At 65.2% G+C, this 54,625-nt stretch carries 55 protein-coding genes, 2 tRNA genes and 3 pseudogenes (1 of these 60 cut by a window edge); 33 read left to right on the top strand and 27 right to left on the bottom strand.

The features are described 5' to 3' along the window. Window positions 1-891 carry the 3' portion of an acetyl-CoA acetyltransferase gene (locus J0J10_RS05765; RefSeq protein WP_291638229.1) on the top strand. Its footprint begins 279 nt before the window's first position, so only the last 891 of its 1,170 coding nucleotides appear in the window; its start codon lies off the left edge, out of view; the stop codon is at window positions 889-891. A 58-nt stretch (window positions 892-949) separates the two neighbouring features. Further along, the gene (locus J0J10_RS05760) at window positions 950-2,143 is read left to right on the top strand and encodes an MFS transporter (protein WP_291645659.1); all 1,194 of its coding nucleotides are present in this window, start codon (window positions 950-952) and stop codon (window positions 2,141-2,143) included. A gap of 9 nt (window positions 2,144-2,152) precedes the next feature. On the opposite strand, the gene J0J10_RS05755 is transcribed toward J0J10_RS05760, so the two are convergent. After that, window positions 2,153-2,425, bottom strand: coding sequence for a BolA family protein (locus J0J10_RS05755; RefSeq protein ID WP_291645827.1), 273 nt, complete (start codon window positions 2,423-2,425; stop codon window positions 2,153-2,155). An 82-nt stretch (window positions 2,426-2,507) separates the two neighbouring features. Between J0J10_RS05755 and J0J10_RS05750 the strand changes: the two genes are divergently transcribed. The 6 genes from J0J10_RS05750 to J0J10_RS05725 all read left to right on the top strand — a co-directional run bounded on the left by J0J10_RS05750 (window position 2,508) and on the right by J0J10_RS05725 (window position 8,670). Continuing rightward, on the top strand, window positions 2,508-3,125 hold the full coding sequence (locus tag J0J10_RS05750) for a J domain-containing protein (RefSeq protein ID WP_291645658.1): 618 nt from the start codon (window positions 2,508-2,510) through the stop codon (window positions 3,123-3,125). A 62-nt stretch (window positions 3,126-3,187) separates the two neighbouring features. Beyond that, complete coding sequence (locus J0J10_RS05745; protein WP_291645657.1) at window positions 3,188-4,657, top strand: SLC13 family permease; 1,470 nt, start codon at window positions 3,188-3,190, stop codon at window positions 4,655-4,657. 102 nt (window positions 4,658-4,759) lie between these two features. Further along, window positions 4,760-5,935: a glycerate kinase family protein gene (locus tag J0J10_RS05740; RefSeq protein ID WP_291645656.1), complete on the top strand. Its 1,176-nt coding sequence runs from the start codon at window positions 4,760-4,762 to the stop codon at window positions 5,933-5,935. Next, window positions 5,932-7,311, top strand: coding sequence for a S8 family serine peptidase (locus J0J10_RS05735; RefSeq protein WP_291645655.1), 1,380 nt, complete (start codon window positions 5,932-5,934; stop codon window positions 7,309-7,311). The genes J0J10_RS05740 and J0J10_RS05735 overlap by 4 nt, the downstream gene beginning before the upstream one ends. A gap of 25 nt (window positions 7,312-7,336) precedes the next feature. Next, window positions 7,337-7,894, top strand: a complete 558-nt coding sequence (locus tag J0J10_RS05730) for an RNA polymerase sigma factor (protein WP_291638223.1) — start codon at window positions 7,337-7,339, stop codon at window positions 7,892-7,894. After that, window positions 7,891-8,670, top strand: a complete 780-nt coding sequence (locus tag J0J10_RS05725) for an anti-sigma factor (RefSeq protein WP_291645654.1) — start codon at window positions 7,891-7,893, stop codon at window positions 8,668-8,670. Before J0J10_RS05730 ends, J0J10_RS05725 begins: the two co-directional genes overlap by 4 nt. A 23-nt stretch (window positions 8,671-8,693) precedes the next feature. On the opposite strand, the gene J0J10_RS05720 is transcribed toward J0J10_RS05725, so the two are convergent. Together J0J10_RS05720 and J0J10_RS05715 are read right to left on the bottom strand one after the other, a co-directional pair. Further along, entirely contained in the window at window positions 8,694-10,697 is a 2,004-nt protein-coding gene (locus J0J10_RS05720; RefSeq protein ID WP_291645653.1) for a protein meaA, read from the bottom strand. Between the two features lie 267 nt (window positions 10,698-10,964). Next, window positions 10,965-12,128: a mandelate racemase/muconate lactonizing enzyme family protein gene (locus J0J10_RS05715; protein ID WP_291645652.1), complete on the bottom strand. Its 1,164-nt coding sequence runs from the start codon at window positions 12,126-12,128 to the stop codon at window positions 10,965-10,967. A 164-nt stretch (window positions 12,129-12,292) separates the two neighbouring features. Here J0J10_RS05715 and J0J10_RS05710 point away from each other — a divergent pair, with 164 nt between their 5' ends. Continuing rightward, window positions 12,293-13,531: an aminotransferase-like domain-containing protein gene (locus J0J10_RS05710; protein ID WP_291645651.1), complete on the top strand. Its 1,239-nt coding sequence runs from the start codon at window positions 12,293-12,295 to the stop codon at window positions 13,529-13,531. 15 nt (window positions 13,532-13,546) lie between these two features. Here the strand turns inward: J0J10_RS05710 and J0J10_RS05705 are convergent, their stop codons facing one another. The 6 genes from J0J10_RS05705 to J0J10_RS05680 all read right to left on the bottom strand — a co-directional run bounded on the left by J0J10_RS05705 (window position 13,547) and on the right by J0J10_RS05680 (window position 18,075). Beyond that, complete coding sequence (locus J0J10_RS05705; RefSeq protein ID WP_291645650.1) at window positions 13,547-14,863, bottom strand: MFS transporter; 1,317 nt, start codon at window positions 14,861-14,863, stop codon at window positions 13,547-13,549. 45 nt (window positions 14,864-14,908) lie between these two features. After that, window positions 14,909-15,307: a MarR family winged helix-turn-helix transcriptional regulator gene (locus J0J10_RS05700; RefSeq protein WP_291638216.1), complete on the bottom strand. Its 399-nt coding sequence runs from the start codon at window positions 15,305-15,307 to the stop codon at window positions 14,909-14,911. 187 nt (window positions 15,308-15,494) lie between these two features. Further along, entirely contained in the window at window positions 15,495-15,986 is a 492-nt protein-coding gene (locus J0J10_RS05695; protein ID WP_291645649.1) for a DUF1178 family protein, read from the bottom strand. 108 nt (window positions 15,987-16,094) lie between these two features. Further along, window positions 16,095-16,958: a carbon-nitrogen hydrolase family protein gene (locus J0J10_RS05690; protein WP_291645648.1), complete on the bottom strand. Its 864-nt coding sequence runs from the start codon at window positions 16,956-16,958 to the stop codon at window positions 16,095-16,097. A gap of 12 nt (window positions 16,959-16,970) precedes the next feature. Next, window positions 16,971-17,228, bottom strand: a complete 258-nt coding sequence (gene grxC, locus J0J10_RS05685; RefSeq protein ID WP_291645647.1) for a glutaredoxin 3 — start codon at window positions 17,226-17,228, stop codon at window positions 16,971-16,973. Between the two features lie 46 nt (window positions 17,229-17,274). Beyond that, window positions 17,275-18,075, bottom strand: a complete 801-nt coding sequence (locus J0J10_RS05680; RefSeq protein ID WP_291645646.1) for a ComF family protein — start codon at window positions 18,073-18,075, stop codon at window positions 17,275-17,277. Window positions 18,076-18,254: 179 nt separating this feature from the next. Between J0J10_RS05680 and J0J10_RS05675 the strand changes: the two genes are divergently transcribed. The 6 genes from J0J10_RS05675 (at window position 18,255) to J0J10_RS05650 (ending at window position 25,359) form a co-directional block, all read left to right on the top strand. After that, complete coding sequence (locus J0J10_RS05675; protein WP_291645645.1) at window positions 18,255-19,388, top strand: alkene reductase; 1,134 nt, start codon at window positions 18,255-18,257, stop codon at window positions 19,386-19,388. A gap of 446 nt (window positions 19,389-19,834) precedes the next feature. Beyond that, window positions 19,835-19,910, top strand: a tRNA-Glu gene (locus J0J10_RS05670). Between the two features lie 118 nt (window positions 19,911-20,028). Beyond that, window positions 20,029-21,951 carry a site-specific integrase gene (locus tag J0J10_RS05665; RefSeq protein ID WP_291645644.1) on the top strand — a complete coding sequence of 641 codons (1,923 nt, stop codon included), beginning with the start codon at window positions 20,029-20,031 and terminating at the stop codon, window positions 21,949-21,951. A gap of 506 nt (window positions 21,952-22,457) precedes the next feature. Continuing rightward, a complete protein-coding gene (locus J0J10_RS05660; RefSeq protein ID WP_291645643.1) occupies window positions 22,458-24,068 on the top strand; it encodes a hypothetical protein in 1,611 nt (536 codons plus the stop codon). 651 nt (window positions 24,069-24,719) lie between these two features. After that, the gene (locus J0J10_RS05655; protein WP_291645642.1) at window positions 24,720-24,986 is read left to right on the top strand and encodes a hypothetical protein; all 267 of its coding nucleotides are present in this window, start codon (window positions 24,720-24,722) and stop codon (window positions 24,984-24,986) included. Further along, on the top strand, window positions 24,979-25,359 hold the full coding sequence (locus J0J10_RS05650) for a hypothetical protein (RefSeq protein ID WP_291645641.1): 381 nt from the start codon (window positions 24,979-24,981) through the stop codon (window positions 25,357-25,359). Before J0J10_RS05655 ends, J0J10_RS05650 begins: the two co-directional genes overlap by 8 nt. A 311-nt stretch (window positions 25,360-25,670) precedes the next feature. Here J0J10_RS05650 and J0J10_RS05645 read toward each other — a convergent pair. The 8 genes and pseudogenes from J0J10_RS05645 to groES all read right to left on the bottom strand — a co-directional run. Beyond that, window positions 25,671-25,963: pseudogene (locus J0J10_RS05645) on the bottom strand (transposase); the annotation flags it as partial. A 171-nt stretch (window positions 25,964-26,134) separates the two neighbouring features. Then, window positions 26,135-26,371 (bottom strand): hypothetical protein, encoded by a 237-nt coding sequence (locus J0J10_RS05640; RefSeq protein ID WP_291645640.1) that lies wholly within the window; start codon window positions 26,369-26,371, stop codon window positions 26,135-26,137. A 671-nt stretch (window positions 26,372-27,042) separates the two neighbouring features. Further along, complete coding sequence (locus tag J0J10_RS05635) at window positions 27,043-27,171, bottom strand: hypothetical protein (protein ID WP_291645639.1); 129 nt, start codon at window positions 27,169-27,171, stop codon at window positions 27,043-27,045. Between the two features lie 143 nt (window positions 27,172-27,314). Continuing rightward, window positions 27,315-27,524, bottom strand: a complete 210-nt coding sequence (locus J0J10_RS05630; protein WP_291645638.1) for a hypothetical protein — start codon at window positions 27,522-27,524, stop codon at window positions 27,315-27,317. 284 nt (window positions 27,525-27,808) lie between these two features. Further along, complete coding sequence (gene htpG, locus J0J10_RS05625) at window positions 27,809-29,689, bottom strand: molecular chaperone HtpG (RefSeq protein ID WP_291645637.1); 1,881 nt, start codon at window positions 29,687-29,689, stop codon at window positions 27,809-27,811. 303 nt (window positions 29,690-29,992) lie between these two features. After that, complete coding sequence (locus J0J10_RS05620; protein ID WP_291642818.1) at window positions 29,993-30,208, bottom strand: hypothetical protein; 216 nt, start codon at window positions 30,206-30,208, stop codon at window positions 29,993-29,995. 73 nt (window positions 30,209-30,281) lie between these two features. Then, on the bottom strand, window positions 30,282-31,907 hold the full coding sequence (gene groL / locus J0J10_RS05615) for a chaperonin GroEL (RefSeq protein ID WP_291645636.1): 1,626 nt from the start codon (window positions 31,905-31,907) through the stop codon (window positions 30,282-30,284). A gap of 58 nt (window positions 31,908-31,965) precedes the next feature. Continuing rightward, a complete protein-coding gene (gene groES, locus J0J10_RS05610; protein WP_291645635.1) occupies window positions 31,966-32,280 on the bottom strand; it encodes a co-chaperone GroES in 315 nt (104 codons plus the stop codon). 261 nt (window positions 32,281-32,541) lie between these two features. On the opposite strand from groES, the gene J0J10_RS05605 reads away from it, so the two are divergent. Continuing rightward, on the top strand, window positions 32,542-32,811 hold the full coding sequence (locus tag J0J10_RS05605) for an usg protein (protein WP_291645634.1): 270 nt from the start codon (window positions 32,542-32,544) through the stop codon (window positions 32,809-32,811). Window positions 32,812-32,923: 112 nt separating this feature from the next. On the opposite strand, the gene J0J10_RS27005 is transcribed toward J0J10_RS05605, so the two are convergent. Continuing rightward, entirely contained in the window at window positions 32,924-33,001 is a 78-nt protein-coding gene (locus J0J10_RS27005) for a DUF982 domain-containing protein (RefSeq protein ID WP_365879386.1), read from the bottom strand. A gap of 170 nt (window positions 33,002-33,171) precedes the next feature. Here J0J10_RS27005 and J0J10_RS05595 point away from each other — a divergent pair, with 170 nt between their 5' ends. Together J0J10_RS05595 and J0J10_RS05590 are read left to right on the top strand one after the other, a co-directional pair. Continuing rightward, on the top strand, window positions 33,172-33,528 hold the full coding sequence (locus J0J10_RS05595) for an Hsp20/alpha crystallin family protein (protein ID WP_291645633.1): 357 nt from the start codon (window positions 33,172-33,174) through the stop codon (window positions 33,526-33,528). 2 nt (window positions 33,529-33,530) lie between these two features. Continuing rightward, window positions 33,531-33,707: a hypothetical protein gene (locus tag J0J10_RS05590; RefSeq protein ID WP_365879376.1), complete on the top strand. Its 177-nt coding sequence runs from the start codon at window positions 33,531-33,533 to the stop codon at window positions 33,705-33,707. Here J0J10_RS05590 and J0J10_RS05585 read toward each other — a convergent pair whose 3' ends face one another. From J0J10_RS05585 to J0J10_RS05570, 4 genes are all read right to left on the bottom strand, one after another. Then, window positions 33,708-33,881 carry a hypothetical protein gene (locus J0J10_RS05585; RefSeq protein WP_291645632.1) on the bottom strand — a complete coding sequence of 58 codons (174 nt, stop codon included), beginning with the start codon at window positions 33,879-33,881 and terminating at the stop codon, window positions 33,708-33,710. Between the two features lie 722 nt (window positions 33,882-34,603). Further along, window positions 34,604-35,209, bottom strand: a complete 606-nt coding sequence (locus tag J0J10_RS05580) for a cysteine hydrolase family protein (protein ID WP_291642676.1) — start codon at window positions 35,207-35,209, stop codon at window positions 34,604-34,606. A gap of 99 nt (window positions 35,210-35,308) precedes the next feature. Then, window positions 35,309-35,737, bottom strand: a complete 429-nt coding sequence (locus J0J10_RS05575; RefSeq protein ID WP_291645631.1) for a low affinity iron permease family protein — start codon at window positions 35,735-35,737, stop codon at window positions 35,309-35,311. Window positions 35,738-35,793: 56 nt separating this feature from the next. Continuing rightward, window positions 35,794-36,300 carry a YciE/YciF ferroxidase family protein gene (locus tag J0J10_RS05570; protein ID WP_291642680.1) on the bottom strand — a complete coding sequence of 169 codons (507 nt, stop codon included), beginning with the start codon at window positions 36,298-36,300 and terminating at the stop codon, window positions 35,794-35,796. 182 nt (window positions 36,301-36,482) lie between these two features. On the opposite strand from J0J10_RS05570, the gene J0J10_RS05565 reads away from it, so the two are divergent. Further along, a complete protein-coding gene (locus J0J10_RS05565) occupies window positions 36,483-37,655 on the top strand; it encodes a zinc-dependent alcohol dehydrogenase (RefSeq protein ID WP_291645630.1) in 1,173 nt (390 codons plus the stop codon). Between the two features lie 152 nt (window positions 37,656-37,807). Here the strand turns inward: J0J10_RS05565 and J0J10_RS05560 are convergent, their stop codons facing one another. Both J0J10_RS05560 and J0J10_RS05555 read right to left on the bottom strand, forming a co-directional pair. After that, on the bottom strand, window positions 37,808-38,107 hold the full coding sequence (locus J0J10_RS05560; RefSeq protein ID WP_291645629.1) for a DUF982 domain-containing protein: 300 nt from the start codon (window positions 38,105-38,107) through the stop codon (window positions 37,808-37,810). A 364-nt stretch (window positions 38,108-38,471) separates the two neighbouring features. After that, window positions 38,472-38,547, bottom strand: a tRNA-Cys gene (locus tag J0J10_RS05555). Window positions 38,548-38,727: 180 nt separating this feature from the next. Between J0J10_RS05555 and J0J10_RS05550 the strand changes: the two genes are divergently transcribed. The 3 genes from J0J10_RS05550 (at window position 38,728) to J0J10_RS05540 (ending at window position 40,080) form a co-directional block, all read left to right on the top strand. Then, window positions 38,728-39,141 (top strand): DUF1236 domain-containing protein, encoded by a 414-nt coding sequence (locus J0J10_RS05550; RefSeq protein ID WP_291645628.1) that lies wholly within the window; start codon window positions 38,728-38,730, stop codon window positions 39,139-39,141. A 116-nt stretch (window positions 39,142-39,257) separates the two neighbouring features. Continuing rightward, entirely contained in the window at window positions 39,258-39,527 is a 270-nt protein-coding gene (locus J0J10_RS05545; protein WP_291645627.1) for a DUF6894 family protein, read from the top strand. Window positions 39,528-39,810: 283 nt separating this feature from the next. Continuing rightward, complete coding sequence (locus J0J10_RS05540; RefSeq protein ID WP_291645626.1) at window positions 39,811-40,080, top strand: hypothetical protein; 270 nt, start codon at window positions 39,811-39,813, stop codon at window positions 40,078-40,080. A gap of 319 nt (window positions 40,081-40,399) precedes the next feature. Here J0J10_RS05540 and J0J10_RS05535 read toward each other — a convergent pair whose 3' ends face one another. Together J0J10_RS05535 and J0J10_RS05530 are read right to left on the bottom strand one after the other, a co-directional pair. After that, window positions 40,400-42,916 carry an ATP-binding protein gene (locus tag J0J10_RS05535; RefSeq protein WP_291645625.1) on the bottom strand — a complete coding sequence of 839 codons (2,517 nt, stop codon included), beginning with the start codon at window positions 42,914-42,916 and terminating at the stop codon, window positions 40,400-40,402. Beyond that, the gene (locus J0J10_RS05530) at window positions 42,913-43,146 is read right to left on the bottom strand and encodes a hypothetical protein (protein ID WP_291645624.1); all 234 of its coding nucleotides are present in this window, start codon (window positions 43,144-43,146) and stop codon (window positions 42,913-42,915) included. The genes J0J10_RS05535 and J0J10_RS05530 overlap by 4 nt, the downstream gene beginning before the upstream one ends. A 547-nt stretch (window positions 43,147-43,693) precedes the next feature. Between J0J10_RS05530 and J0J10_RS05525 the strand changes: the two genes are divergently transcribed. From J0J10_RS05525 to J0J10_RS05485, 9 genes and pseudogenes are all read left to right on the top strand, one after another. Beyond that, window positions 43,694-44,131 carry a hypothetical protein gene (locus J0J10_RS05525; RefSeq protein WP_291645623.1) on the top strand — a complete coding sequence of 146 codons (438 nt, stop codon included), beginning with the start codon at window positions 43,694-43,696 and terminating at the stop codon, window positions 44,129-44,131. 7 nt (window positions 44,132-44,138) lie between these two features. Next, window positions 44,139-45,566 carry an exonuclease domain-containing protein gene (locus J0J10_RS05520; protein WP_291645622.1) on the top strand — a complete coding sequence of 476 codons (1,428 nt, stop codon included), beginning with the start codon at window positions 44,139-44,141 and terminating at the stop codon, window positions 45,564-45,566. Window positions 45,567-45,626: 60 nt separating this feature from the next. Continuing rightward, a complete protein-coding gene (locus J0J10_RS05515; protein WP_291645621.1) occupies window positions 45,627-46,826 on the top strand; it encodes an AAA family ATPase in 1,200 nt (399 codons plus the stop codon). Between the two features lie 74 nt (window positions 46,827-46,900). Beyond that, complete coding sequence (locus tag J0J10_RS05510; RefSeq protein ID WP_291645620.1) at window positions 46,901-47,797, top strand: hypothetical protein; 897 nt, start codon at window positions 46,901-46,903, stop codon at window positions 47,795-47,797. A gap of 471 nt (window positions 47,798-48,268) precedes the next feature. Next, the gene (locus J0J10_RS05505) at window positions 48,269-49,258 is read left to right on the top strand and encodes a hypothetical protein (RefSeq protein WP_291645619.1); all 990 of its coding nucleotides are present in this window, start codon (window positions 48,269-48,271) and stop codon (window positions 49,256-49,258) included. 256 nt (window positions 49,259-49,514) lie between these two features. After that, on the top strand, window positions 49,515-50,399 hold the full coding sequence (locus J0J10_RS05500; RefSeq protein WP_291645618.1) for a hypothetical protein: 885 nt from the start codon (window positions 49,515-49,517) through the stop codon (window positions 50,397-50,399). A gap of 93 nt (window positions 50,400-50,492) precedes the next feature. Further along, window positions 50,493-50,834 (top strand): annotated as a pseudogene (locus J0J10_RS05495) (IS3 family transposase); the annotation flags it as partial. A 520-nt stretch (window positions 50,835-51,354) separates the two neighbouring features. After that, window positions 51,355-52,377 carry an HWE histidine kinase domain-containing protein gene (locus tag J0J10_RS05490; protein ID WP_291645617.1) on the top strand — a complete coding sequence of 341 codons (1,023 nt, stop codon included), beginning with the start codon at window positions 51,355-51,357 and terminating at the stop codon, window positions 52,375-52,377. Window positions 52,378-52,592: 215 nt separating this feature from the next. Continuing rightward, a pseudogene (locus J0J10_RS05485) lies at window positions 52,593-52,956 on the top strand (hypothetical protein); the annotation flags it as partial. Between the two features lie 34 nt (window positions 52,957-52,990). Here J0J10_RS05485 and J0J10_RS05480 read toward each other — a convergent pair. Then, window positions 52,991-53,413 (bottom strand): hypothetical protein, encoded by a 423-nt coding sequence (locus tag J0J10_RS05480; protein ID WP_291645616.1) that lies wholly within the window; start codon window positions 53,411-53,413, stop codon window positions 52,991-52,993. A gap of 274 nt (window positions 53,414-53,687) precedes the next feature. Between J0J10_RS05480 and J0J10_RS05475 the strand changes: the two genes are divergently transcribed. Together J0J10_RS05475 and ku are read left to right on the top strand one after the other, a co-directional pair. Further along, complete coding sequence (locus J0J10_RS05475; RefSeq protein WP_291642761.1) at window positions 53,688-53,921, top strand: hypothetical protein; 234 nt, start codon at window positions 53,688-53,690, stop codon at window positions 53,919-53,921. Beyond that, window positions 53,921-54,625: non-homologous end joining protein Ku (ku, locus tag J0J10_RS05470; protein ID WP_291645615.1), on the top strand; the 705-nt coding region annotated here is incomplete at its 3' end. The genes J0J10_RS05475 and ku, both read left to right, overlap by 1 nt.

The raw sequence follows: 54,625 nt of genomic DNA, 5'->3' as shown, positions 1-54,625 counted from the left end.
GGCGTGCGTGCCATCAAGGCGGGCGCCGCCAAGATCGTGCTCGTCGTCGGCGTCGAGCAGATGACGACGACGCCGGGGCCTGAAATCGGCAAGAACCTGCTCAAGGCCTCCTATCTGCCGCAGGAAGGCGACACCCAGGGCGGCTTCGCCGGCGTCTTCGGCAAGATCGCAGGAGCCTATTTCCAGCGCCATGGCGACCAGTCCGACGCGCTCGCCATGATCGCGGCGAAGAACCACAAGAACGGCGTCGACAATCCCTACGCCCAGATGCGCAAGGATCTCGGCTATGCCTTCTGCCGCGAGGAAAGCGAGAAGAACCCCTTCGTCGCCGGGCCGCTGAAGCGCACCGACTGCTCGCTGGTCTCGGACGGCGCCGCTGCGCTGGTGCTGGCGGATGAGGAGACCGCGAAGACGATGCGTCGCGCCGTCGGCTTCCGTGGCATGGCCCATGTCCAGGACTTCCTGCCGCTGTCGCGCCGCGACATCCTGAAGTTCGAGGCCGGCGCGCGCGCCTGGCAGCAGGCGCTCGCCAATGCCGGCGTCGCGCTCGACGATCTCTCCTTCGTCGAGACCCATGACTGCTTCACCATCGCCGAGCTGCTCGAATATGAGGCGATGGGCCTGACCAGGGAGGGCGACGGCGCCCGGGCGATCAAGGAGGGCTGGACCCAGAAAGACGGCAAGCTGCCGGTCAACGTCTCGGGCGGTCTCAAGGCCAAGGGGCATCCGATCGGCGCGACCGGCGTCTCGATGCATGTACTCTCGGCGATGCAACTCGTCGGCGAGGCGCCGGAAGGCATGCAGGTCAAGGATGCCCGCCTCGGTGGCATCTTCAACATGGGCGGGGCCGCGGTGGCGAACTACGTCTCCGTGCTCGAGCGGCTCAAGTGAGAGCCCCGGGAATTCCGCAGCCGGCCGAGGCCGCTCTGGCCCGGTGTGAGGGTTCCCGGTGACGATCTTCTTCGCGCTGCTGCCGGCCTATATCCTCTCGATCTTCTACCGCTCTTTCCTGAGCGTCATTGCCGGGCCGGTCATGGCCGATCTCAAGATCGGCCCGGCCGAGTTCGGCACGCTGGGCGCGGCCTGGTTCATCACCTTCGCCGCCGCCCAGTTCCCCGTCGGCTGGGCGCTGGACCGGCTCGGCCCGCGCCGCACGGTCGGCACGGCGATGGCGATCGGCACGGCCGGCGCCTTTCTGTTCGCCACATCCGAGAACGCCTGGGTCGCGGTCTTCGCCATGGGGCTGGTCGGCATAGGCTGCTCGCCGATCTTCATGTCGGCGCTCTATCTCTTCGCCCGCACGCAGGATGTCGCGCGCTTCGGCGTGCTGTCCTCGGTGTTCATCGGACTGGGTTCGCTCGGCAATCTCGTCGGCGCGGCGCCATTGGCCCTGGCGGCGCAGAGCTTCGGCTGGCGTGCGACCATGCTGGGTTTCGCCGCGATGTTCCTGCTGGCGACCGTGCTGGCGGCGGTGCTGGTCCGCGATCCGCCGGTGGCGACCGACGCCTCGGGCAGGCAGGAAGGGCTGCTGCAGGGGCTGAAGAGCATCGTCAGCATCGGCCCGCTCTGGCTGCTGGCCCCGATCACCCTGGTCGGCTACGCCATCATCGCGACGGCGCGGGGCCTGTGGATCGCGCCCTATATGACGCAGGTTCACGGGCTCGACGCGGTCATGGCCGGCCATGCGACGCTCGGCATGGCAACGACGATGGTCGTCGGCGCTTTCGTCTATGGCGCCCTTCAGAAGCGCACCGGCCGCAGCAAGCCGCTGGTCGCCTGGGGCACGGCCGCGACCGGGGTGGGTTTCGCCTTGCTCGCCTTGCTCGGCGAGCGCTCGATGCCGGGCTCCGTGCTGTTGTTCGCGATCGTCGGCGGGACCGGCTTCACCTATGCGATCCTGATGGCGCATGCGCGGATATTCTTCCCCGAGCATCTGGTCGGGCGCGGCATGACCTTCGTCAATTTCCTGTTCATCGCCGGGGCGGCGATGGTCCAGTTCGGCTCGGGCTGGTTCATCGCGATGCAGCGTGGCACCGGCCACGACGCGGCGACCGCCTTCGCCAATCTGCACTGGGTCTTCGCGGCGCTGCTGCTCGCCTCGACGGCGATCTATCTGCTGACGCCGGAGCGGAAGGCAGCGTAGAGCCGCGCCTCAGCCTTCCTCGGGGGCGCGTGCGACGATCGCCAGCGCATGCACGCCGCCGGCCAGTTCCTCGGCGAGGGCGGCGTTGATCAGACGGTGGCGCTCGAGCCGGCTCTTGCCGGCGAAGGCCGGCGAGACGATATCCACCCTGAAATGGGTTTGTCCGCCTTCGCGCCAGCCGGCATGGCCGTGATGCTGGTGCGATTCGTCGAGCACTGCGAGCCGCAGGGGCGCTAGCGCCCGCTCCAGTTTGGTCTTAATCCGTTCAGCCATTGCGGTCATGATCATGCCCTTGTCGCGCGGCAGATATCGCTGCTGCGATGCCCTTGTCGCTTTCGCCTTCCGGTCCCATAACCCGTCCAGCATGAACTTCAACTCACGCCTTTTCGACCGCATCAGGATCGGCGCTTCCGAGGCGGAAGCGGTCGAGGAAAGCCCTGCGCGCCGCTGCGATCATCCTGGCTGTGCCAAGAGCGGCGAGTTCCGGGCGCCGATGGGGCGCGGCAAGGAAGGCAAGTTCTTCCAGTTCTGCCTCGACCATGTGAAGGCCTACAACGCGACCTACAACTACTTCGCCGGGATGAACGACGAGGCGCTCGCCGCCTATGCCAAGCAGGAAGAGATCGGCCACCGGCCGACCTGGAAGCTCGGCGTCAATTCGAAGGCGGCGCGGATGGCGCAGCGCGGCCGGGTCGCCGGCGGCGCTGCCGGGCCCGAGGTGCAGGACGGCTTCAACATCTTCGGGGCGCGCTCCGGCCAGGAGGCGAGCAAGCCGGAATCGCGGGTCGGCATCCTGGCGCGCAAGGCGCTCGATACGCTCGGCCTCGACGACAGCGCCGACAAGGCGGCGATCAAGGCGCGCTACAAGGAACTGGTGAAGCGCTTCCACCCGGATGCGAATGCCGGCGACCGCTCGCGCGAGGGCACGCTGCAGGAAATCCTCAAGGCCTATCAGACGCTGAAGGCGCAGGGGCTGGTCTGAGCCCGGCATAGATTCTTTGCAGCATCGGGGAATAAGCAGGGCGGCGCCGTCGTTTGCGGGGCATGAGCATTGTCCCGACCCCGACCTTGACCGGGGAGCGCGTCGGCGCACCACGGTCCTTCACCCTTCCTGCCCTGACGATGCGGCCGGCGGTCCGCGCCGGGATCCTGCCGCTCGGGCTCGCCGTATCGCTCGGCGCGGCGATCTGGCTCTGCCTGCCCTTCGCGGCCGAGGCAAGGATCGCGCTCATCGTGTTCGGCCTCGCGACGGTCGCCTGGTGCCTGACGGGGCTCGACGACACGCTGATCGCGCTCGCCGCGGCGGCGGCGCTGGTCGCCACGCGCACCGTCCCGGCTCAGCAACTGCATGGCGCGCTCGGCAGCGAGCTGATCTGGCTCCTGATCGGTGCCTTCATCATCGCCGCGGCGCTGCGCGCCTGCGGGCTGGCCGAGCGGCTGGCGCTCTCGGCCCTGGCCCGTGTCCGCACAGTCAGGGCTCTCTTCCTCGCCGTGACTGGGGTAATCGTCGCCACCGCCTTCGTGGTGCCCTCTACCTCGGGCCGGGCTGCGCTGCTGCTGCCGGTCTATCTCGCCCTCGCCGCGGCGATCGACGATGCCAGGATCAACCGGGCGCTCGCTCTGCTGTTCCCGACGGTGATCCTGCTTTCGGCCGGCGGTTCGCTGATCGGCGCGGGGGCGCATCTGATCGCGGTCGAGATGATCCTGCGCAGCGGCGGCGCCGGCTATGGCTATCTCGGCTGGATGGCGATGGCGCTGCCGCTGGCGGTGCTCGCCAGCCTCGTAGCCATGGCGATCATCCTGTGGCTGTTCCTCGAACCGGCCGAGCGGCGACGGGGCCTGTCCTTGCCGGCGCCCGAGACCGGACCGCTCTCGCGCCAGCAGCTCTATGTCGGCGCCGTCATTGGCTTCGTCGTTCTCGGCTGGAGCACGCAGGGCCTGCATGGCCTCGATGCCGCGATCGTCACCCTGCTCGGCGCCGTCGCGGTGACGCTGAAGCCGTTCGCTCCGGTCTCTATGAAGCAGGCGGCGAAGACGGTGGAATGGCAGCTGATCCTGTTCCTCGCCGCGACCACGCTGATGGGCAGTGCGCTGATCGCGACCGGCGCGGCGAAATCGCTGATGGAGCTCCTGCTCGCGGCCCTGCCGGCGGGGGCTCTGGGCTCGGTCCCGGCGGTCGCCGCCCTGGTCGCTGCGGTCGCGCTGCTTTCGCATCTCCTGATCACCTCGCGCAGCGCGCGGGCTACGATCCTGATCCCGCTGTTGGCCCTGCCGCTGGTCGCGCATGGCTATGATGCCGGAGCGCTGATCGTGCTGATCGTGATGGGGACCGGCTTCTGCCAGACCCTGGCGGTCAGCGCCAAGCCGGTCGCGCTCTATGCCGATCTCGAAAAACCGACCTATTCGGCACGCGACCTGATGCTTCTTTCGCTGGCGCTGCTGCCGGTGATGTTCGCCCTCCTGATGGGCTTCTCGCTCTGGTTCTGGCCGCTTTTCGGCCTGGCTCTGCGCTGAGACTCGCCAGAAAAAATAATGAGCCGGCATCGGAATAAGCCCGGAGCGGCATCGTTTACGGAGCAGAGGCGCAAGGCCTCGTGGCACTGTGAGGATCATCCGATGACGCTCAACATCCTGATCGCCCCTTCGGGTTTCAAGGAGAGCCTGGACGCCAGCGACGTCGCCGCCGCCATCGCCTCGGGCGTCCATGCCGCCATGCCGGACGCGCGGACGCTGCTGGCGCCGCTGGTCGATGGCGGTGAAGGCTTCACCCGGGCACTGGTCGCCGCCACCGGCGGTCAGCTCCATGAGCTGACCGTGACCGGGCCGGTCGGCCAGCCGGTCGCCGCCCGCTTCGGCTTCCTCGGCCGCCCCGGCCCGAAGACCGCGGTGATCGAGATGGCTGCTGCCGCCGGCCTCGCTTTGGTCCCGCGCGACCAGCGCAACCCGATGCTGACAACGAGCTATGGCGTCGGCGAGCTGATCCTCGCCGCGCTCGATGCCGGTGCGGAACGCATCCTGATCGGCTGCGGCGACAGCGGAATCAATGATGGCGGGGCCGGCATGGCCGAAGCCCTCGGTATCCGCCTGCTCGACGTGAAGGGACAGCAGATCGCCTGGGGCGGTGGTGCGCTCGCCGACCTCGCCCGCATCGATCTTTCCGGGCGCGACCCGCGTCTCGACCACGTCAGGATCGATGCCGCGGTGAACTGGCACAACATCCTGCTCGGCCCGAAAGGCGTGGCGCGCGTCTTCGCGCCGCAGAAGGGGGCGACGCCGGAGCAGGTCGTCGTCCTGGAGGCCGCGCTCGAGACCTATGCCGCCTGTCTGCGCGAGGCGACCGGGCAGGATCTGTCCTGCGCGCCCGGCGGCGGCGCTTCGGGCGGGCTCGGCGCCGGCCTGCAGGGGCTGCTGGGCGCGAGGCTGCACCCACGTTACAATATCGTCATGCAATATCTGGCTTTCGACGACCTGCTGGGCCAGGCCGACCTCGTGATCACCGCCGAGGGTTGCCTCGACGAACAGACACCTTTCGGCAAGATCCCGGCCGAGGTGGCGCGGCGCGCCAAGGCCCTGGGCATTCCGGTGGTGGCGCTCGCCGGCACGATCGGACGGGGCAAGGTGCGGATCAATTTCGAGCATGGCATCGACGCCTTCGCCAGCATCCTGAAGCGTCCCTGCACGCTGGAGGAGGCGATCGCCGAAACCGAAAAGCTGCTGCGCCGTGCCGCCGAGGATGCGGTGCGCATGATCGGCGTCGGCATCCGCCTGCGCGGCGAGAGGACGGCGGCATGACGCATTGCCGTCCTTCCTCCGCCGGCCTGACGCGGCTCGCGCGGGCCCTGACGCTCGGCTTCGGGTTGGCACTGATGCCCTTTTGCAGCCTGCCCGACGCCTCCGGCCGTTTCGCTGCCGCTCTCGCCGACGATGATGGCGGTGGCGATGACGGCGGCGGAGGCGGAGGAGGAACGGGCGGCAGCGGAGCCGGCGGTCCCGGAGGCGGCAGTGGAGGCGGCAGCTCGGAGCGCAGCAGCAGCGGGCGCCATATCCGTTCCTTCAACCTGTTCGGCTTGTTCGAGATCGGGCAAGGCGCGCAGCGCCGGACGCAGCGGAATACGCAGCGTCAGGTGCTCCAGGCTGTGCCGCGCGAGATCGTCGCGGCGGGATTGAACGAGGCCGATATCGCCCGGCTGCGCGAGGAAGGGTTTCGCCTGGTCGCGCAGCGCAGTCTCGGCCTCGTCGGCAATCTGACGGTGCGCATGCGCGTGCCGCGGCGTCTCTCGACGGCGCGGGCACTGGAGCGGGTGCGCACGCTGTTTCCGGCGGCCCTGGTCGATCTCAACCATCTCTATCGCGGCGTCGCGGCGCCATGCCCGGAAAATCGCTGCTTCTCGCTGCTGGCGCCTGAGGCCCGCATTGCCGGGAGCTGCGTCGCGCGCGGCACCATCGGCATGGTCGATACGGGCGTCGACCTCGCGCATCCGGCGCTTGCCGGCCGGGCGATCGAGGCCGAGAGCGTGCGCGAGCCGGGTTACAAGCCGGCCGGCGACGGGCACGGAACCGATGTCGCGATCCTGCTGACGCGAGGCACCGGCGGCGAGGGGGCACGCATCATCGCGGTCGACGCTTTCCACCGGCGTGGCGGCAGCGCCAATGCCGACAGTTTCGACCTCGTCGCGGCGCTCGATTTGCTGGCCGGGCGGCAGGTGCCGGTCGTCAACCTCAGCCTCGCCGGGCCGGCGAACCTGTTGCTCGAGCGTCTCGGCGCCCTGATGCACGAGCGCGGCGCGGTGCTCGTCGCGGCCGCCGGCAATGACGGGCCGGGCACCGAGCCGCGCTATCCGGCGGCCTATCCCTGGGCGGTGGCGGTGACCGCGATCGACCGCGACGGCAAGATCTATGCGCGCGCCAATCGTGGCGCGCATCTCGCCTTCGCGGCACCGGGCGTGCGCGTCCAGTTCCCCGACAAGGCGATGCGGCCCGGCCCGCCGCGCTCGGGTACCTCCTATGCCGCGCCGCTGGTGACGCTCGCCTTCGCGCATCGCCGGATGCAGGACGAGAAGGCGCTGCCGCAGGCACTGCTCGCCGCGCTCTCGGCCGAGGCCAGGGACCTCGGCGCGCCCGGCCGCGACCCCGTCTTCGGCTGGGGCAGCCTGTCCTGCCCGCAATAGCTTCGAGCAATACCGAGAGACACAGATGTCTGACAGGCTATCAGGCCAGAATGCGAGCGGACAGCCGCCGCCGGGAGGAGTCGGCGGGCTCTCGCCCTTCGCGACAGAGCTGGTCGCGCTGCTGCCGCGGCTGCGGCGCTATGCGATGACGCTGACGCGCTCGGCCAGCGAGGCCGACGATCTCGCGCAGGCGAGCTGCGAGCGGGCGCTGAAGGCGCAGGCGCAGTTTCAGGAGGGGACTAGGCTCGATGCCTGGCTGTTCAGCATCGCCCGGAATCTCTGGATCGATGCGCTGCGCAAGCGCCAGCGCGAGGGGCGCACCGAGGAGATCGATGCCCATCTCGATCTGCCGGGCGAAGATGGCCGGCAGGTGAACGAGGTCGCGTTGACGGTCGATTCCGTCCAGCAGGCGCTGGCGCAGATGCCGGAGGAGCATCGCCGGCTGCTGATGCTGATCTGCGTCGAGGGCTGCAGCTATCGCGACGCCTCGGAACGGCTGGCGATCCCGATCGGAACGGTAATGAGCCGCCTGTCGCGGGCGCGGCAGGGGCTCGCGGCAAGACTGGGAATGGAAGCGAAATGACGAAGCCCGTGGTTTCCGACGAGATGCTGATCGCCCTCGCCGATGGCGAACTCGCCGCCGGCGAGGCAGACCGTCTGCATGCTTTGGTCACGGCCGATCCCGAATTGGCCGAGCGCTTCGCCGTCCTGGCCGAGACGCGCTTCCTGCTCGAAGCCGAGGGCGAGGCGAAGCAGGAGGCTGTGCCGGAGCGGCTCCTGGCCGCGATCGCCGCCGCCGATGCCCGCCCCGCGCCCGTTCAGCCGCAGCTGACGGTGATCGCTGGCGGCGCCCCGGAAAAGCAGCCAGCAGCGCCGCGTCCCGCCGTCCCTCGCGCGGCCTGGCGCCTGCCGCTGGCGGCGAGCTTCCTGCTCGTGGCGGGCGGAGTGGCTGGCTATCTCGCCGGGCGCGGCGGGCCGGGCGCCGAACCTGGCATCGCGGTCGCTGGTCTCGACCGGGTTGCGCTCAGCGCGGCGCTCGACACCGTGGCGAGCGGCGGCGCGCTCGTCTTGCCCGCAGGAAACCTGCGGATCATCGCCTCGCACAAGCTCGCCGATGGCCGGCTCTGCCGGGAATACACGGTCTCCGGCGCCGGGCAGGGCGCGCCGGGCTGGAACGGGATCGACTGCCGGGACGGGCAGGGCTGGCGGACCGAGTTCGTCGCGGCGACCCCACCCGAGACGGCGGGATACAAGCCGGCGAGCGGCGGCGCGCTGGCCGAGGCTTTCCTGCTCGATCGCGGCGCGGAAGGCCCGCTCGATCCCGCAGCCGAGCAGGGGCTGCTGAAAGGGGCGAGGTAGCCGGCCGGGGGACGCGGCCGGCGTCAGCGCTCCTTCGCCGCGAGCCCGGCGACATCGGCGATGATGCCATCGAGGGCGAAGTCCTTGGGCGTGTAGACCGCCGCGACCCCCATATTGCGCAGGGCGTTCTCGTCATCGGGCGGGATGATGCCACCGACCACGACCGGCACCTCCATGCCGGCGACGCGCAGGCGCGCGGTGACGTCGCGCACCAGCGGCAGATGCGAACCCGAAAGAATGGAAAGGCCGATGATATCTGCCTCGGTTTCCTTCGCCTGGGTCACGATCTCCTCGGGAGTCTGGCGAATTCCGCCATAACTGACCTGCATGCCGGCATCGCGCGCCCTGACCGCGATCTGCTCGGCCCCGTTCGAATGGCCGTCGAGCCCGGGCTTGCCGACCAGGAAGCGCGGCGTGCGGCCGAGCTTTTCGGTCGCGCGGGCGACGGCGGCCTTGACCGTGGCGAGCCCGGCATCGTCGCCGAGCTTGGTCGTATCGACGCCGGTCGGGGCGCGGTACTCGCCGAAAATCTCGCGCAGGGTCTGGGCCCATTCGCCGGTGGTGACGCCGGCCTTGGCGCAGGCGATCGAGGCCGGCATGACGTTGCGGGCCTCCTTGGCGGCGCTCGCCAGTTCGGCGAGCGCGGCCTCCGCCGCCCTGGCGTCGCGGGCCGAGCGCCAGGCCTTCAGCCGACCGACGGCCTCGATCTCGACCGAATCCGGGACGGTCACGACATTGCCTTCGCCGGCCGAGAGCGGCGAGGGCTCGCTATTGGTGAACTTGTTGACGCCGACGACGATCTGCTCGCCGCGCTCGATCGCCTCGATCCGGCGCGCGCCGTTCTCGACCAGCGCCTGCTTCATATAGCCGGTCTCGATCGCGGCCAGGGCCCCGCCCATGGCGTCGATTTTCGCCAGTTCCTCGAGCGCCGCCGCCTTGAGCTCGGCGACCTTGCTGTCGATCACGGTCGAGCCGTCGAAGATGTCGCCGAATTCGAGCAGGTCGGTCTCATAGGCCAGCACCTGCTGCATGCGCAGCGACCATTGCTGGTCGAAGGGGCGCGGCAGGCCGAGCGCCTCGTTCCAGGCCGGCAGCTGCACGGCGCGGGCGCGGGCCTTCTTGGAGAGCGTCACCGCCAGCATTTCGATCAGGATGCGGTAGACATTGTTCTCGGCTTGCGGCTCGGTCAGCCCGAGCGAATTGACCTGCACGCCATAGCGGAAGCGGCGATGCTGCTCCTCGGTGACGCCATAGCGGCCGAGGGTGATCTCGTCCCAGAGCTCGACGAAGCTGCGCATCTTGCAGAGCTCGGTGACGAAGCGCATGCCGGCATTGACGAAGAAGGAGATGCGCCCGACGACGCTGCCGAATTCCTCCGCCGAGACCTCCGGCCGGGCCTTGATCGAGTCGAGCAGGGCGATCGCGGTCGCGAGCGCGAAGGAGAGTTCCTGCACCGGCGAGGCACCGGCTTCCTGCAGATGGTAGGAACAGACATTGGTCGGGTTCCATTTCGGCAGTTCGCGGGCCGTGAACACGACGATGTCGGTGGTCAGCGCCATGGAGGGGCGCGGCGGGAAGACATAGGTCCCGCGCGAGAGGTATTCCTTGACGAGGTCGTTCTGGGTCGTGCCCTGCAGGGCCGGGCGCGGGGCGCCCTGCTCGTCGGCGACGGCGATATAGAGCGAGAGCAGCCAGGCCGCCGTCGCGTTGATCGTCATCGAGGTGTTCATCTGCGCCAGCGGAATGTCCTGGAACAGGGTCCGCATGTCGCCGAGATGCGTCACGGGCACGCCGACCTTGCCGACCTCGCCGCGCGAGAGGACATGGTCTGGGTCGTAGCCGGTCTGGGTCGGCAGGTCGAAGGCGACGGAAAGCCCGGTCTGGCCCTTGGCGAGATTGGTCCGGTAGAGCCTGTTGGATTCGGCGGCGTCGGAGTGGCCGGCATAGGTCCGGAAGATCCAGGGTTTATCACGCGACAAAGGCTTGTCGCGCTGGGTCTGCTTGCCGAGAGGATCGATCGCGTTCATGGCCGCTCCCTGCCGTGCCGTCTTCTTGAGCTCGTGCAAACTGATTGTTGCACTGCAACGAAGATAACGCCAGTGGGGGCGAAAGGTCGCCTCAGACCTTGGGATGAGGGCGGAGCAGGGCTATCGCTCGGGATGAGCTGGGTCGTTGCCTCTCCGTCATGCTCGCCCTTGTGGCGAGCATCCACGTCTTGAGCGTCGTCTTCGATTGCCGAAGATGTGGATGGTCGGGACAAGCCCGACCATGACGATGGAAAGCGGCGCGGAATGCTACTCCGCCAGTTCGCGCATCACCTTGATCAGGTCGGACTTGCCCTCGAAGCCGATGCCCGGCAGGTCCGGCATGGTGATGAAGCTGTTTTCGACCCGAACCGTGTCAGGGAAGCCGCCATAAGGCTGGAACAGGTCGGGATAGCTCTCATTGCCGCCCAGTCCGAGGCCAGCGGCGATGTTGAGCGACATCTGGTGGCCGCCATGCGGGATGCAGCGGTCCCAGCCCCAGCCGGCGACCTTCAGCGCGGCGAGGGTGCGCTGGTATTCGCAGAGCCCGTAGGAGAGGGCGCAGTCGAATTGCAGCCAGTCGCGATCCGGCCGCATGCCGCCATGGCGCAGGAGGTTGCGCGCGTCCTGATGGCTGAACAGGTTCTCGCCGGTCGCCATCGGGCCGGGATAGAATTCGGCGAGGGCAGCCTGGAGGGCGTAGTCGAGCGGGTCGCCCGCCTCCTCGTACCAGAACAGCGGATAGTCGCGCAGCGCCTTGGCATAGGCGATCGCGGTCTCGAGGTCGAAGCGGCCATTGGCGTCGACGGCGAGCTGCGCATCCCCACCGATCTCGGCCAGCACCGCCTCGATGCGGCGACGGTCCTCGGCCAGCGGGGCGCCGCCGATCTTCATCTTCACGACGCGATAGCCGCGGTCGAGATAGGAGCGCATCTCGGCGCGCAGAGCATCGTCGTCCTTGCCGGGATAGTAGTAGCCGCCGGCGGCGTAGACGAAGACTTTTGGATCGGCCTGCCGGCCATGACGCTCGGCGAGCAGGCGGAAGAGCGGCTTGCCGGCGATCTTGGCGGTGGCGTCCCAGATCGCCATGTCGAGCGTGCCGACGGCGACCGAGCGCTCGCCATGGCCGCCCGGCTTCTCGTTCTTCATCATCGCCGCCCAGCAGCGATCGGGATCGAGATTGTCGCCGGCATCGTTGATGAGGCTCTTCGCCTCGGCTTCCAGCAGGCGGGGTGCGAAGCGTTCGCGGATCAGCCCGCCCTGGCCGTAGCGGCCATTCGAGTTGAAGCCGTAGCCGACGACGCGACTTCCGTCGCGGACGACGTCGGTGACGACGGCGACGAGGCTCGTCGTCATCTTCGAGAAGTCGATATAGGCATTGCGGATCGGCGAGGCGATCGGTTGCGTGATCTCGCGGACGTCGACGATGCGCATGGTCTTCTGCTCCCCTTTTCCGCGCTTATGCCCCGGCCCGCCGCCGCTGGCCACTGCCGGGCCGGGGCGGCGCCATGCGCCCGGGGTGGTTTCCCGGGAGCGGGCGGCTCTGTAGGGTCGCCTCGATCATCCGCAGCCCGCTATCCGCAGTCGCAGTGAGAAGCATGTCCCAATCCCAACCGCGTGCCGGCCGTCCTGCCCTCGCCAGCTGGCTATCGACCGGCAACAGCATCACCCAGCAGTTCATGGCGATCGGCGGGCAGGCTGATTTCGTCAGCCTCGCCGGCGGGCTGCCGGCGGCGGAGCTTTATCCGGTTGAGGCGATGGCGGCCGCGCAGGAGCGGACGCTGACGCGCTGGGGCTCGGCGATCCTGGAATACGGCCCGATCGAGGGGCTGCCGGCGCTGCGGGCGGCGGTGGCGGAACGGGTTTCGGCGGCGAGCGGGCGCTGCTTCGGCCCGGAAAACGTGCTGCTTACCACCGGCGCGATGCAGGGGCTCGATCTCGTCGGCAAGCTCCTGGTCGACCCCGGCGAGCTGATCGTCTCGCAATTCCCGACCTATCTCGGGGCGCTCGACGCCTGGCGGCCGCGTGCGCCGCGCTATGAGAAGCTCGACTGGAGCCTGCAGGCGCCGGGCCATGACGTGGCGCTGCGGCAGGCCAAATTCGTCTATGCCGTGCCGAATTATTCGAACCCGACCGGCGTGCTCGTCTCGCAGGAACAGCGGGCCGGGCTGCTCGACAAGGTGATCGAGGCCGGGACCTGGCTGGTCGAGGACGACCCCTATCTGCCGCTGCAGTTCGACGGGCCGGCCGGGCCCGGCATCCTCGCCCATCATGCGCAGCGCCAGCCGAACGGCGCCTATGACGGGCCGGTGATCTATCTCGGTACGCTCTCGAAGAGCCTGGCACCGGGAATGCGTGTCGGCTGGATCGTCGCCGAGGCCTCGCTGATCGCGGCGCTGGCGCTGGTCAAGCAGTCGACCGACATCGCCTCCAGTCTGCTGACGCAGGCGCTGGCGCTCGAAATGATCGAGAGCGATTTCGAGGCGCAGCATGTGCCCAGGATCGTCGCGACCTATCGCGAGCGGCGCGACGCGCTCTGCGCCGCTGCCAGCGAGCATCTCTCCGACTGGTTCGAATGGGAGGTGCCGCCCGGTGGCATGTTCGTCTGGATGCGGGCGAAGACGCCGGAGATCGACACCGACGCGCTCTATGCCCATGCGCTCCAGGAGAAGGTCGCCTTCGTGCCATCGAGCGTCTTCGATCCCGATGGCGCCCTGAAGAGCGCGATGCGGGTGAACTTCACCCGCTCGGCGCCGGATGTGCTGGGCGAGGGCGTGCGCCGGCTGGCGCGGGCGACAAGGCGCCAGCTCGAAGCGCGGCCGAACCGGGCGGCCTGACCGGTTCGCCTTGTCTCAGGCCGGCTTCGCCACCAGCGCGCTGGCCTTGCCGCCGCGCATGGTGATGCAGAAGGCGGCGGCGAAGAGGCAGAGCGCGCCGGCGATGAAGAAGGCCGGCAGATAGCTGTCATAGGCGGTGCGGCTGAAGCCGGCGCCATAGGCGGCGAAGGCGGCGCCGAGCTGGTGGCCGGCGAAGATCCAGCCGAAGACGAGGTTCGCCTTCTCGCCGAAGCGGTCGGCGGCGAGCTTCACCGTCGGCGGCACGGTCGCAACCCAGTCGAGCCCGTAAAAGACGGCGAACAGAGCGAGGCCGTAGAACGAGAAGCCGGTGAAGGGCAGGTAGAGCAGCGAGAGCCCGCGCAGCCCGTAGTACCAGAACAGCAGCCAGCGGCTGTCATAGCGATCGGAGAGCCAGCCCGAGCCGACCGTGCCGAGGAAATCGAAAATGCCGATCACGGCGAGCACGCCCGCCGCCGTCACCGCGGCCATGCCGTAATCGCCGCAGAGCGCGATGAAATGGGTCTGCACCAGCCCGTTGGTGCTGGCGCCGCAGACGAAGAAGGTGCCGAACAGCACCCAGAAAGTGCGGGTCCGTGCCGCCTCGCGCAGTGCGACGAGCGGCGAGACGAGCATCGCGCCGAAGCTCGCGGGGGTTGAGGGAGGTGGGACGATCTTCGTCTCGCCATAGGGCGCGAGCCCGACATCGACCGGCCGGTCGCGCATCAGGGCGAGAACGGCGAGCGCCGCGACGACGATCAGACCGAGTACCAGCAGCATGGCGGAGCGCCAGCCGACCTGATCGGTCAGCCAGGCGAGCAGAGGCAGAAAGACGAGCTGGCCGGTCGCGGTGCTCGCGGTCAACAGGCCGACGACGAGGCCGCGCCGGTGCGAGAACCAGCGCGTCGCGACGGTGGCGCCGAGCACCATGGCTGTCATGCCGGTGCCGAAGCCGAGCACGACGCCCCAGAGCAGCATCAGCTGCCAGAGCTCGGTCATGGCGAAGGAGCCGAGGATGCTCGCGGCGATCAAGGCGAGCGCGACGGCGACGACCGGGCGCAGGCCGAAGCGGTTCATGAAGGCGGCGGCGAAGGGGCCCATCAGGCCGAACAGCGCGAGCCGGATCGCCAGCGCTGAGGAGATTTCGGAGGTCGCCCAGCCGAACTCCTTCTGCAGCGGCCCGATCAGCACGCCGGGCGCGCCGACCGCGCCCGCCGTCACCAGCATGGTCAGGAAGGTCACGGCGGCGACGATCCAGCCGTAATGGATGCCATGGCGGGCGAGGGCGCCGGCGAGGCCTGAAGGGGCAGGTGGGGCGGCGAAGTCCGGTTGCATGGCGGCTTCCTGTCGCGGGTAGATACCCGTATTTGCGTGAAGGAATCAGAGTGAATCGAGGGCGGAGCGCAGCTGCTTCATGAAATCGGCCCCGAGGCGGTCGTCGAGGGCCTTCTGGGCGCCATCCCAGAGTGGGGCTCCGTCGGTCAGGACCTGTCGACCGGCATCGGAGAGCTGAACGATCGCCTCGCGTTGGTCTTCGCCACGTCCGAGCGCGACGAGGCCCATCTTCTCGAGCACGCGGACATTGCGGCCGACGGTCGAACGGTCGAGGTCGACCCGGTGGCCGAGCTCGGTCAGCGTCGCCGGCTCGATGCGGGCGATCGAGCGCATCAGGCTGAACTGCGCGATGTTGACCCCGACCGGCGCGATCGCCTCGTCATAGAAGGCGATCATCCGCCGCGAGGCCGAGCGCAGGGTCGTGCAGATGCAGGGCGAGGACATGGGTGCGGGTATATGCCCGCGATCGAGCGATTGCAAGTCACAATGCGTGCCAGGCTGATCCCTGTTGGCGAGGCCCGTCATGCTCGCCCTTGTGGCGAGCATCCACGTCTCGAACGCTTCGCGCACCCAGTGGGCAAAGGCGTGGATGGTCGGGACAAGCCCGACCATGACGCGGGAAGGGCTGCCTCTAGTTCCTCGCGCCCGGCAGCTTGGGCAGCGGCAGGAAGTCGACGCCTTCCTCGTTCAGCATCTTCGCATCCTCGGCCGTTGCCTCGCCATAGATGGCGCGGCCCTCGCTCTCGCCGTGATGGATCTTCAGCGCCTCCTCGGCGAAGCGCGACCCGACATGCTCGGCGTTCTTGGCGACATGATCGTGCAGGGCGGTTAGCATGGCGCGGAAGGCGACTTCCTTCTCGCCCATCAGCGCGACGGGCGCGGGTGTCGCCGGCGCTGGAGCTTCGGCGGCGGGCGTTTCCGCCGGTTCGGCCTGCTCGGACGGGCGCGGGCCGCGATCCGTGCGCGCGACCGCCGGAGCCATGACGCCGCGCTCGATCTTGATGCTGTCGCAGAACGGGCAGGCGACGAGGCCGCGCCTGGCCTGTTCGTCGAAACCGGAGGAGCTGGCGAACCAGCTCTCGAAGCCGTGGCCATTATCGCAGATGAGAGCGTAGCGGATCATGTCTTCTCTGGTCGGGGCGCCACAATGCGCGGCGTGCCGAAGCGTCTCAAGGGCTCAATCAGTTAAAATGGGGCCTGCCGCCTCCGGCGCCAAGCCCGCGGGGCCGCATCATTCGGCCGCGTCGCGCTGCGGGCGCTCGGCCTGCCAGGTCTCGACCGTGAAGGGCCGCGTATGCCGCAGGCTCGGAATCCGGGTGCGGGCATTGGCGACCTCGGCGAGGTCGATCTTGGCGAGGATCACGCCCGGCTCGTTGCCGGCCTCAGCCAGGACCCGGCCCCAGGGATCGACGATGATCGAATGGCCATAGCTCTCGCGGCCATCCTCATGCACGCCGCCCTGCGCGGCCGAGACCATGAAGGCGCCGTTCTCGATCGCCCGCGCGCGCTGCAGCACCTGCCAATGCGCCTCGCCGGTCTGGCGGGTGAAGCAGGCAGGCGCGGTCAGCATGAAGGCGCCGGCCTCCGCTTGCGCCCGGTAGAGATAGGGGAAGCGGACATCGTAGCAGATCGACATGCCGACCAGCCCCCAAGGCGTCTCGACCAGGGCCGCCTCGGCGCCGCCGCTGAAGGTGTTCGACTCGCGCCAGGTCTCACCATTGGGCAGATCGACGTCGAAGAGATGGATCTTGTCGTAGCGCGCGGCGATGTTGCCCTCGGGGTCGATCATATAGGCGCGGTTGGCGATCTTCTCGCCGGCCTTGACCGAGAGCGAGCCGATCTGCAGCCAGATCTTGCGGTCGCGCGCGGTCTCGCGCAGCCCGGCGAGGACGTCATGGGTGTCCTCGGCCTGACAGGTCTCGCGCAGGCGCTTGGTGTCGCGCTCGCAGAGATTGGTGACCTCGGGGGTCTGGACGAACTGCGCGCCCTGGGCGACGGCCTCGCCGATCATCCGCACCGCATCGTCGCGGTTGCGCAGCGGATCGCGACTCGAACGCATCTGGACGCAGGCGGCGATGAAGCGCGTGCCGGACATGGCTCTCTCCGTTCAGGCGGCGAGCAGGGCGTCGAGCTTGCCCTGCGCCTCGAGGGCGTGAAGATCGTCGGAACCGCCGACATGGCTTTCGCCGATGAAGATCTGCGGCACCGAGGTCCGCCCGCCGGCCTTGGCTGTCATCGCCTGGCGCAGCTCCGGCTTGCCGTCGACGCCGATCTCCTCGAAGGCGACGCCCTTCTTGGTCAGCAGGGCCTTGGCGGCATGGCAATAGGGGCACCAGCTCGTGGTGTAGATCGTGACTTGCGGCATCGCTCGGGTCCGGTCGCTGTCTCCAGCCTTCGTATATAGGGCCGGCTCAGCTTTCCGTCACGACCCGGGCGAAGCTCAGCATGTCGACGGCCGTCGCCCCGCCGCGCAGCAAAGCGCGGGCGGCGGCATTGGCGGTCGCACCGGTGGTCAGCACGTCGTCCACCAGCAGGACGCGCCTGCCTTCGAGACGCGGGCGCATCGCCGGCGGCACCTTGAAGGCGCCCTGCAGGTTCTCGCCGCGCTGCGCCCGCGTCAGCCCGACCTGCTGCTTCGTCCGCTTGACGCGGGCGAGCGCCTGGTGCTCGCAGGGCAGGCCGGACTGCCGCGCCACCACCTGCGCCAGCGCGGAAGCCTGGTTGAAGCGGCGCGTCCAGAGGCGGAAGCGATGCAGCGGCACCGGCACGACGAGGTCGCATTCCGCGGTCAGCTCATGGCCGGCCTGCGCCATCATCCTGCCGAGCATCAGAGCGAGTTCAAGCCTGTCGCCATATTTCAGCCGGTGCACCAGCTCGCGCGCCGTGCCGTCGAAGCGGCAGGCGGCGCGGGCCCTGGCGAAAACCGGCGGATCGGCGATCGCGGCGGGCGAGACCAGCCCGGCGCCGAGGTCGACCTCGAAGGGCGTGCCGAGGCGCTCGCAAAAGGGCCGCTCGATGAAGCCGATCCCCGACCAGCAGGCGGCGCAGAGCCCCTGGGCCTGGTCCGTTGCTGCCCGGCAGGCGATGCAGGATGGTGGATAGATCAGCTCGACCAGTCCCTTCAGCCCGGCGCCGAGCCAGCGCCTGCCGCTGCGGAGCGCTCCGCCGGAGGCGATTGCCATCGTCTTTTGCAGCTTCTGCGGAAGGCTCATCCCCGCAATGCCTCCGCGGCGAATGGATTTTGGCTTTTTGCCGTGCGAGCCTCTCCGGGCATGTCAATTCGCCGGGCGGACCCTATCTCAGAATCGAAGGCGCGGCCCGGCCCGCAAGGCCGGCACGCCGTCTCCCCTCCCTCCGGCCGACCGGCCGCCTCCCGACAAGGACCGCCAAGATGAGTCATTCCGGCGCTTCCGTCAGCGCTTCCTCTGCGAAGCTGTTCACGCCCTTCCAGCTTGGCGATCTCACGCTGAAGAACCGCGTCGTGATGGCGCCGCTCACCCGCAATCGCGCCAGCAAGCATAATGATGCGCCGAATGCGCTGAATGTCGAGTATTACCGCCAGCGCGCCGGTGCTGGGCTGATCATCACCGAGGCGACGCAGATCTCGCAGCAGGGTCAGGGCTATATCTGGACGCCGGGCATCTATCGCGACGCGCATATCGCCGGCTGGAAGGCGGTGACCGACGCCGTCCATGCGCAGGGCGGCGTGATCTTCGCCCAGCTCTGGCATGTCGGCCGGGTCAGCCACAGCGTGCTGCAACCCGGCAACCAGGCGCCGGTCGCGCCGTCTGCCCTGCGGGCCAACACCAAGACCTATATCGAGAGCGGCTTCACCAAGGTTTCGGAACCGCGGGCGCTCGCGCTCGACGAGATCCCCGGCATCGTCGCCGACTTCGTCCGGGCGGCTGAGAACGCCAAGGCCGCCGGCTTCGACGGCATCGAGCTGCACGGCGCCCATGGCTATCTGCTCGACCAGTTCCTGCGTGACGGCTCCAACAAGCGCGACGACGCCTATGGCGGCTCGATCGAGAACCGCGCCCGGCTGACGCTGGAGGTGGTCGACGCCGTCGCCCAGGTCTTCCCGAAGGGGCGCGTCGGGATCCGGATCTCGCCGGTCAGCCCGGCCAACGATGCCCGCGACCAGCATCCGCAGGCGCTGTTCGGCTATCTCGTCGACGAGCTCGACAAGCGCGGCATCGGCTTCATCCATGTCGTCGAGGGCGCGACGCGCGAGGCCCGCGACTATCTGCCCTTCGACTATCAGGCGCTGCGCAAGGCTTTCCGCGGCGCCTACATTGCCAATAACGGCTTCACCCGCGCGCTCGCCATCGAGGCGGTCGAGAAGGGCGAGGCCGATCTCGTCGCCTTCGGCCGGCTCTTCATCGCCAATCCCGACCTGCCGGAGCGCCTGCGCCGCGACGCGCCGCTGAACACGCCGGATACGGCGACCTTCTATGGTGGCGATGCCCGGGGCTACACCGACTATCCGGCGCTCGCCGGCCCGGATGCCGCATCGGCCGTCTGAGGACTGTCTCGTCGCCGCCCTTCTGCGGGGCTGGCGCTTGCCGGCCCCGCCCGCGCGGATGCTTTCCGCCGCACTGGGCGATTCGCCCTCCGAACCGGCGCCTTGTTGGCCCAGACAGGCTTCGCGCCGGTGGCTCGGGGGCCAGCATAGGCTTTCGGTCCCCGGATACGATCCGCAGCACGAGCCTCGACACGATGCCGGGACACTGGGGAATGCGGGGCGTTCCGGTCCGGGCAGGAGCGCTTCGCAAGGCTGGAACCATCACGAAATGCCGGCGAAGCGGGCATTTTGACCCTGCTGGTCCGGCAGGGCAGGGCGCCGACGCGCGGACGGGTGGGATGAAGCCGAACCGGCCACCCCGCGCCTGTGTGAAGCTTTTGTCATCGCGGTGCAGGAAAGGCTTGCAGTGCGGGCAAGGCCCGACTATACGGACGGCCTGCCGCGCTGCTCCCTTCGTCTAGCGGTCTAGGACGTCGCCCTCTCACGGCGAAAACAGGGGTTCGAGTCCCCTAGGGAGCGCCATTTTCGCCGGAAATCCTTGATTTTTCAGCGTTTTTATGCGAGGTTTAGCCTCGCTGCGACGGCTGGTAGGAATTCTGGTAAGAATCCTGGTTAGAATCCGGCGCTCTGGAGGTGCCGGATGGGCCGCATCAACGCCAACGGAAATCCGTTTCTCGTCGAACGCGCTGAAGGCGGTTTCACCTATTTCCGCAACATCCCGCCTGCGCTTCGGGCTGCTGCAGCGGGAGAGGTCGCATTGCCATGGACGGGCGAGCGACGCGCGGTTGGTGGACGTGCCACCATCAAGATCGCACTAGGCACGCGTGACATCGCCCTCGCGCGCAAGCGTTGGTTCGATGTTCACCCGCAAGTCGAGGACATCATCGAAGTCGCGCGCCTTCGGCTGGTCCGATCGAAGCGTCCCGAAACGCCGCGCGCGGTCACTGGCTTGTCCCCGTCGGATATCGAAACGATGGCGAAGCGCTACTACCAGCAGATTCTGAGCCGCGATGATGACGAGGCGTTGAGTGACGACACGCTCGCCGACGAGACGGAGATCGTCCTGGAGGAGGCTGGCTGGTCGAAGTCCGATCCGGGCGCCATCCGGGCGGCGCGGCGAGAAGCGCATGAGCGCGAACTCGGAGCGCTAACGCGCGGCTTGGAGGACATGAAGGCCTTCGACTACGACAGCTCTTCTCTTGTTCCGAGGCTCGCCTCGCTGACCGCCGATGGGCATTCGGAGGCCAGCGCTCGCGCGATCAGGCAGATGCTCGACGATGCTGTCGGAGAGAACGAGGTCGATGCCGTTCTCGCCGAAAACGGCGTGATCATTCCCCGCGTGCATCCCGATCGCCGACGGCTTGTTCTTGCCCTCTTGAGAGCAGGGATGGAAGCCCATCGGGACGTGCTTGCGCGACTGAATGGAAAGCCCGTCCAGACGCCGGTTCCGGTCGAGCCGCTGAAGCTATCCGACCCCGACGAAGGTTCGAAGTTGCGGGATGCCTACGAGGCCTGGAAGCTCCAGCAGAAGCCGGCCGACAAGACAGCAGAGGAATACGGTGTCTATGTCGAGCGTTTCATCGCCATCAACGGCAACCTGCCGATCCGCTCGATCACGAAGAAGCAAGTCCTTGCCTATCGCGACGGGTTGAGCCTCTTCCCGCGGAATGTACCGGCCGACCTCCGGGAGGCCAGTGTCGCAGTCATCCAGGAATGGGCGGCGAAGAACCGGGCGAAGCTTCTGTCGCGGAGCACGATCAACGACAAGGCGATCGGAGCGATTTCAGCGATCCTTGCCATCGCGCTGAATCACGACGAAATCCCGAGCAATCCCTGTGCTGGGACGAAGTTCAAGCTCAAGGAAGGCGAGGTTGTCAAACGCCAACCGTATACCGACCAGGATCTTGAAAAGCTTCTGGCCTCGCCCGTCTTTTCCAAGGGGACGCGCTATTCCGCAGGCGGAGGCGAGGCGCAGAAGTGGCTGCCGCTGATTTCGATGTACAGTGGCGCGCGTCTGGAAGAGATCGGTCAGCTGCGGACGGCGGATATCCGCTGCGAAGACGGAATTCATTACTGCGACATGGAGACGATCGACGATACGCCCGGCCAGGAGACGCGCCGGAAGACCAAGTCGTCGCGGCGCAAGGTCCCGATCCACCAGCGTCTGATTGACCTCGGGTTGCCGACATACGTCGCTGCGCAACGGAAGGCAGGAGCGGTTCGGCTCTTTCCCTTGCTGACGCCGTATCGTGGGAAGATCACGCACGGGTTCAGCAAATGGTGGGGACGCTACGCGCGAAAGTTCGTGCCGGCTGAGGAAAACAAGACCTTTCATAGCTTTCGCCACCGCGTCACCGATCAGTTCCGCAACCAGGCCAAACCGCTCTACGCGGTCATGCAGGAGGTGCTTGGCCACGATGTCTCCGACACGACGAGCGGGTATGGAGCCGGCTTCGATTTGCCAACGCTCAATTCCGCGGTTCAGGCCCTCGATTATGGCCCGAAGGTCGAGAAGGCCCTCAGGGCCATGGCAACCGTCGGCGTTTCGTCGGCTCGACGATAGCGCTAGCGCCGCGCCGACATTCCGCACGTATGCGTCGGCTAGAAGGACCCTTCCTTCTTGATTCCCTGCCCGCGCGACACCCAACTCACATTTCGGGCCGGCGGACCGAGCGTGACATGTCGGTGGATGATGACCTCGATGATCCTGATCAGGCGTCCGCAGGCCCGGCTGGTAGCGCGAGCGGAACGGCGCCGTCAGGAACGCATCATCCTGCAATGGGAGAAGGTTTTCGCCGCAAATGCGCGGCCACTGCGTTGGAAACCAGCGCCCGACGGCGCCAGCCGACCCTTCCGGCAGGAGCGCGCTGCCGATCGGCCTTTTGGAGGGCCGCTTGTCGATAGTCGTCATGATTTGGTCCTTTTCGTGCAGGGTTCCCCCGGGGCATTCCCGTTTCCTTCTTCTCCGTGGCGACTTCGATCAGCGCAGAGCTGCCTTGAGCATGCTGGGCTGCCATCGCACCGGCGATGCAGGATGGCAGGCAAGGCCGAGCGGGTCGCGCGTGCGTCATGAGCGAGTGCGGACACGATAAACGGATTCTTGGGTGCTCTCACGATACAGCAGGCCGCCGCGTGTGCGGCGGGCGACGTGGCGACCAGCCGGGGGCAGCAGCGGTGAGAAAAAAGGACGATCCACCGCCATCCGACCTCGATCTCCTTCGCAAGATCTTGTCACCGACGGGTGCCTTCATTGAGTTGTTTTCCTGGCAGGGAGAGGGCTTTGCCTCCGTTCCCATCGGCGCAGGTCGCCAAGCCTTCGCGGTCGCGTCGCGTGGGTTCAGGGCATGGGTACGCCGAGAATTCCTGCGCGAGCACAAGCGCCATCCATCGCCTCATGCATTGCGGACGGCGATCAATGAAATCGGTGATCATGCAGCCGATGAACCGGAGAAGCGCATTTTTCGCCGTGTCGGTTCAGACGGAAAAGACTGGTTTATCGACCTCGGCAACGAAGCGCGCGACGTCATCGTCATCAGTCAGGGTTTATGGAACCATGCCACGCGAGCACCGGTGCATTTTGCCAGAAGCCGCGCGATGCGCCCCTTTCCCAAGATTCGCAGCCAGGGTGCGGTCAATGGCAATACGAACGAGCTAGATGTCGCTTGTCAGGCTAAGCATCGAGAAGCGTTCAAGGCTTTCAAGGCGCTTCTGAACCTTGATACCGCTGATGATTTTCAGCTTCTCATGACGTGGTGCGTATGCGCGCTCACTCCGGATGGTCCCTATCCAGTCCTGACCGTATGTGGTGATCAAGGCTCTGCAAAATCGACGCTTGTCCGACTGACCCATGAGTTGGTCGATCCAAGCAGCGCGCCTTTGAGATCGCTGCCCTCTTCGGAGAAGGACTTATTTGTCTCGGCCAGCAACGCCCGTCTCCTTGCTTTCGACAATGTCTCGCGCATCTCGGCGCCGATGAGCGACAATCTGTGCAAGATTTCGACGGGCGGAGTTTTCGCGATGCGGCGGGCGAGGACCGACGCCGACGAGGTTTATCTCGAGTTCAAAGCTCCGGTCATCCTAAATGGAATCGGGGATCTTATCCTAAGACCTGATCTCGCCGATCGTGCCCTGGTCATCAACACGACTGCGTTTCCTGAGGGTGGCCGCCGCGATACCGCATCCGTCAACAAGGCCTTTTCTGCTCTTGCACCAAGATTGACGGAGGCCCTGCTGGATCTTCTCGCTTTTGCGCGTCGCAAGTTCTTGAGCGAGGAGTTCGGTGAATGGAGCCCGGGCCCCCTGCCGCGCATGGCTGAATTCGCGATGCTCGGTATCGCGATCGAGGATCTTTTCGGCGGGCCTGGAAGCTTCATGAACGCCTATGACAAAAATAGGCAGACTGCGGCGGACGAACTTGCCGAGCTGGATCCGATCCTGCTGACCATCCTCGAACTGTGGGACGAGAATAAAAACTGCTGGAGCGGAACGATGCAGGAGCTCCAAGCCGAAATCGCCCGACGCCTGAAAGCCTCGGGTTCGCGCCTTCCCGTTCCCACCGGTCTCGCCCAGATCTCAAGCCATGTGAAGCGGATCAAGCCGATCCTCATCGCCAAGAAGATCAACGTCGCGTTTCACCGAGCCAAAACCAAAGACCGGCGGCGCACGCTCCATTTGTTTTAGCTTCTGGCAAAAATCGTGGGTCAGCCATTCTCAGCCTCGTTCGGACGATCCCGGACGGTGATTTCACTGCTGGCCCAGGTAGCGTCCGCAATCACCCCTGCTTGAATCTATCGAACGAGCTTCGGAGGCGGAGGTCGCTCAAGCTTCGAAAAGGCTGCGAAAGGTCAGCCGTTGCTGGAATGGGCCGCCGATGCCGGCACTCGCTCGAGGAGAGCTGACTTCGTGATCCGAGCCGTTCAAATCAGGCGATATTGCCCAGCGGGTCCTTGCCGGACGCTGCGGACGCTGCGGACGGCGAAATCAAGAAAAAGGTCTCATTCAAATTTTCCTGCGCCCATCCCGCGAGAAGCTCCTGACTGCGATATGGGGGCGACCCGTGGGACTCCCGGGGTGCGACGAGCCCGCGCGATCACCCCGGACCTACCACGGTCCTCTGAGCTTGTTCTCGCGACAGAACAGCGAGGGAGCGCGTTCCTGTCGGCCAGATATGAGACAGGTCGATTATTGGCCTATTCGGCTGCCCTGGTTCGGGTGGAATCTCGGTCGCAGCTGTTGCTCCGTCCTCCTGCTCCGAGCACGCGAACGGACCGTCACGGCTCTCCCTGCGCGCCGTGGCGCCTGGAGCGTTGGATCGATACGCGGCGGCCCGCCATGGCCGCGATGGGGCTTCAGCCCCATCGCGGCAGTCTCATCGTGCGTCTGGGGGCGACGAAGGTGCGGCCGGGGCTGATGTACTGGCTCACCCCGGCCGAGGTCGTCTATGTCGTCTTCAAGGCTCACACCGACGCGACCAACCAAGCGCTGGCAGACGTGATCGACCGTGGGGTTTATCTGGCTCGCCAGATGGCGATGCCGGAGCCAGGGCTGGGCCAGTGGCCTTGGCGCCTGGTGGCCGGGGGGTGTGCCAGCGATGCTTAGGCGCCCCGACCATACCCTGATCTTCGACCGGCTGGACTTCCGGCCGTTGGGTGGGCGCCTGTGCGTGACGTCCCTCCAATTGGCGACGGAGATCGGATTCGAACGCCCGCGCCAGCTTGATCGGTGGATCGGCCATCACCTTGAGAACATGGCGGGAGTTGACGCGCCGCAAGCCATCGACGCCACCATCAGGATCGGTCGCCGCAGAGTTCGCAAGTCAAGATCGTACTGGCTGACGCAGGCGCACGTCTACTACGTCATCATGGAGTGCCGGACACCTCAGACGAAGGACGCTCTGGTGGACCTCATCTGGGACATGAAGCGAATCCAGGACGAGATGGGGGTCTCGGTCTTCGAGACCTTCACATGGTGAGCGCGGCGCAGGAACCCTGATCCGCCTTGCGCCGCTTGCGCCGCCTATACCCAGGGCCGGCCGACTTCGGAGGCCGGCCCTGTTTTCGTGGCGGCGCGGTGGTTGCGGAGGGGCTGGATCAGGCGGCATCTGCGCAGCCTGTGACCTGCGACCCCAATTTTTGTCCTGGTTTAGGTGGAGTCTGCTTTCGCGTTCAGCAAGTCACACATCCGTAGGAGCGCTCAGGCTGTGCAGCGCCGATACCGTTGAAAAAGTCGGTCTGCGGGCGAGGCGATCACGGGCGGCGATTTGCTGGCGAGCGTCTTCGCCTGTCACGCGGCCCTGATCTGAGGTCCATTCGGGAGGAGGTTGGCGAGCTTCCTGAGGTTCTGGGCTACTGCGGCGAGGTGGAACTCGTCTCTGGCGCCGTTTGGACCGCGTAACCAAGCCGATCGAGATTCAGGATGCGCTTGAGGTGGGCGAAGAGCATCTCGACCTTCTTCCGCTCGCGCCGTGAGACGACATAGGCGTCGGTCTGGGCGATGTCCCTTGCCATGTCGCGGGCTCCCTCTTGAATCGAGCGCAGGAGCTTGCGAGCGGGCATGTTGGGTGAGCACCGCGGCTTGTGGGCGATCTCCTTGATCGTCTTCCCACGGATCGAAAACTCGCGCCGGATCCGCGCAATCGTATCCACGCCCTTCATCCCCCGCCCGCCCATCCGAAACCAGGACGGGCAGTCTCACCGAAACCGGCTCAAGGGGGTCAAAGTTGGACGCCGATCCCCCGCCTCATGGGGTCAAACTTGCACGCCGAAACACACCGTGATGGCCTGGCTTTCCTCCAGAGCACAGAACGGATTGGGCTGGCATAGGAGCGCCCGCTTGCATTTAGCGTCCCAAGCTTCGCACGCTGCGAGCAACATCTTGAGTTTGCTCTCTTCTGGACTGTCCTCGATCGCGCCCATCAACCGCTCGATAAGCCGGCCGGCGGTTTCGCGCTCTTCGGTCGTTCGAATCTCAATGTTGATCGGCATGTAGAACCCCGGCTGCAGCGATCAGTCCGCCGCTCCGACAACGCCCACCCCCCTAGTTACTTTGCCGAAAGGAACTGCACTCCGGATAGCCCGAACGATGAAATCAGCCGGGCTACCTCGGAAGGGCGCTGGCCCGGCTCTGTGTCTAGAACCAACATGCCGATCAACGCGGGTGAAGCAGGCGACAATCGGGTGCCCACCGATTTGGCGGCGGGGCAGCACCGTTCCACCGCTCCAATCTCCGTCAGGCAGCACGTTCAGCCAGTTGGCTTCTTCCTCGGATGAGAAAGCAGATGGTTCTGCGCTTCGCGGCTCAGTAAAACTTGGGCGCCGATCCGCTTTGCCAATCGCTCCGCTGCCTCGATGGTCTGGAAGAGATTAGGCGAGTGCCCATACTTGGCCCCGGTCGCGTCCCGCGCGGCCCAGCCCTCGCCCGATCTAAAGATGGTAAGTCGCCCAGACATAGAGTTTGGCCCTTGTTGGTGGGATGAACCCCAAAGGCCAGAAGCGGTTCCTCTAGAAAACTGATCCTTGATCGGCGCCGTAAACTCCTTACCCATGCCGGCCCGGAGCTGCGGGCTATTGCCGCCAAGCCCCAGACAACCACCCCCAAGCGCGGACTGCGACGAGCGCGCAGATCAAAGTCAGCAGCGTAAAGGTGTTGGGGCGGATCACTGTCGGGGCTGGTGTTTGGCCTGCTCCTGAGCGGCGCGGGCAAGCATCACCTCAAGTTGAGCGAGAGCGGACTGCGACAGCACCAGCCGGAGATCGGCATCTGCTTCCGTTGCGAGGCTGATCATGGGCCCCTCTGCAGGATCGGCGCTCACAACCACCTCGGAGACGCTGATGACTGGTATCTCGATAGTTGGCTTTTCTGACATGGCTGCAATTCAGCCCCAGGCCGGTTTTTGAGGCAACACCATCGCCGTGCGACGATGACGTATCATCGATCCAGCAGGCTCAGTGCGCCGTCATATTTCGCGAGAAGATTGTCTCGCTTGCCCGCCGGCAACACAGCGAGCCGCGTCCTATCCAGATTGTCTCGGAGATCGGCGATCTTCACCGGCCGGGCCAGTTCGTTTGCCGCGGCCCTGAAGATGAAGTCTTGGGAGGCTTCGCCCTCCGGGCGCGTCAAAGCTTTAATCGCGTCCACGATCGGTTCCGAGAAGCCTTCCCGCCGGAGATCCTCTGCCGTTACGTCACTATCTTCGATCACGTCATGGAGGACGGCAATGATAGCGCGCTCTTCGTCTCCAGTCCGGCGCGATGCGGAGCAGGTGGGGCTGACGGCTGCGTCGCGCCAGCTGCGGACATTCGCCCCACGCCCGAAAGCCGACCTTGAGGCCAAACAGAGGGGCTCCTACCGATATTGAATCCAAAGCGTGAGCGGGGACATCACAGCAACCGCACCGCCCACATGCTCCCAGGGCTCGTCGCTCAGCGGTCGCCTAAGCTCCGCGTTACGAGCCGGTTGAGCCTTTCGGCGAATGCATTTGCGTCTGTCGGGCGTTCGCCGTCCAAAACGCGGGCGGTGTCCAAGAGAAGGTGTGCGACGTCACTGCGTAGCGCGCCGTCCTCGACAGCGGCGAGAGCCGCGACCACCGCATGACGCGGGTTGACCTCCAGGATCGGCTTGGCGGCACTGTCGAGGCGGCCGGCAGCGCTGAGCAAGCGCTCGAACTGGCGATCCGGCCCCTTGTCGGACGCCACGAGGCAGACGGCACTCTCGGTGAGCCGATCCGAGGTCCTGACATCCGCGACCTCGCCAGCCAAAGCTACCTTCATCGATGCGAGCAGAGCGCCGACCTCCTGGCTCGTCTCGGCTGACGGCGACGCCGCACCACCGAGCAAGGGAACGAGGCCAAGATCAGCCGCGCCTTGCGTCACCGACTTGAACGGCTTGCCCTCGAATTCCGGCATGCCCGAGACCCAGAAGCCGTCGATCGGATCGGACAGCAGCAGAACCTCGATGCCGCGAGCCCGGAAGCCTTCGAGCTGCGGCGAGTTCGCTATCCGGCCCGCATCGTCGCCGACGATATAGTAGATCGCCGTCTGGTTCTCTTTCAGCGCGCCAACATAGTCCTTCAGGCTCCGCCAGTCTTCGCCGGAAGCCGTGGTCCGGAAGCGGGAGAGATTGAGGAGTTGCCCGCGGCGTTCGAAGTCCTCGTAGAGCCCTTCCTTGATGACCGCGCCAAAATTCTCCCAGACCAGGGAAAACGTCGCGGCATTCTGCTCTGACAGCTTCGTAAGATCGGAGAGCACCCGGTTGGTGACGCCTTTCTTGATCGCGCCGAGCAGCGGGCTGTCCTGAATCATCTCACGGGAGACGTTGAGGGGCAGGTCGGCCGTGTCGACGATGCCGCGGACGAAGCGCAAATAGCGCGGCATCAACTCGGCTTCGTCGGTGATGAAGACGCGCTTCACATAGAGCTTGATCCGCCCCTTGCGCTCGGCGTCGAAGAGATCGAACGGGCGTGCGCCCGGCACGAAGGCGAGCGCGCTATACTCGTGCCGGCCCTCGGCATGGAAATGGATGGTCGCGGCCGGCTCGTCATATTGCCCAGCGACGCTGCGATAGAAATCGACATACTCATCCTTGGAAATCTCGCTCTTCGGCCTGGTCCAGAGCGCGGCGCCGTCGGCAAGCGTGGCCGGCTCCGCTCCCGGCTTCTCGACCAGCATGATCGGCACGGGGACATGGCCGGACTGCTGCTTGACGATGCGCTCCAGCGTCCAACGCTCGGCATAGGTCTTGGCATCGTTCATCAGATGGAGCGTCACCCGCGTGCCGCGCGCGGGAGCCTCGTCCAATGCGATCGGCGCCACGGTGAACTCGCCCTTACCGTTCGAGGACCAAGCCCAGGCCTCGTCGCTACCGGTGCGGCGGCTGACGACCTCGACCTCGCCGGCGACCATGAAGGCAGAGTAAAAGCCGACACCGAACTGGCCGATGAGCTGGGCGCCTTCCTTGCCCTCGGCCGTAGCGACACGTTCCATGAAGCTGCGTGTGCCGGAACGGGCGATGGTGCCGAGCGCCTCGATCATCTCGTCGCGGCTCATGCCGATGCCGTTATCGGCGATGACGAGCCGGCCCGCCTCGGCGTCCGCCTCGATGGTGATGGCGAGCTTGGGCTCTTCGCCGAGCAGCGCGGGATGGTCGATCGCTTCGTAGCGCAGCTTCTCGCAGGCATCGGCGGCGTTCGAGATCAGCTCGCGCAGAAACACGTCCCGGTCGGAATAGACCGAGTGCACCATCATGTGGAGGAGGCGGGAGACGTCGGCTTCGAAGCTGCGATGTTCGGCGGTCGCGGTCGTCATCGTTCGGATTTTCCAGATAGGGTCCTGATCAAGGCGAGTATGGCGTTCAACCGCGCGGTCGCGAACTCTCCCGCGCCGGACAATTGGGTTTCGATGTGAGCGGCGACCGTCTGCCAGGTTGCCGATCCATCCCGTGTCACGACGGCCAGGAGATTATCCTTGAGGCCATAAGTTGCGCTCTCGACGTTGGTGATGAGGGCCTTGAAGCGGTCGGAAGGCGAGAGGTCATTAGTTTCGGGCATCGGTCATGTCGGACATCTGATGCGATTGAGGAAATCTGGGGGGATTTCACGGGCCCCTCGCTTAGGCCTTCTCGCAAAACCGATCGATTGCACGCTGTGCGAGATCCTCCTCGTCGAACGCCAGTGGAACCAGTGAAGCCACGATATAGGCGAAGTTGTTTCGCTCCTGTTCGCCGGAGCCCTCCGGACGCCACGGCTTGAGTTCCGCCCATGCCTTTTCAGGAGCGGCCTCTGCACGGGCGAGCTCGATAGGATCGGTCAGCGACGAAAAGGGCATGGCTTCCCTCGGGATGCCTAGGAGATCGCGGCGCTGGCAGAGGGCGCCACGGAAGCCGCGGCGCCCTCCTTGCTCAATAATCCATGCCGCCGGCCGGCATCACCGGAGCCGCTTCCTTCTTCGGCAGCTCGGCGATCATCGCCTCGGTGGTGATCAGCAGGCCCGCGACCGACGCCGCATCCTGGAGCGCCGTGCGCACGACCTTGGTCGGGTCGATGATGCCGGCCTTGACCAGATCGCCATATTCACCGGTCTGGGCATCGTAGCCCCAGGCATAATCGGAAGACTCCAGCAGCTTGCCGACCACGACCGCGCCGTCACCGCCGGCATTCTCGACGATCTGGCGCGCAGGCGCCGTGATTGCCTTGCGGACGATCTCGACGCCGGTCTTCTGGTCGTCATTGGCCGGCTTCAGGCCTTCCAGCGCCTTGACCGCTCGCAGAAGGGCGATTCCGCCGCCCGGCAAGATGCCTTCCTCCACTGCAGCGCGAGTGGCGTTCAGGGCGTCGTCGACGCGGTCCTTCTTCTCCTTGACCTCGACCTCGGTCGCGCCGCCGACGCGGATCACCGCGACGCCGCCGGCGAGCTTGGCCAGACGCTCCTGGAGCTTCTCACGGTCGTAGTCCGAGGTGGTCTCCTCGATCTGCGCCTTGATCTGCGCGACACGGCCCTCGATCTCGATCTTGGAGCCGGCGCCGTCCACAATCGTGGTAGCCTCTTTCTCGATCCGGACCTTCTTGGCGCGGCCGAGCAGGTCGAGCGTGACGTTCTCCAGCTTGATGCCGAGATCCTCGCTCACGGCGGTGCCGCCGGTCAGGATGGCGATGTCCTCGAGCATGGCCTTGCGGCGATCGCCGAAGCCCGGCGCCTTGACGGCGGCGATCTTCAGGCCGCCGCGGAGCTTGTTGACGACGAGGGTGGCGAGAGCCTCGCCCTCGACATCCTCCGCCACGATCAGCAGCGGCTTGCCGGTCTGCACGACGGCTTCCAGCAGCGGAAGCATCGTCTGGAGACTAGAGAGCTTCTTCTCGTGGATCAGGATATACGGGTCCTCGAGCTCCGCGACCATCTTCTCGGTGTTGGTGACGAAATAGGGCGAGAGATAGCCGCGGTCGAACTGCATGCCCTCGACGACGTCGAGCTCGGTCTCGGCGGTCTTAGCCTCCTCGACCGTGATGACCCCCTCGTTACCGACCTTCTTCATCGCCTCGGCTATCATCGCGCCGATCGTGCGGTCGCCATTGGCGGAGATGGTGCCGACCTGCGCGACCTCCTCCGAGCCGGTGATCGCCTTGGAATGCTCGCCGAGCGACTTCGTCACCGCCTCCACGGCGAGATCGATGCCGCGCTTCAGGTCCATCGGATTGATGCCGGCAGCTACCGCCTTGGCGCCTTCGCGGACGATCGCCTGGGCGAGCACGGTCGCGGTCGTCGTGCCGTCACCGGCCGCGTCGTTCTGCTTCGACGCCACCTCGCGGACCATCTGGGCGCCCATGTTCTCGAACTTGTCGGAAAGCTCGATCTCCTTGGCGACGGTGACGCCGTCCTTGGTGATGCGCGGAGCGCCGAACGACTTCTCGATCACGACATTGCGGCCTTTCGGGCCCAGCGTGACCTTCACCGCATTGGCAAGCGTGTCGACGCCGCGCAGCATCCGCTCGCGCGCGTCCTGCGAAAACTTCACGTCCTTCGCAGCCATGATTCCTCACTCCTTCAGACTTGAGGTTTCAGGTTGATGAGATGGGATGAAGGCCCCGTCAGGCCGCCTTCTTCAGAGTTGCCGTCGCCTCGACGACGCCCATGATGTCGGACTCCTTCATGATCAGGAGATCCTCGCCATCGATCTTGACCTCGGTGCCACTCCATTTGCCGAAGAGCACGCGGTCGCCGACCTTCACGTCGGGCGGCACGAGCTTGCCGATCTCGTCGCGGGCGCCGGGCCCGATGGCGACGACCTCGCCCTCCTGCGGCTTTTCCTTGGCGGTGTCGGGGATGATGATCCCGCCCTTGGTCTTCTCCTCGGCGTCGATGCGCTTCACGACGACCCGGTCATGCAGTGGCCGAAACTTCATGAGTTCCTCCAATTTCCATGTCGGTCACATGTCAAAGCGGGCCGGTCCTATGCGGGTCTCGCGGCGAGGTTCGCGCGCCCCTGAGGCGCCATGCCCGCGCGATGATCTAGGTTGCCCCATTTTTGCCTTCAAGAGGCTGGCAGCACTTTTTTCGTATGAGTGCTAACACCTTGAATTCTTGCAGCTAAGAGGAACTTTTCGACTTGCGGGCGCATTGGATTTGCGCTGCCATGCGCAGCGCAACCACGGAGCTGAAAAGGAATGGCTTCCACTGATTTCGCCCGTCAGATCGCGGGCTATGGCCTGACCACCGCCGGCATCCTCTATCGCCTGCCGGACCACCCTTCGATCCTGCAGGAATATGTCTGGCAGGACTACGACCTGGCGCCGCGCTTTCCGCAGCTCAACAAGTTCCTGGCCTTCTGGGAAGCCAAGTTGGACGGCAAGCTCTTTCGCATCACCGTGACGCACAAGGATCTGATCGGGCCAGCCGATCTCAGCGCGATCAATGGCGAATTCCACCTGCACTGAATTGGAAGCAGCCCGCGGGGCTGTTTCCTGATCGAACTCAGGCGAAATTCTGCGGGCCCGCTCGGCGCCCGCAGGAAATGAGTGCAATATCCGGAGCCAGGATATCCTGCTTCTAAGCAAAGGCGGCGAAAACGCCGCGTGCCGTCTCCGCCTCGATGTCGCCGCGCACGGCCGCCTGACAGGCCTTCATGGCAAAGCTGTGGGCTGGATCACGCCGTCCCGCGGGCCAATCTGCCAAGAAGACGCAGCGGACGAGATCACCGTGGGTCGCCCGAAGGCGGTCAGCACGATGATGGGCCGCTTAAACTCATCGAGCTTCATCCGTGAAGCGACGTCGCGAAGCGGGAGGAGGACAACCCCGTGTTTTCTCTCCAGCGTGATGTGAACTGGATCTTTGAGGACTTCTGGAAACGGTTCGATCAGCCGTTCGCGGCGTTCCGGCACTGGGCTCCTGATGGTCCGAGAACCGATGTTGCCGAAACGCAAAGCGCACTGGAGATCTCGATTGAACTTCCGGGCATTGACCAGAAGGAGATCGACGTTTCGCTCACCAACAATACCCTCACCATCAAAGGCGAGAAGAGGAGTAATCGCGAGGAGAGCAACAGAGGTTATTACCTATCGGAACGCTCCTACGGCTCGTTCTATCGCTCGATCCCCCTGCCGGGGGTCTCGACACGGACAAGGCCAGCGCCGAATTCAAGAACGGCGTCCTGATCGTGACACTGCCAAAAACACAGGAGGCGTTGTCGCAGGTGAAGAAGATCGCGGTGAAAGCGGCTAGGAGGCACTCCATGCGGCGGATCTCAGACCGCCGCATTTCGAACGGCGAAGGTGACGCAAGGCTGTCGTCAAGCTCGCTTGGTGTGAGGTCATCTTCACCTGTCCGGACATGATCAGGCGGTCGCGACCAGCCTCCTTGGCGAAATACGCACCCGATCGGCCGCTTCGACCAATGATCCAAAGCCTTTGACAGCGGTAGGATCGCCGGCATCTTTATCGCGGCGTTCGCCGCCTGGCTGTTCAAGCTGATCCGCGAAAAGCTCGGGCTCGACATCGAGGCGCGGCATCGCGAGGCATTGCTGACCGCGCTGACGCGGGGGGCGGGCCTCCTGATCGGGCGCCTTGGCTCCGGCGCGCTGGCGGCCCGGCGGCCCGTCGACGGCCCCGGATCGCCGAAGGCTTCACCTACGTGCAGCAGGCCGTTCCCGATGCCGTCGCGCGCTTCGGGCTCGATCCGGACGCCATCGCCGAGAAGCTCGCTGCGAAGATCGGTGTCGTTGCCGCCGGCGCCACTCGCGGCTGAGGAGCGCGCCCGTGGATATTTCCGGCCTGCCGGTGGTTCTGCTCAATGCAGGGCCATTGGGCGCCGTCGTGCTCTGGCTGCTCTGGGACCCGCCCGGATAAAGAGATCGCATCCGCCATCGCCTCGCGGGCTGTCTGAGTTTCGATGTTGGCGCTGTCGCGCGGAACTTTGCGCCCGCCAGTAAATTTTCTCCCGGATCTTGGGAGGATGGTGTGGAGACTGGGGCGCTACTCATCGGCATCGCTCTCTTCGGTCTGGCCGTTATTACAAAGCGCTGGCCGTACTAAAAACCGTCGCATGAGCACGCCAATTAGGCGGTCTCGCTAACGCGGGACGGGGCTTTGTCTCGTTTGTAGATGGCGCGTGGCAACGAGGCACCGCGGCTCGCAATTGGGACCAGTGAGCGTTCCCGCCAGCTCATAGGGCGCGCAAGTGGAGGAACCCGTCGCTGGGAGCATCCGCCGATGCATGTCGTCGAGCCTGCGATCAAACAGCGCGCCAGCGATCCAAAATCTCGCTGGTTGGGGCAACCGCAATCTGTTGGCTGAAGCGCGCGCGAAAGAGTCCCAGCAGGGCGTCGTGTCCCACATCCGAGTAGCTGCATACAGCGTCCGTCGCGATCACGACTTTGAAACCATGGTCGACCGCGCTTAACGCTGTCGAGAGCACGCAAACGTCGGTCTCGGCGCCTGACAGAATGACTGTGTCGGCCGACCGGTCACGGAGATGAGCGAGTAATCTACGGCTTGCAAATGCCGAGTAGACGGGCTTGTCGAACACATGGGCGGGCGGCGCGTACCGAGCCAGTTCTGGGACGAGCTCTAGCAGGTCCGCTTGGAGCCGATCACGCGTCGTGTGTGGCCAGCGGTCATAGAAATCGCGCCAGGCTCCGACCGCGTGGTCCATGGTCGAAGGCGTGATGAACCGTGTGAAAATGGTGGCTTGCGGATGGCGCTCCACCAAGGCGACACACTGCGGCAGCACACGAGCCATCCATGGCGTGGGCCACGGTCCTTCCGGACCGAACAGCCTCTGCATGTCGACGCACAAATGAACAGTACGTGTTGTCAGTTCAGGAAGACAGTCGCCCACAAGCTCTTTTCCAAAACGGCAACCTGGCCTCGCGAAAGCGGATCAGGGAAGAAGACAACTGAAGTCACATTGAGCCAGTACGGCGGCCCCGTCACTCGATCAGGTAACGCCCGGGACGTTGCAGTCCGGTTGGCTGCGCGCTCGCTTTGCTCGACGCTCGTAGTCGTCGCGGATTGTCGCGAGCTTCTCTTCGTCGAGTTCTTCGAGATCCATGAGCTCCTCACGAGCTCCTTCGACCTTTGAAAGCAATTCGTCGAGTTTGATCTGCATCGCCGCAGTGTCGCGGTTCTGGCTGTTTTGGATCACGAACACCATCAGGAACGTCACGATTGTGGTCGAGGTATTGATGACAAGCTGCCAGGTGTCGTTGAAGCCAAAGAACGGGCCGGAAAGAGCCCAAGCGACGACGATTCCGAGCGCCGCAAAGAAGGTGCCAGGCTTGCCCGAGTAGCGCGCAACGTTTTGAGAAAGCCGGGTGAAGAAGGAAGAATTTCCAAGATCGGAAATCGGGTCTGATTGGTCGGGCATGGTTGCCTCGGAGTGGGAAAGGGTGGCTCCGACGCGCCGCCGAAACCACCCGTAAATCAGGCCGCCTTGGCCTGAGCCTGCTTGTTGATCTTGCTCTCGCCGAGCTGGGACAGCGTCTGGTCCGTCTTCATCTCCTCGGTGAGCGTCTGGTCCAGAAGTTTGGCGGCGTTCGCCATTCCCAGTTGCTGGGCCCAGGCCTTCAGTGTGCCGTAACGAGAAATCTCGTAGTGCTCCACAGCCTGCGCCGAAGCGAGAAGGCCAGCGTCGAGGGCGGGGCTGCCTTCGAACTCCTCGATGATCGACTTGCCCTCTTCGATGATACCGAGGATGGCGTCGCAGGTTTTGCCGCGCGGTGCCTTGCCGACGATCTCGAACACATCGGCCAGGCGCTCGACATGCATTTCTGTCTCATCCCGGTGCTTTTCGAACGCCTGCTTCAGTTCCGGCGCCGTCGCTGCCTTAGCCATTTTCGGCAAGGCCTTCAGGATCTGCTTCTCCGCGTAATAGATGTCCTTGAGCGTATCGAGGAAGAGGTCATTCAGGGTCTTGGGGTCGTTCGCCATCGTCAGTCTCCTATGGTGGACCGTGCCGATGAAACCGGTGTGTCAGCGGCATGTTCCAGCCCAAGTTCGTCGCTGGCTCGAGGTCGTTGTATCGCAACTCGCCGAAGCTCCTAAAAGCCTGGGAACGCTTGTCGGCTTGTGACGTTCGGAACCATGGCGGGGGCCATCCGCAGGAGAACGTCATGAAAGCCCTCTGCTGGCACGGCAAGAGCGATATCCGCTGCGAAACGGTGCCTGATCCGCAGATCCAGGATGCCGGCGACGTGGTGATCAAGGTCACCGCGTGCGCGATCTGCGGGTCCGACCTTCACGTCTACGATGGCTATACGCCGAGCATGGAAGCCGGGGACGTTCTGGGTCATGAGACCATGGGCGAGGTCGTCGAGATTGGAAGCGGTGTTCGCAACCTCAAGGTCGGCGATCGGGTGGTCGTGCCTTTCAATATCGCCTGCGGTGACTGCTTCTTTTGTCGCAAGCAGCTGTTCTCGCTCTGTGACCGCTCCAACCCGAATGCCGACGAAGCCAGGAAGGCGATGGGGCAGTCACCTGCCGGCCTGTTCGGCTACTCGCACATGCTGGGTGGCTTCCCAGGTGGGCAGGCGGAGTTCCTGCGAGTGCCGTACGCCGATGTCGGTCCTATCAAGGTCCCGACAGGCATCCCTGATGAGCAGGTGCTTTTTCTCTCGGATATCTTCCCGACCGGCTACATGGCGGCGGAGAATGCCGAAATCGAGGAGGGAGACACAGTCGCCGTCTGGGGCTGCGGGCCCGTCGGCCAGTTCGCGATCCAGTCAGCCTGGATGTTCGGTGCAGGCCGAGTCATCGCCATCGACAACGTGCCTGAGCGCTTGGCCCTGGCTGCCTCTAAGGGGCGAGCTGAGATCGTCAACTCCGATGACGGCCCGGTCTACGACAGGCTTATGGAAATGACGGCGGGGCGTGGTCCGGATCGCTGCATCGAAGCAGTTGGTGCCGAGGCGCACGGCAGCGGATCATTCGATGCCATCGTCGACAAGATCAAGGCTGCAACCTATCTCGCGACCGATCGTCCGCATGCGCTCCGGGAGGCAATGATGTGCTGCCGAAAGGGCGGAACGATCTCCATGCCCGGCGTCTATTTCGGTTATCTCGACAAGATGCCGATGGGCGCTTTCATGAACAAGGGCCTGACGCTCAAAACTGGTCAGACGCATACGCACCGCTACCTCGCGCCGCTGCTCGAGAAGATCACCTCCGGCGAAATCGACCCTTCCTTTGTCATCACGCACCGTGCCGGGCTGGAGGACGGCCCGGGCCTCTACAAGACATTTCGCGACAAGGAGGACGGCTGCATCAAAGTCGTTCTCACCCCGTGAGCGAAAGACAGGCAATTGGAAAGCTCACCCTGGTTACCGGCGCGTGGCCAGGATCCAGCCCGGCCACGACATCGTGGGCCTCAAGGCGTGGGCTTAGCCGCATTGTTCCAGTCCGTGCGCCCGGTCCCTGACGACGGGGCCGGGCCTTTGCGTTAGCGGGCGCCGTGCGAGCTTCCGCGCCGGCTGCTGATGAAAGCTGCGACGTCGGGCGCGAGGATGTCGCGTCGTTCCGCCCATGAAGCGAAGAGCCCTCGCGCTGTCTCAGTTTCGATGTCGCCACGAACGGCTGCCAGACAGCCTTTCAGTGCCAGCGAATAAACAACGTCGCGCTGCGAAGCAGGCCAGTCGGTCAGGAACATGTAGGCCTCCATCGCCGATGAAACTGCGGTGGGAACGCCGAACTGGGTCAGCACCACGACAGGACGCTCGAATTGATCTGACGGAAGTGCCAAGGTCGTATCCTCCTGTAGTAACATGGATGCGATTGCCGCAGCAGGGCAGGAGCTCCGGGCTGCAGCGCCGGAAGATTTATGGGCAATGGCAGTCGGTTCAAGGGGCAGCCGGCGGCTGCCGAGCGTCTTGCTGACGTCCTAGAGAGCCCCTCGCGAATGCAGGCCGGCCTAAGCGGCTCCGAGTGGCTCGGCGCCGCTTCGTCAAGGGCCCCCGAAGGACAGCACCGCTAGAGTCCCGAGGATGAGGGCAAGAGTGCCCAGCCATAGCGATGCGGGAAGCGACATGGGCGGGACTCGACAAAGGAATGGGCGGCTGACAACGCGGGTATCTCAAGAGAGTTCCGCTGCGCCGATTGTGCGTCCCTGGCGACCTTGCCCTGGACTCGAGCCAGGGACCTGAGGATATGCAATCCCCCGCGTTTCCATTCCGCCACAAGGTCGAAGAGACGCGACCGCGCCTCACGCCGCGAACGCAGCAGCTCCGGTGAATGCCATGCTCCCAGCATGCGCTCGCAAGTTGCTGTTGGCAAGGAAAGCCCAAAGCCAACCGATCCCAAGTGGAACCTTTTACATTGATTCTAAGTTGTGGCGCCAACTGGGGAGCAACGGGAGTTCAAGTCATGAAGAAGATCATTCTTGCTGCCGCAATCGCCTTGGCTCCGATGGCGGCTTACGCTCAGAACCCCTCGGGAGCCCAGGGTGGCGCGGCCGGCGGCGCAGCTGCTGGCGCAGTTGGCGGTGCGGTTGTCGGCGGCCCGGTAGGCGCTGTTGTGGGCGGCGTCGGGGGCGCCGTTGTCGGAGGCATCATCGGCGACAACACTCCGCGCTTCAAAACCTATGTGACCGAGCAGCGCGTCCCATCCTACACATACAGCGAAGAAGTTCGGGTCGGCGCCGTGCTGCCCGAGCGTGGCGTCACTTACCGTGAAGTGCCGGCTGAGTATGGCGTGAAGGATTACCGCTATACCGTCGTCAACAACCGCACGGTCCTGGTCGAGCCGAAGACTCGCAAGATCGTCCAGGTCATCGAGTAAGCAGGGCAAGCCAAAAGGCCCGGTCTCGCTCACGCGGGGCCGGGCCTTTTTTGTTTCCAGCTGCAGGAACCGGATACGGCCATCGGCATTTTCCCCGGAGTTGATGGGAGGTGCCGATGCCGCTGTACCGGTTTGCTGTGAACGACGAGCACCATGTCGATCTGACTGACCCTATTGAACACCCGAGCGACGCGGTTGCAGTGAGAGACGCTCACCGCGCGCTGGCCGAGCTGGTTGCAGATCTGCCTGAGGCGGCTCAGGCCGAATTCCGGATTGCGGTCCAAGATCCCTCGGGGACGGTCATCTATCAGGCCTCTGTCACCTTTCGAGGCGAGGCGGCCGCCGATATCAAGGCACGTGGTTTGAACGGCGGATCAGCCAAGTAATCGCCCTGCGCTCCGCGGTCTGCGACCCTTCGCCGCCATTCTGCCTTCGCAGTTGAAGTTACGCTGCGGCTGTCGCGTAGACACCGTGATCTTTCCAGAAACATGGGTGCGAAGTGTGGACTGTCTTGGCGGTCATTTGCGGGATGTTGGCTGTGGCCGCCACGTCTTGGTGGGCCTCCAGACGCTGGCCTCTGTAAGCCGCACGGCCTCTTGAAAACGAGGGGAGCCGGCATCTTATTATGGCCGCAATCTCAAACAGTGCCCTGTGAAGGAGGAGGGTGGGATGCCTTTCAGTTCGTTGCGAGACCCGGTCGATATTGCTCGGGCGTTGGCCGCTTGGGAAGCCGCCTGGGCAAGGGTTCAGAACGAGCAGATTGTGATGCTGGGGTCGGAGGAGGCCGAGCGAACCAGGCTCAAGTTCATCGTCGCTTCCCTTGCGCCGGTGGCGCTAGACGAGCAGGATCTCGTGGAGCGTGCCATTGATCACTTTCGGCAAAAAGCTACCAGCGACGGGGTTGTCGCGGAGAACCGGCAGTCAGACTCTATGGTGTGAAGGCCTGCGTGTGCTCATCTTGCGGCGTCCCAGGGGCTTGGGCGTGGCGTAGGGGTCGCTGGAAAGCTGCTCCAGCAACTGTCTCCATAGATCCCTTGCCGATGCGTTCTGTTTGAGCATGCGCGGTTGTCTCAACAGCGTGTAGTTGGAAGAGGGGGCTGCAATCGCCGCTCCAGAGACTCACCCGGGCGGTGCTTCTAATTGAAGGGGTGCGCAGCAGTCGATGATCGTCCAGCCGCGACCCGAAGTGGCCATAGGCCGACATGATCGCATCTAAAGCTCTTCCGCGCGCGGAGCAGACCTGAACTCGGCTCCAAGATCATTTGATGACGGGCTCAACCGCCTCTTCTTTTGTGGAGGCGGGTGCGGTGGCGGGCTTCGCCCCGACCGGCTTGACGATCAGGTTCAGGCTGGCGTCGCCGCAAGCACAGCAGAGCTGCTCCTTCGGCTTGTACTCCGGTGTGACCCAAAGCAGCTCCAAGCAGTTCGCGCATTCGAAATGCGCCGCGAACGCCTTGTAGGCGTCGACCACGTGTTGAAAGTCCTCGCGCGTCAGGTCGGCCCAGGGATTGTAGTGGACGCCGGCGTTTAGCTGCCACTGGTCCACTTTGGCTGCCTCCCTTGCGGCGGTGAAGGCGGAGGCCCGCTCTCCGATGGCGGTCACCACCTCCTGCTTGTTCCACGAGTTGGCTGAAGCCTTGGCCTTCTTGTAGGCGTCGGTCAGGGCGTTGGCGGCGCCGGTGATCAGGTCACCGAAGCCGAAGTTGCCGTCGCCCCGGTATTCGACGACGCCGCGCAGCCGGTGGCACATCTCCCCGGCGAAGTGTTCGAGATGGTGGCGTAGCGCCGCCGCCGCCGGCTGGACGTCCCCCTGCGCTAGATGGGCGTCGATCTCCTCCCAAATTCCGGCGTCCGTCCACTCGGCCGGGCCCGTCGCGACGCTCCAGTGCTTGAAGTGAGCGAAGCTCTTTCCCTTGATCAGGCCCTCGGCCTTCATATGCCGCAGCCACACCTCGTCGTGGGTGGTCAGAATAAACTGGGTATTTGGAAAGCGCTTCTTGAGAAGCGCGCACACCTCCCGGCGATGCCCCCGGTCGACCGACATCAAAACATCGTCGAGGACCGCGAACGTGAAGTTGGGGCCGAGCAGATGACTCATCAGCGCCAGGTACAGGCAGAGTCCCATACCGTCTTGGTGGCCTTCGCTGTGGAAGGCGCCGGGCGGGAACTGGCCGCGCCCATAGAAGTCCACATTGAAGCCGAGCTTGCCGAGCGAGGGCAGCAACTGGGCCGTGAATTTGCCCTCATCAGGCTTGTTGATCTCGCGGTAGAGGTCAGAGAACGTGCTCTCGACATCGGCGTAGATCGCCTCCAGGGCCGCCGTCGTAGAGGCACCGTAGGTCTCATAGACCCGGGCCGCCAGCGTGGCATTGGCTTTAGCGATCTCGTGCGCCGCTTTCGCTTCCCGATAGGCCGTCAACCGCGCCTGGGAGTTCAGCAGGAACGTCCGCGCCCCGACCTCAGCGTTTGGTTCGGGCACTGCCTTGATGGCGGCCTCGACCGCACCGAGGTCCGCGGCGAGCGGCGCCGTGTCGAACCCGGTCTCGACGATCGCAAGCGTGTCCTCAAGGGGCAGCAGCTTGCTGAGCTGCTGATATCGGCCGCCCAGGAGAACTCTGAACTCGGCCAAGTCCTTGAGTTCGAGCTTCGGCTCGAACATCGCCCCATATGGGAGGATCGTTCGGATTGCCGATCCCGCAGCGGTGATCACGTCGAGCAGAGGCGCGATCTCCGCCTCGATCGCCTTCCGCTGCTGGGCAACCTCGGATAGATGATCGAGCTTGCCTTTCAGGTGGGCCGTGAAGTGGTCGGGCGTCTGTGGCGTGTCGCAAACCGGGCATTGCTCGTCATCGTAAAGATCGAGCGCCGTCTTCAGCAGCGTCTCGCGCTTGACCTCGTTGGCGGCGTCGGCGTCGCCAGATAGCGCCAATGTTGCATCGGCGACCTTGGCTCGCCGGGCGTTAACCTCGTCGCTGCCCAAGGTTGTCAGAGCGCTGCGTAGCGTCGCCAAGTCCGCGGCGGCCTGCGCCTTGGGAACCTTCTGCACCACCCCGTCGCCTTCGGCCTTGAGACCGTCCGCCAGGTCCGTGGTCGCCGTAACGTCATCAAGCGGGATCAGGCCGAGCAGGGCGCGTTTGGCGTTGGCCGCGCCCAGCATGGCCGTCCTGCTGAGACTCTCGATCCCAAGGGCATCGAGCAGCGGCTGCGTCGCCGTCCGCACGGCGCGCTCAGCCGGCGCCACGTCCTTGCCGCAGGCGTTGTTTATCTTATTGAGTACGCCGCGCAGCTTCTCGACATCGCTGAGGCGCAGCAACGCTTGAACCTCGTCTGACCGGTCCCCGGGCTCCGCGATGATGTAGCGGATCAGCTCGCGCCGCGACAAAACGAATTCGGGATGGAGCTTGACATCGGCGAAGGCGGCCAGGACGTCAGCGTCGCCCGGCTCAATGGTCGGCACCGTGGACGCCTTAACCGTGCGAGTGATTGACGCTTTCTTGCCTAGCGACGGCAGGCTCACGTCGAGCCGGACCCACGCCTCCTCGGGCTTCTTAACGTAATCGACGTGCGGCCCATGCTGCTTGACCGACAGCTCCTTGGTGCCGCGACCGGACAGGCGAGAGAGATTGCCGGTTAGGGCGAATTCGATCGCGTCGACGATGCCGCTCTTGCCAGTGCCGTTCGGCCCGCACGCCGCGAAGTTCTCTCCCTTGGGCTCCAACTCCAGCTCGATGATCCCGCGGAACTTGCGGATGGTGATCTTGTCGATGCGGATCATGTCGCATCCGGGAAAAGGATCGCGCGGATGGCGGGCTCTGCCATGACCCCCTCGCCGAGAATGAGCGCGCGCAGCTTGCCGGCTTTGTCTTTGAGGTCTTCGGTCTTTTCGAGTTCGTCGAAGAACGCGCCCAGCACGCCGCTCGCCACGGTAGCCACGGGCGCTGCGTCGCCGGCGTGGGGCGCTTGTTCTTGCGCAGGCTCCGCCTTTTGCTGGGTATCGTTTGACATTCCTTCCTCTTCAAAACCGTCCTACTATAATGGGCTCATTACCCAATCTAGGTCGAGGCCTCAGTTCACGCTTGGATAACAGCTTCCGTCCACCAACCGCCCCGAGATGCCGGCGATGCCCGCAAATGGATCTTCTTCCTGCTCCAGCTTGCCACTGACCCTTCTTGAGCCCTAGGCGATCCCCCGGTCCGGCCTTCAAGGCGGGCAAAGAGATCTCAGACCTCGTCATTCCATTCGGCTACGACGCGAGCGTCACCTAGGACAAGGCGTGCGTCGTTCTGGGCTATTCTCCCGTCCCATCGGGCGCGCCTATGCGGCAACTACAAGCGGAACTTCGCAAGTTCGCCTAATGGCCAGCTCCGGCCGCGGCGTGGCTGCCAACCAGGTTACCGGAAAGCGGACGCTCCCGACGTCAGGAATGGGCCAACTTCGGAAGAATTGGCCAAAGGGGCTGAGAAGGGCGCAGGGCGGAATCTCCTTTGAGATCACCCCCGAGAGTGAAGATCCCTGGAGCGGGTCCTCGGGCCCGCGCTCCTTGGATTTGAATATGACGAACGAGACCTTTGCCGCCGGCCACGGCAACCTGCCCGACGACGACCAGATGCGGCTCTATGCGCGTGCTTACGCAACGCAAAAGACCGCTGACGAACTCTTCCTGCGCTGGGAGGCCTGCCACTCAGACGCCTTTTTGCTGGAGGAGGCGCCGGAGCACTTCCATGCTGACTACGGCCTCAACGGCCGCCAGCTCGCCGAGGGCGCGAGGATCGCCGCTCGCCGAATGGCGCTGCTGCTGGCCGAGGCCCCGACCGAGCTTCGCGCGGTCCTTGCGCTGAAGATCCACGTCTTTGAGTCGATGGCGCAGCTGGATGGGGAAGGTGCGCGCTCGAACGCGATCTTCATGGTCGAGGCCGCGATGAAGAACGATGCCGAGCGGCTCGGCATCGTGCTGACGCCCTTGCCGCACCCGCCTGGCCGGGCACAGTGAGGCCGTCATGTACCTGTTCTACGACCTCGAGACCTCGGGCCTCGAACCCTGCTGGGACGTCCCGCTGCAGGCGGCATTCTTGCAGGCCGATGCCAAGCTTGCGGTGCAGCGCGAACTGACGCTGCGCTGCCGCCTGCCCATCCATGTCGTGCCGTCGCCCGACGCGCTCCTCATCACCGGCGTCACGCCGGAGATGCTCGATGACCAGCCGCTGAGCCATATCGAGATGATGGCACAGATCGCCAGGATCATCGCGGACTGCAAGCCCGCGATGCTGATCGGCTACAACACAATCCGCTTCGACGATGAGGTCCTGCGGCAGAGCTTCTACCAGACCCTGCTGCCGCCGTATCTAGGAGCCATGACCGGCCATGGTCGGGCCGACGTCCTGACCATGCTTCGCGCTGTCGTGATGCTTGAGCCGGACGCGGTCGCGATCCCCCGCGATGCAACCGGTAAGCCCGTCCTCAAACTCGGCGACGTCTGCCGCGCCAATGGCATCGCCCTGTCCGAAGATGAAGCCCATGACGCGTTGGCGGACGTGCGGGCGACGCGCGACCTGTTCGCGCTTCTGCTCGACCGGGCGCCGTCGACGATGGCGACGATGCTCGGCCATGCCAAGAAATCCGGGCCGCTCGCGCTGCTGGAGCCGGGCGAGCCGTTGATCCTGGGCGGCACCTCGCGCCTGACGCCGGTGCTCCCGATGATCGGCTCGCCAACGAACCCGTCCGCGCGGGTCTGTATCGACCTCGGCCAAGACCCGGCCGGATTCATCGGCCTCTCCGCACCCGAGCTCCTGGCGCGCATCCGGTCCAGCCGCTCGCCCGTCAGGCAGGTCAAGACCAACGCGCAGCCTGTGTTGTTTGCCTGGGACCAAGCGGTACATGCGCTCGCCGAGCCCGAGCCCGAAGCAGTGTATCGTGAACGGGCCCGGGCACTATGGGCGCACCCAACCTTCACCCGCCAGCTCGCGCTGGCGCTGCAGGACCAATACGCCGATCGGGAGCCTTGCGCCTGGCCGGACGGCCAGCTGTATTCAGGCGGATTCGTCTCCGACCGCGATGCTGCAGCGTGCCGGCGCTGGCACGAGATCGCCTGGGAACACCGGGCCGGGTTTGCCGCGCAGCACATCGCCGATCCGCGCCTGCGCAGCCTGGCGATCCGGCAGGTGTTCCTGAACGCACCGGAGACACTCTCGCCCGATGCCGGGAACCGTGGCCAGGACTGGCTGCGCCATCGGCTTACCACCGAAGAAGAGGTGCCCTGGCTGACGCTGCCTCGCGCCCTGTCGCGCTGCGCCGAGCTGTCGGCAACTGCGGATCCGGATCAGCGCAGCGCGCTCCGTGAGATCAGCACCTGGCTCGCTGCCCGCCGCGATGCCCTTGGCCCGAGCGGAGGAGAGATGCTGAGGCCGATCGGCGCGGCTGTATCGTAACCACGGGCGCCAGAGATAAAGGATGGAAGGGCGCGGCCGGAAGGCTAGCGCCCTTTTCTCATGGCCGGGCCGACGAGCGGGACTGCAGCCGCAGAACCCCTGAGAACTCGAAAGCCTGGACATCCCATGACCACAACGCCCCGCCGCGCACGCCGCAAGCCGCCGGCGCCCTTGCCTCCATCGCCGACGGAGGCGATCGGCCTCGACCTGTTCAGCACGCGCGATCTGCTCCAGCGTCTCTATGCCGACCGTGGCTCGGCCATGGGAGACGGCGAGGACGACTCCGCCCAGGCCGCTCGCCAACGTGCCCTCTGGTTGCGCCTCCATGAGGATGAGCGGGGAGCCCGTCGCAGCCTGATCATGCCCGACGCCGCGCTGATCGCCCGCATCGCCGCGCTCGACCTCACCTGTCCGCAGTTCAGCGAGGTGACAGCCTGGATCCTGCGTGCGGCGACGCTGGCGATGGCCGGCGGCCAGCCGCTGCGCCTCGACCCCTGTGTGCTGCTGGGTCCCCCCGGAGTCGGAAAGACCTTCTACGCGCGCCGGCTGGCAGGTGCCTTCAGTGTGCCGACGCTGACCATCCCCATGAACACCATCAGCGACCGCGGCTCCTGGTTCACGGGACTGGCGCCCGCCTGGCGCGCGGCCGGGCCGGGGAAGGTCGCGCAGCTCCTGATCGAGAGCGACAGCGCCTCGCCTGTCATCGTTATCGACGAGATCGAAAAATCGAGCCCGATCAATCCGACCGAGACGCCGATCAACGTCCTGCACAGCCTCCTGGAGCGGGAAAATGCCCGGGCTTTCCAGGACGAGTTTCTCGAGATTCCGCTGCGTGCCGATGCGATCATCTGGATCGCGACAGCCAATGACCTATCGCCCTTGCCGAACTCGATCGTCGACCGCCTCATCACCTTCGAGATCAGCCTCGAGGCCGATCAGATGCTGGCGATCCAGAGATCGCTCTTCGCCGAGGCCAATGCGGCGAGCGGCAATCTGTTCGAGAGCCCGCCCGAAGCTCTTTTCGAGGAACTCGCCTCACTGACGCCGAGAGCACTGTCGCGACTGTGGCCAATCGCCTTCGGCTTCGCGTGCATGTCGTCGCGTCGACACGTGACCCGAGGCGACCTCGCGCGGGCCCAGGGCGTCCTCGGGCTCGATCGCGGCAAGAAGAGCCGGATGGGCTTCCTGACAGAGATGACGTCGCCGCCGGCTCCGCGCGCGGCGATCGCGCCGGGCCAGAAGAACAGGGCCAGGGAATGAGGGGAGGAAGCGAGAGGAACGGGGAAGCACCCCCGGGGAACCTCGCCAACCCGATCAACAAGAAAGACCTGAACATGACTGCCAATCAGCCCCGCCAGCCGGCACGCGCCGCCAGCCTCCACGGCCTCGTCATCGACCACACCGAGCGTCCGGTCGTCGACGAGCTTGCCGCCCTGCGCCTGCAGGACCCCAGCGACGCCGACTACGCCGCCTTCCTCAAGAACACGCCCTCGATCGCTGCGATCGCCGTCCGCGCCAGGCATCACGCCGAGGAAACCGCGCGCTTCGTCGCCATGGTGCAGAACACCGACGAGGCGACCTTCAGGTTGCATGTCGGCCAGCTCTTCAGCGTCGTCATCCTCAACAACATCGCCAACATTGCAGTCGCGCTGCTGCCGGCCCGCACCGCCGTCGACCGCCACGCCAAGCGTGAGCAGGGCTACGCGGTGCTGGGGACGCTCGACGGCCCGCACGACAATCCGCTGCGCTCCTTCGGGCAGATCGCCTTCGGACTTCGACGCGTCGATCCCGTCCAGGTCGCCCATGACGCTATCGCCTATGCCGCCACCAGCGAACGCGCCCCGGAAGAACCGGGGCGGGGAACGGTTCATTCGCTCGAGGAGCAGGCCACGCTCAACGCCTGGCTCGCCCAAGGGATCGACACCGATGCCCTCATGGACGAAGCCCTCCGCCATGTTCGCGCGGCGACGCGCTTCGCCCGCTCGCTGCGGGACGACGACCTCGGCCCGGCCCAGTACGAGGCCACGATTGCCGCGCAGGAGGGTGCGATCCTGCAGCAGCTCATCATCCTCGCACGGATCGCGCTTGCGCCGCAGGCACACGACGCCCGGGCTCGCCTGCAGGGGGCTTGCGACGAGATGACAGCGAGGCCTCAGGCGCGCGCGACACTCGAACTCGCCATGGCGATGGGAGACCACCTGCGATCGATGCTAGCGTCCAATCGTTCCTGACGCGGTTGTCGAGGAAAAGCGCCGACATCCCGGCGTGGTGTTCGACGGTCATCGTCGAGCACCGTGGCGCAGGGACGGCCGTGGCGAGCCGTTGGCGTCGCCAGGAACGAAAAGATCCCGCTCGGCAGGATCGGAGAGGCGGGCCGATGGCCAGAGCGCGAATAGGGCGAACTCCTCCCTGTTCCAGGGTTGGAAACACAGGAACCGGCTCCTACGGTCCTCCCTGCGCAGAATGAGCTCAAGGGACCGTGGCAAGCCCGTGGTGGGTGCTTGGCGGCTGAACGCCAACGGCGTCCCACGCTCCTCTCAAGCCGAAATCGCTCAGAGAACCGTAGGAGCGCCGTGGTGACGGCTTGGCGTCGTCGAGCCGGTGAGGACGAAAAAATGAGGCGCCCGAGCGGGCGCCTCTCTTGATTCCGGGAATTTCGGGGAGATGCAGCCGCGTGGCTGTAACCCCTTGGAAAAAATCCTATGAATGACAAGAAGCAGGATCTCTCGGTCCAGAACGAGCGCGGTGCCCTCGACCATCCGGAAGCCAGGACTGATCTCGATCCGATCGGCATCGTGATGGAACTCGTCAGCGACGATCCCACTATCGCCGAACTCGTTGCGTTTCGTAGCGCCGTCCCCAACCTCAAGCTCGCGGCGCGCGAGGCGAAACGCCTGGCTGACGAAGCGATGCGTGTTAGGTACGGCTCAGGCTTTGATGCCGTTCCGGGCACCGCCGCCGGCCTGACCCTGATCGGCCTCTCGTTCACAGCGCTCACCGCCATCTGGCCCTCGGACAATCTCGACGTCGTCGAGGCCAAGTTGGCCCTGGCCGAGTGCATCGGACCTTACGGCGACAACCAGGACGGCCGACACGTTCCGGCGCTTGCCCCCGCGACGGCAACCCGCATCCGCGTCAAGCGCGCAGCCTTCAACGTCGGTGAGCTCATGGTCCCGGCTGGACCGGCCGTCCCCGCGGCGCAGGACCGAGGCCTCGCCGACTGGCCGATGCGGCACTACGATCTCACCACTGTCCTTCCGCCGGAGGGGGGACCGCCCGTGTTCGTGGACACCAACACACAACACTGGGCCGTGGTTCTCGCGCGCGCGCCAGATCTCAACCAGCTCGCCGGGCGTGTCGAGCGCCTGATCAAGATGGCCGATCGGCTGTTCGCTCTGGCGCAGACGCCGGGCGACACTGCCATGGAGCTGCGCCGGGCGGCTGAGGGCGCGCAGATCATGGCCTATCTGACGGCCGCGCAGGTCGCGATCTGGCCCGTCTTTCGGGGATCTGAGGGGGTGAAGGCCAAGAAGCGGGTCGTCAAGGCGATCGACGATCGGGCCTGCCGCGGCGATCCCCTCCACATGCAGGCGGCGGTCAGGATGATCTTCGAGGACGCCAGCTGGCTCGGTAAGCTCGTCAATCCGGACCTCATGGCCACCGGCATCCCGACTTGGATCGAGATCGTCTAGAACAACGTTCGCCACGCAAAATGCGACCAGAACGCTGTTCTGAACAGTGTTTTGGTCGCAGGAGGTCGCTCCGCGATACTTTGCGAACCGTGTTCTGAACGCCGTTCGGGATCACGGGGAGCGAGCGTGAACAGCGTTCTGCATGGAACAGGCGGCGCCGCAACGCGCCGCCTTTTGTCGTTCGAGGAAGGAGGAAGTCGGGAGCCGTGGGCACCAACCCCCATGGACCAGGAACCGAAACAGGAAGATCACGCTCATGACCATCGATTCGACGATCGCCGACGGCAACATCACGGCGCCGACCGCCTCCTCGCGCCGCCAGCCTATGGACCGGCTGCTTCCGGACGGCAGCCTCGGGGCCGTCACCCACTGGCTCCCGACGCAATGGCCGACGGTTGGCGGCAAGAAGCTGGCAATGCTTCCCGCCGATGCGTTCGAGCAGCCGGCCTACAAGCATCACTACGTCGCCGGCGGCAGGATTGCGATCTACGCCGCCGGCTGCGGCTTCGACCATGTCAACGCCGCCGCCACAGGCCTCGTCGGGCTCGCGCGACGCCTGAAGGCGGCGGTCCATAAGCTGTCGACGACGACGCAGACCGATCTTCGGATGCGATCGGAAGAGCTCAACAAAGACCACTACGCCGCCCTGACTACGAGCGCCGATGGCTACCCCTGCAGCGATCTCGGGTTCGACACCTGGATGATGCAGCACATCCTCCCGCGCGGACTGCCTCTCGCCGGCTCACCCGTCTCGGTCGGGGACCGCTGCCTCGTCGTCCGTCTGCCGGCCGGTATGACCCCTCGCGAATTCGACAAGCAGCTCGCCTTCAGGATGAAGAGCGCTCGCCTGAACAGCTGGCTCAGGACACCGGATGGTGAGCGCCACTGCCAGTACCTCGGGATTGACCCGGCCCAGCTCGCGCGCGGTACGGCGTACGGGTTCAACGAGGCCTTGCGGCGCTCGGCCGGCGAGGAGATCTACTTCTTCCGCCCGAAGTCGTTCGACGCCGACCGGCTGCTCCGCCTCGCGGAGACGATCGTCTACCGGTACGTTACGACGCCGCCGGCCCTGCGCCGTAACATCTCCTGGCGCTCCCGAGCCCAAGGGACGCGCTCGGACTTTCGGCCGGCCGCACCCTAGCGTCACTCCCGAGAACGGCCTCCAAGGCGCGTCGGATCTCCTCGCCCTGGCAGTGCGCTTCACCGACGAGAAGAGCTACTTCGTCTCGGAGGCGTCGCATGGCTTTGCGAAACGCTGGATGTGTCGCGCTCGGGCTTCCATGCCTGGCTCAACCGGTCACCGAGCCGTCGAGCACGCGACGACGAGGAGATCGGCACCAGGGTCCGGGCAAGCTTCCTTGGTTCGGATCGGACCTATGGTGCCAGGCGTGTCTGGCGAACCGTGCTGGCGGAAGGCATCGATTGCGGCCTGCATCGCATCGAGCGGCTGATGCGTGCCCAGGCTTTGCGTGCCAGGCCGCGTCGGCGCAGCCTGCCCAAAGACGGTGGCCAGCGATCGGCCATCGCCCCGAATACGCTCGGCCGGGAGTTCAGTGCCGAGCGTCCGAACCAGCGCTGCCTTGATGCCTGCCGAAGCCAGGACCGCCAAGCCCGCCATAACCTATCTCGACACCCAGATGCCAAGAATAAAGCCGGCAGTCGCGGCCCACCCCAACGCCCGTACCGGCCGATCTCGAATCTCTTCGATAATCAAGCGTTGCAGTTCCGTGGCGCGTGCTCTCCCGGCATCGGAGAGCTCGTCATCATCGTCGAACTGCTTCAGCCTTGATGAACCGGGGGCAGGGGTCTTGCCTGGAGCGTCAGCGTCCGCATGCTGGGACATGGTCTTGAAGCCGTTTTCGGTATCCATGATGCTATTCCTTTCGCGCCCGTAACGAGGCGCTCCATCGTGCTGGCCTAACTATTACGCCCCCCCTCTGTTCCGAGGCGGACGACAGAAAAGACGGTCAGCTTCGGTCGCCGGGCTGGCCTTAGAATTATTCCGCGAGTAGGGCCGCCTGGCGGGGCGCTGTCTTATGACTTTGCGGAGAACGGCTTTGGCTGCGTAAGCTTGGTTATCGGCGGACCAGAGTGACATGGCAGAAGACACGAGCGAATCGGCAGAGAGCAGGCTGCGCGCGCGAGAAGCAGAATTCGCCCGTATTCAGCGGATAGGCCAGATCGGCGGCATGGAGGTCGATCTGCGGGGCAACAATTTCAAGAACGTGCGCTCACCAGAGTATCTGGTGGTGCATGGCCTGCCGCCCGACGCAACCCACGAGTCCCATGAGGCCTGGGTAGCCCGCCTTCACCCGGAAGACCGTGACCGTGTGCTGAGCCACTTTCTTGCGACAGTAAACGGGCCGGAAACGGAGTATGAGGTGGAGTATCGGATCATACGGCCCAGCGACGGACAGACACGCTGGATTCTCGCGAAAGCAGAAATAGTCCGGGACGACGCGGGGGCTCCCTTGCGTCTGATCGGGGCTCACATCGACATTACTGCTCGCCGGCGGGCTGAAGAGCAGCGTGAGCTGGTCTCCCGCGAACTGTCGCACCGCATCGCCAACATCTTTACCGTCGTCAACAGCCTCGTTCGCATGGCAGCGAGGTTCGAGCCCACAAACAAGGAATTCGCGGAGAAGCTCGAAAGTCGGCTTCAATCCCTGCATCGCGCTCATGCTTTCGTCTCTAGAAAAGAGATTGGAGATGGGGGGTTAAAGTTGCTACTCGCGCGCCTTTTGGAACCATACCAGGGCGCATCGGGTCGACGCGTTTCGATCCAGGGGGAGGATGCCCTTGTTGGTTCTAATGCGGCGACGGCGTTGGCTCTGGTCTTTCATGAGCTTGCGACCAATGCTGTGAAGTACGGCGCCCTGTCCATCGATGAAGGATCTGTTTATGTCGTGGTGGCGGCAGCGGCGGGGCAGCTGCGCCTTCTATGGCGTGAAGAGGGAGGTCCTGCGATCGTCAACGCGCCCTCCGGTCCAAACGGATTCGGGAGCGTACTTGTCGAAAGGGCTGCGCGGTCCCAGCTAGGTGCGAGCATGACCTATGACTGGCGCCCTGAAGGCCTCTCGGTAACAGTCGAAGTAAGCCTCGTCGATTTGGCGCGCTGAGTGCTCCAACCTTGGCTCATTGTGGGCGTCTACGGCTCGCCGTTCGGATATCTGGCGACGGGTCCTGAACCGTGATCGACCCGCCCCAAACGGGTTCTGGCCTCATGCCGCAGCTGACACGCCAAAAGCCCTCGCCCGTCGATTCGGCGTGTCGCCCGGGTAAGAGCGAGAGAGCGCCAGCGTCATGCCGCTCGGATCTGCTCTTCGAATTCATCCGGGATCTCGCCGTGACGCGCTGGGGAATGCCGTCCTCGAAGAAGGCCTTGCTCGACGCCGCGTCGAAGCGCGCCGACAAGCTTCGGGCCAAGGGAAAGGAGGTCGGAAACGATCGATCTCTATGCCTTTCTGACGACCGAGCCGAATGCTGAGGTTGGCGCGATCCACCCGAAGGCGATGCCGGTGATCCTGACGAGGCCAGAAGAATGTCAGGCTTGGATGACGGCGCCATGGGACCAGGCGAGGTCGCTGCAGCCACCTTTGCCGAACGGTTCGTTCGATATTGTGGCGCGCGGTGTAAAGACGGATGGGCTCCCCGACTTCCTGCCCGAAGGCGGCGGCACTCTTTTCGGCGGCGGATAGATCGTTCTTGCGCTTCGGCAGCCGCCCAGGATTCTCAATCGGGGCTGCTCAAGCCCTGCTTGGTTGCGGCGCCGACTGACGGTGGATTGGCATTCATGAGCCGTTGTGCGGCGCCGACGAGATCAGGCGGCGGCATCACGTCATGTTGCAAGTGTCGTTCGACGTAGCTTCGCTTCTGCCCCAGCGAATTGGCGAGATCCGCGACCCAATCCCGCTGCGGGAACAGCTGTGCCATCAAAAGAGCGAAACCAGCCCCGGTTTCGCGGGCTAGGGCGTCTGCAATGCTTCTTTTGCCGGCGGCCTCACCGCCCATGGTGCGGTCCCAATCGTCGGCAGCTAATAGGAGATGACGGAGTTCGCTTTCTTCCGCGACGGTTGCGGGGCTTCGGTTGCGAAGCTCCTGCACTCGGGCGATTGCCGTTTCGTAGTCGTCCTGGGATCGGATCGTGAAGGCCATCGGCAACCCTCCTGCCGGCACTACCCGTAAGAGAGAGATAGGTTCCGACGATCTCGGATGATGACTTTCGCCGGCCGTAAGATCGACCGTTTCACCGCCAAGCCCCTATCCACCAGCCTCGCATAGTTCGCAATATTGGCACTTATCCAAGCCAGCAGGTCAACGGAGTTGGGTTAATCACTGCCGCCTTGTCGCCCGGCAGCCATCTCATTTGCCTCGGGAGGAACATAAACCTCGTCTCAGCGGTTGCGATGACAAATCACGGAGTGTCGCAATGCGGATCGATGCGAAGGACCGTCTTATTCTGGCTTTGGCGGCGCAATTGCGAGCGGAGCGTGAGACACGAGACGCTCTTGCATGGGTCGTTGGGAACGGCCAACTGGACCCCGCCGTGTTGACCGCCATTCTCACTGACCCGGTCCCACTTGTCACCCATGAGGATGCTGCGCGGGCCGAACTCCTCGTCGCCCAGCCTGCAGGCCCCGCGCGCCGGCGTGAGGCGGCGTGATGGCCCCGCGCCCCGCCTGGAAGGGCTATCTCAAGCTCTCGCTGGTATCCTGCGCCGTCGAGCTGACCTCGGCGACCGACCGTAGCGAGAAGGTCTCTTTCCGTGTGATCAACCGCAAGACCGGCAACACCGTCCGCCGCCAATATGTCGACAGTGTCAGCGGCAAGCCGGTCGATCCCGATGACGAGGTCAAGGGCTACGAGATCGGCAGCGACGAATACCTACTGATAGAGGAGGACGAGATCGACGCGGTCCAGATCGAAAGCTCGCACACGCTCTCGATCGTGCAGTTCGTCGACCGCACTGCGATCCCGCAGATCTATTTCGACCAGCCCTATTATCTCAGCCCCTCCGACGAGGTCTCAGAAGAGGCCTTCGCTGTGATCCGCGAGGCGATGGCGAAGCAGAAGAAGGCCGGCATCGCCCGCATCGTGCTCTATCGCCGCGAGCGGCCGGCGATGATCGAGCCCTTCGACAAGGGGCTGCTGCTGACGACGCTGCGCTACGACAAGACCGTGCGCCAGCCGGACGAGGTCTTCGACGGCCTGCACGAGAGCAAGCTCGATCCGGAACTGGTCGATCTCGCCACCCACATCATCGACAAGAAGCAGGCGAAGTTCGATCCGAGCGGCTTCGAGGATCACTACGAGGAGGCGCTGCTCGCGCTGATCGAGGCCAAGCGCAAGGGCAAGAAGCCGCCGGTC

The organism is Allobosea sp. (assembly GCF_017308075.1).
In the GTDB taxonomy this organism is placed as follows: Bacteria; Pseudomonadota; Alphaproteobacteria; order Rhizobiales; family Beijerinckiaceae; genus Allobosea.
This window is presented reverse-complemented; position numbering and strand designations above follow the sequence as displayed.

Bases quoted from the DNA above. Each gene is read 5' to 3' on its own strand.
- J0J10_RS05550 (WP_291645628.1), top strand. From the start codon at position 38,728: ATGAAGAAGATCATTCTTGCTGCCGCAATCGCCTTGGCTCCGATGGCG.
- J0J10_RS05570 (WP_291642680.1), bottom strand. From the start codon at position 36,300: ATGGCGAACGACCCCAAGACCCTGAATGACCTCTTCCTCGATACGCTC.
- J0J10_RS05710 (WP_291645651.1), top strand. From the start codon at position 12,293: ATGTCCCAATCCCAACCGCGTGCCGGCCGTCCTGCCCTCGCCAGCTGG.
- J0J10_RS05585 (WP_291645632.1), bottom strand. From the start codon at position 33,881: ATGCCGCGCCTCGATGTCGAGCCCGAGCTTTTCGCGGATCAGCTTGAA.
- J0J10_RS05665 (WP_291645644.1), top strand. From the start codon at position 20,029: ATGGGCCGCATCAACGCCAACGGAAATCCGTTTCTCGTCGAACGCGCT.
- J0J10_RS05640 (WP_291645640.1), bottom strand. From the start codon at position 26,371: ATGCCGATCAACATTGAGATTCGAACGACCGAAGAGCGCGAAACCGCC.
- J0J10_RS05650 (WP_291645641.1), top strand. From the start codon at position 24,979: ATGCTTAGGCGCCCCGACCATACCCTGATCTTCGACCGGCTGGACTTC.
- J0J10_RS05705 (WP_291645650.1), bottom strand. From the start codon at position 14,863: ATGCAACCGGACTTCGCCGCCCCACCTGCCCCTTCAGGCCTCGCCGGC.
- J0J10_RS05750 (WP_291645658.1), top strand. From the start codon at position 2,508: ATGAACTTCAACTCACGCCTTTTCGACCGCATCAGGATCGGCGCTTCC.
- J0J10_RS05490 (WP_291645617.1), top strand. From the start codon at position 51,355: ATGGCAGAAGACACGAGCGAATCGGCAGAGAGCAGGCTGCGCGCGCGA.
- J0J10_RS05740 (WP_291645656.1), top strand. From the start codon at position 4,760: ATGACGCTCAACATCCTGATCGCCCCTTCGGGTTTCAAGGAGAGCCTG.
- J0J10_RS05725 (WP_291645654.1), top strand. From the start codon at position 7,891: ATGACGAAGCCCGTGGTTTCCGACGAGATGCTGATCGCCCTCGCCGAT.
- J0J10_RS05675 (WP_291645645.1), top strand. From the start codon at position 18,255: ATGAGTCATTCCGGCGCTTCCGTCAGCGCTTCCTCTGCGAAGCTGTTC.
- J0J10_RS05515 (WP_291645621.1), top strand. From the start codon at position 45,627: ATGGCCGGGCCGACGAGCGGGACTGCAGCCGCAGAACCCCTGAGAACT.
- J0J10_RS05530 (WP_291645624.1), bottom strand. From the start codon at position 43,146: ATGTCAAACGATACCCAGCAAAAGGCGGAGCCTGCGCAAGAACAAGCG.
- J0J10_RS05755 (WP_291645827.1), bottom strand. From the start codon at position 2,425: ATGACCGCAATGGCTGAACGGATTAAGACCAAACTGGAGCGGGCGCTA.
- J0J10_RS05475 (WP_291642761.1), top strand. From the start codon at position 53,688: ATGCGGATCGATGCGAAGGACCGTCTTATTCTGGCTTTGGCGGCGCAA.
- J0J10_RS05745 (WP_291645657.1), top strand. From the start codon at position 3,188: ATGAGCATTGTCCCGACCCCGACCTTGACCGGGGAGCGCGTCGGCGCA.
- groES (WP_291645635.1), bottom strand. From the start codon at position 32,280: ATGAAGTTTCGGCCACTGCATGACCGGGTCGTCGTGAAGCGCATCGAC.
- J0J10_RS05720 (WP_291645653.1), bottom strand. From the start codon at position 10,697: ATGAACGCGATCGATCCTCTCGGCAAGCAGACCCAGCGCGACAAGCCT.
- J0J10_RS05715 (WP_291645652.1), bottom strand. From the start codon at position 12,128: ATGCGCATCGTCGACGTCCGCGAGATCACGCAACCGATCGCCTCGCCG.
- grxC (WP_291645647.1), bottom strand. From the start codon at position 17,228: ATGCCGCAAGTCACGATCTACACCACGAGCTGGTGCCCCTATTGCCAT.
- J0J10_RS05620 (WP_291642818.1), bottom strand. From the start codon at position 30,208: ATGCCCTTTTCGTCGCTGACCGATCCTATCGAGCTCGCCCGTGCAGAG.
- htpG (WP_291645637.1), bottom strand. From the start codon at position 29,689: ATGACGACCGCGACCGCCGAACATCGCAGCTTCGAAGCCGACGTCTCC.
- J0J10_RS05575 (WP_291645631.1), bottom strand. From the start codon at position 35,737: ATGCCCGACCAATCAGACCCGATTTCCGATCTTGGAAATTCTTCCTTC.
- J0J10_RS05520 (WP_291645622.1), top strand. From the start codon at position 44,139: ATGTACCTGTTCTACGACCTCGAGACCTCGGGCCTCGAACCCTGCTGG.
- groL (WP_291645636.1), bottom strand. From the start codon at position 31,907: ATGGCTGCGAAGGACGTGAAGTTTTCGCAGGACGCGCGCGAGCGGATG.
- J0J10_RS05700 (WP_291638216.1), bottom strand. From the start codon at position 15,307: ATGTCCTCGCCCTGCATCTGCACGACCCTGCGCTCGGCCTCGCGGCGG.
- J0J10_RS05535 (WP_291645625.1), bottom strand. From the start codon at position 42,916: ATGATCCGCATCGACAAGATCACCATCCGCAAGTTCCGCGGGATCATC.
- J0J10_RS05655 (WP_291645642.1), top strand. From the start codon at position 24,720: ATGGCCGCGATGGGGCTTCAGCCCCATCGCGGCAGTCTCATCGTGCGT.
- J0J10_RS05510 (WP_291645620.1), top strand. From the start codon at position 46,901: ATGACTGCCAATCAGCCCCGCCAGCCGGCACGCGCCGCCAGCCTCCAC.
- J0J10_RS05525 (WP_291645623.1), top strand. From the start codon at position 43,694: ATGACGAACGAGACCTTTGCCGCCGGCCACGGCAACCTGCCCGACGAC.
- J0J10_RS05545 (WP_291645627.1), top strand. From the start codon at position 39,258: ATGCCGCTGTACCGGTTTGCTGTGAACGACGAGCACCATGTCGATCTG.
- J0J10_RS05730 (WP_291638223.1), top strand. From the start codon at position 7,337: ATGTCTGACAGGCTATCAGGCCAGAATGCGAGCGGACAGCCGCCGCCG.
- J0J10_RS05680 (WP_291645646.1), bottom strand. From the start codon at position 18,075: ATGAGCCTTCCGCAGAAGCTGCAAAAGACGATGGCAATCGCCTCCGGC.
- J0J10_RS05660 (WP_291645643.1), top strand. From the start codon at position 22,458: ATGAGCGAGTGCGGACACGATAAACGGATTCTTGGGTGCTCTCACGAT.
- J0J10_RS05480 (WP_291645616.1), bottom strand. From the start codon at position 53,413: ATGGCCTTCACGATCCGATCCCAGGACGACTACGAAACGGCAATCGCC.
- J0J10_RS05735 (WP_291645655.1), top strand. From the start codon at position 5,932: ATGACGCATTGCCGTCCTTCCTCCGCCGGCCTGACGCGGCTCGCGCGG.
- J0J10_RS05505 (WP_291645619.1), top strand. From the start codon at position 48,269: ATGAATGACAAGAAGCAGGATCTCTCGGTCCAGAACGAGCGCGGTGCC.
- J0J10_RS05565 (WP_291645630.1), top strand. From the start codon at position 36,483: ATGAAAGCCCTCTGCTGGCACGGCAAGAGCGATATCCGCTGCGAAACG.
- J0J10_RS05500 (WP_291645618.1), top strand. From the start codon at position 49,515: ATGACCATCGATTCGACGATCGCCGACGGCAACATCACGGCGCCGACC.
- J0J10_RS05540 (WP_291645626.1), top strand. From the start codon at position 39,811: ATGCCTTTCAGTTCGTTGCGAGACCCGGTCGATATTGCTCGGGCGTTG.
- J0J10_RS05695 (WP_291645649.1), bottom strand. From the start codon at position 15,986: ATGATCCGCTACGCTCTCATCTGCGATAATGGCCACGGCTTCGAGAGC.
- J0J10_RS05635 (WP_291645639.1), bottom strand. From the start codon at position 27,171: ATGATCAGCCTCGCAACGGAAGCAGATGCCGATCTCCGGCTGGTGCTG.
- J0J10_RS05690 (WP_291645648.1), bottom strand. From the start codon at position 16,958: ATGTCCGGCACGCGCTTCATCGCCGCCTGCGTCCAGATGCGTTCGAGT.
- J0J10_RS05605 (WP_291645634.1), top strand. From the start codon at position 32,542: ATGGCTTCCACTGATTTCGCCCGTCAGATCGCGGGCTATGGCCTGACC.
- J0J10_RS27005 (WP_365879386.1), bottom strand. From the start codon at position 33,001: ATGAAGGCCTGTCAGGCGGCCGTGCGCGGCGACATCGAGGCGGAGACG.